Annotated in this window: 44 protein-coding genes, 1 tRNA gene and 1 pseudogene (1 of these 46 running past the window's edge); 20 read left to right on the plus strand and 26 right to left on the minus strand. The window is 70.8% G+C overall.

Annotated features, from left to right (window positions below):
* Positions 1–14: 14 nt before the first annotated feature.
* A complete protein-coding gene (locus K8640_RS03530) occupies positions 15–1,013 on the minus strand; it encodes a hypothetical protein (RefSeq protein ID WP_223745763.1) in 999 nt (332 codons plus the stop codon).
* A 187-nt stretch (positions 1,014–1,200) separates the two neighbouring features.
* On the opposite strand from K8640_RS03530, the gene K8640_RS03535 reads away from it, so the two are divergent.
* The gene (locus tag K8640_RS03535) at positions 1,201–2,742 is read left to right on the plus strand and encodes a M28 family metallopeptidase (RefSeq protein ID WP_223745764.1); all 1,542 of its coding nucleotides are present in this window, start codon (positions 1,201–1,203) and stop codon (positions 2,740–2,742) included.
* A gap of 7 nt (positions 2,743–2,749) precedes the next feature.
* Here the strand turns inward: K8640_RS03535 and K8640_RS03540 are convergent, their stop codons facing one another.
* The 4 genes from K8640_RS03540 to K8640_RS03555 form a co-directional block, all read right to left on the minus strand.
* Positions 2,750–5,725, minus strand: coding sequence for a tetratricopeptide repeat protein (locus K8640_RS03540; protein WP_223745765.1), 2,976 nt, complete (start codon positions 5,723–5,725; stop codon positions 2,750–2,752).
* Positions 5,726–5,821: 96 nt separating this feature from the next.
* The gene (locus tag K8640_RS03545) at positions 5,822–8,134 is read right to left on the minus strand and encodes an AAA family ATPase (RefSeq protein WP_223745766.1); all 2,313 of its coding nucleotides are present in this window, start codon (positions 8,132–8,134) and stop codon (positions 5,822–5,824) included.
* Position 8,135: 1 nt separating this feature from the next.
* Positions 8,136–11,534, minus strand: coding sequence for an AAA family ATPase (locus K8640_RS03550; protein WP_223745767.1), 3,399 nt, complete (start codon positions 11,532–11,534; stop codon positions 8,136–8,138).
* Between the two features lie 3 nt (positions 11,535–11,537).
* Positions 11,538–14,951: an AAA family ATPase gene (locus K8640_RS03555; RefSeq protein WP_223745768.1), complete on the minus strand. Its 3,414-nt coding sequence runs from the start codon at positions 14,949–14,951 to the stop codon at positions 11,538–11,540.
* Between the two features lie 139 nt (positions 14,952–15,090).
* Between K8640_RS03555 and K8640_RS03560 the strand changes: the two genes are divergently transcribed.
* A complete protein-coding gene (locus K8640_RS03560) occupies positions 15,091–16,848 on the plus strand; it encodes an aminotransferase class V-fold PLP-dependent enzyme (RefSeq protein ID WP_223745769.1) in 1,758 nt (585 codons plus the stop codon).
* Positions 16,849–16,861: 13 nt separating this feature from the next.
* Here the strand turns inward: K8640_RS03560 and K8640_RS03565 are convergent, their stop codons facing one another.
* The gene (locus tag K8640_RS03565) at positions 16,862–19,453 is read right to left on the minus strand and encodes a LamG domain-containing protein (RefSeq protein ID WP_223745770.1); all 2,592 of its coding nucleotides are present in this window, start codon (positions 19,451–19,453) and stop codon (positions 16,862–16,864) included.
* 377 nt (positions 19,454–19,830) lie between these two features.
* Between K8640_RS03565 and K8640_RS03570 the strand changes: the two genes are divergently transcribed.
* The 6 genes from K8640_RS03570 (at position 19,831) to K8640_RS03595 (ending at position 26,380) form a co-directional block, all read left to right on the plus strand.
* Positions 19,831–21,135, plus strand: a complete 1,305-nt coding sequence (locus tag K8640_RS03570; protein WP_223745771.1) for an OprO/OprP family phosphate-selective porin — start codon at positions 19,831–19,833, stop codon at positions 21,133–21,135.
* Positions 21,136–21,146: 11 nt separating this feature from the next.
* A complete protein-coding gene (locus K8640_RS03575; RefSeq protein ID WP_223745772.1) occupies positions 21,147–22,178 on the plus strand; it encodes a sulfate ABC transporter substrate-binding protein in 1,032 nt (343 codons plus the stop codon).
* A gap of 3 nt (positions 22,179–22,181) precedes the next feature.
* Positions 22,182–23,024: a sulfate ABC transporter permease subunit CysT gene (cysT, locus tag K8640_RS03580; RefSeq protein WP_223745773.1), complete on the plus strand. Its 843-nt coding sequence runs from the start codon at positions 22,182–22,184 to the stop codon at positions 23,022–23,024.
* 8 nt (positions 23,025–23,032) lie between these two features.
* Entirely contained in the window at positions 23,033–23,881 is an 849-nt protein-coding gene (cysW, locus tag K8640_RS03585; protein WP_370640313.1) for a sulfate ABC transporter permease subunit CysW, read from the plus strand.
* The gene (locus K8640_RS03590) at positions 23,878–24,945 is read left to right on the plus strand and encodes a sulfate/molybdate ABC transporter ATP-binding protein (protein ID WP_223745775.1); all 1,068 of its coding nucleotides are present in this window, start codon (positions 23,878–23,880) and stop codon (positions 24,943–24,945) included. Before cysW ends, K8640_RS03590 begins: the two co-directional genes overlap by 4 nt.
* A gap of 76 nt (positions 24,946–25,021) precedes the next feature.
* Positions 25,022–26,380, plus strand: a complete 1,359-nt coding sequence (locus K8640_RS03595) for a family 16 glycosylhydrolase (RefSeq protein ID WP_223745776.1) — start codon at positions 25,022–25,024, stop codon at positions 26,378–26,380.
* A gap of 55 nt (positions 26,381–26,435) precedes the next feature.
* Here K8640_RS03595 and cml read toward each other — a convergent pair whose 3' ends face one another.
* From cml to K8640_RS03615, 4 genes are all read right to left on the minus strand, one after another.
* On the minus strand, positions 26,436–27,620 hold the full coding sequence (cml, locus tag K8640_RS03600) for a CmlA/FloR family chloramphenicol efflux MFS transporter (RefSeq protein WP_255652652.1): 1,185 nt from the start codon (positions 27,618–27,620) through the stop codon (positions 26,436–26,438).
* Between the two features lie 178 nt (positions 27,621–27,798).
* On the minus strand, positions 27,799–28,353 hold the full coding sequence (locus K8640_RS03605) for a TlpA disulfide reductase family protein (protein WP_223745778.1): 555 nt from the start codon (positions 28,351–28,353) through the stop codon (positions 27,799–27,801).
* A gap of 99 nt (positions 28,354–28,452) precedes the next feature.
* A complete protein-coding gene (locus K8640_RS03610) occupies positions 28,453–28,818 on the minus strand; it encodes an HPF/RaiA family ribosome-associated protein (RefSeq protein ID WP_223745779.1) in 366 nt (121 codons plus the stop codon).
* A 395-nt stretch (positions 28,819–29,213) separates the two neighbouring features.
* Positions 29,214–30,215 (minus strand): hypothetical protein, encoded by a 1,002-nt coding sequence (locus K8640_RS03615; protein WP_223745780.1) that lies wholly within the window; start codon positions 30,213–30,215, stop codon positions 29,214–29,216.
* A 142-nt stretch (positions 30,216–30,357) separates the two neighbouring features.
* Here K8640_RS03615 and K8640_RS03620 point away from each other — a divergent pair, with 142 nt between their 5' ends.
* Complete coding sequence (locus K8640_RS03620; RefSeq protein ID WP_223745781.1) at positions 30,358–30,681, plus strand: hypothetical protein; 324 nt, start codon at positions 30,358–30,360, stop codon at positions 30,679–30,681.
* A gap of 255 nt (positions 30,682–30,936) precedes the next feature.
* Here the strand turns inward: K8640_RS03620 and K8640_RS03625 are convergent.
* Positions 30,937–31,010, minus strand: a tRNA-Arg gene (locus tag K8640_RS03625).
* Between the two features lie 171 nt (positions 31,011–31,181).
* Between K8640_RS03625 and K8640_RS03630 the strand changes: the two genes are divergently transcribed.
* Positions 31,182–31,331, plus strand: a complete 150-nt coding sequence (locus tag K8640_RS03630) for a hypothetical protein (protein ID WP_223745782.1) — start codon at positions 31,182–31,184, stop codon at positions 31,329–31,331.
* Positions 31,332–31,903: 572 nt separating this feature from the next.
* Here K8640_RS03630 and K8640_RS03635 read toward each other — a convergent pair.
* Entirely contained in the window at positions 31,904–33,049 is a 1,146-nt protein-coding gene (locus K8640_RS03635) for a CARDB domain-containing protein (protein ID WP_223745783.1), read from the minus strand.
* Positions 33,050–33,440: 391 nt separating this feature from the next.
* On the opposite strand from K8640_RS03635, the gene K8640_RS03640 reads away from it, so the two are divergent.
* The 3 genes and pseudogenes from K8640_RS03640 (at position 33,441) to K8640_RS03650 (ending at position 35,746) form a co-directional block, all read left to right on the plus strand.
* Positions 33,441–34,199, plus strand: coding sequence for a class I SAM-dependent methyltransferase (locus tag K8640_RS03640; RefSeq protein WP_223745784.1), 759 nt, complete (start codon positions 33,441–33,443; stop codon positions 34,197–34,199).
* Between the two features lie 89 nt (positions 34,200–34,288).
* Positions 34,289–34,888, plus strand: a pseudogene (locus tag K8640_RS03645) (putative N-acetylmannosamine-6-phosphate 2-epimerase).
* 138 nt (positions 34,889–35,026) lie between these two features.
* Positions 35,027–35,746 (plus strand): autoinducer binding domain-containing protein, encoded by a 720-nt coding sequence (locus K8640_RS03650; protein ID WP_223745785.1) that lies wholly within the window; start codon positions 35,027–35,029, stop codon positions 35,744–35,746.
* 9 nt (positions 35,747–35,755) lie between these two features.
* Here K8640_RS03650 and K8640_RS03655 read toward each other — a convergent pair whose 3' ends face one another.
* The 11 genes from K8640_RS03655 to K8640_RS03705 all read right to left on the minus strand — a co-directional run bounded on the left by K8640_RS03655 (position 35,756) and on the right by K8640_RS03705 (position 46,252).
* Entirely contained in the window at positions 35,756–37,045 is a 1,290-nt protein-coding gene (locus K8640_RS03655; protein ID WP_223745872.1) for a hemolysin family protein, read from the minus strand.
* A 78-nt stretch (positions 37,046–37,123) separates the two neighbouring features.
* Positions 37,124–37,513, minus strand: coding sequence for a response regulator (locus K8640_RS03660; RefSeq protein WP_083560251.1), 390 nt, complete (start codon positions 37,511–37,513; stop codon positions 37,124–37,126).
* 96 nt (positions 37,514–37,609) lie between these two features.
* Positions 37,610–38,461, minus strand: coding sequence for a metallophosphoesterase (locus K8640_RS03665; RefSeq protein ID WP_223745786.1), 852 nt, complete (start codon positions 38,459–38,461; stop codon positions 37,610–37,612).
* A 63-nt stretch (positions 38,462–38,524) separates the two neighbouring features.
* Positions 38,525–39,733 carry a ceramide glucosyltransferase gene (locus K8640_RS03670; protein WP_223745787.1) on the minus strand — a complete coding sequence of 403 codons (1,209 nt, stop codon included), beginning with the start codon at positions 39,731–39,733 and terminating at the stop codon, positions 38,525–38,527.
* A gap of 136 nt (positions 39,734–39,869) precedes the next feature.
* Entirely contained in the window at positions 39,870–40,556 is a 687-nt protein-coding gene (gene phoU / locus K8640_RS03675) for a phosphate signaling complex protein PhoU (RefSeq protein ID WP_223745873.1), read from the minus strand.
* Between the two features lie 23 nt (positions 40,557–40,579).
* Positions 40,580–41,323, minus strand: a complete 744-nt coding sequence (gene pstB, locus K8640_RS03680; protein WP_218035661.1) for a phosphate ABC transporter ATP-binding protein PstB — start codon at positions 41,321–41,323, stop codon at positions 40,580–40,582.
* A 48-nt stretch (positions 41,324–41,371) separates the two neighbouring features.
* Positions 41,372–42,283, minus strand: a complete 912-nt coding sequence (pstA, locus tag K8640_RS03685) for a phosphate ABC transporter permease PstA (RefSeq protein WP_223745788.1) — start codon at positions 42,281–42,283, stop codon at positions 41,372–41,374.
* Positions 42,280–43,287 (minus strand): phosphate ABC transporter permease subunit PstC, encoded by a 1,008-nt coding sequence (pstC, locus tag K8640_RS03690; protein WP_223745789.1) that lies wholly within the window; start codon positions 43,285–43,287, stop codon positions 42,280–42,282. Before pstC ends, pstA begins: the two co-directional genes overlap by 4 nt.
* A gap of 42 nt (positions 43,288–43,329) precedes the next feature.
* Positions 43,330–44,151, minus strand: a complete 822-nt coding sequence (locus K8640_RS03695) for a phosphate ABC transporter substrate-binding protein (RefSeq protein WP_223745790.1) — start codon at positions 44,149–44,151, stop codon at positions 43,330–43,332.
* A gap of 49 nt (positions 44,152–44,200) precedes the next feature.
* A complete protein-coding gene (locus K8640_RS03700; protein ID WP_223745791.1) occupies positions 44,201–45,469 on the minus strand; it encodes a porin in 1,269 nt (422 codons plus the stop codon).
* Positions 45,470–45,559: 90 nt separating this feature from the next.
* The gene (locus K8640_RS03705; protein ID WP_223745792.1) at positions 45,560–46,252 is read right to left on the minus strand and encodes a response regulator; all 693 of its coding nucleotides are present in this window, start codon (positions 46,250–46,252) and stop codon (positions 45,560–45,562) included.
* A gap of 585 nt (positions 46,253–46,837) precedes the next feature.
* Here K8640_RS03705 and K8640_RS03710 point away from each other — a divergent pair.
* From K8640_RS03710 to K8640_RS03740, 7 genes are all read left to right on the plus strand, one after another.
* The gene (locus tag K8640_RS03710; RefSeq protein ID WP_223745793.1) at positions 46,838–48,235 is read left to right on the plus strand and encodes a hydroxymethylglutaryl-CoA reductase, degradative; all 1,398 of its coding nucleotides are present in this window, start codon (positions 46,838–46,840) and stop codon (positions 48,233–48,235) included.
* Between the two features lie 74 nt (positions 48,236–48,309).
* Positions 48,310–49,986 (plus strand): PAS domain-containing sensor histidine kinase, encoded by a 1,677-nt coding sequence (locus tag K8640_RS03715; RefSeq protein ID WP_223745794.1) that lies wholly within the window; start codon positions 48,310–48,312, stop codon positions 49,984–49,986.
* Positions 49,983–51,326: a sigma-54 dependent transcriptional regulator gene (locus tag K8640_RS03720; protein WP_141332964.1), complete on the plus strand. Its 1,344-nt coding sequence runs from the start codon at positions 49,983–49,985 to the stop codon at positions 51,324–51,326. The genes K8640_RS03715 and K8640_RS03720 overlap by 4 nt, the downstream gene beginning before the upstream one ends.
* 241 nt (positions 51,327–51,567) lie before the next feature.
* Positions 51,568–53,112 (plus strand): SulP family inorganic anion transporter, encoded by a 1,545-nt coding sequence (locus K8640_RS03725; RefSeq protein ID WP_223745795.1) that lies wholly within the window; start codon positions 51,568–51,570, stop codon positions 53,110–53,112.
* Positions 53,109–53,858: a carbonic anhydrase gene (locus tag K8640_RS03730; RefSeq protein ID WP_223745796.1), complete on the plus strand. Its 750-nt coding sequence runs from the start codon at positions 53,109–53,111 to the stop codon at positions 53,856–53,858. Before K8640_RS03725 ends, K8640_RS03730 begins: the two co-directional genes overlap by 4 nt.
* A 99-nt stretch (positions 53,859–53,957) precedes the next feature.
* A complete protein-coding gene (locus K8640_RS03735) occupies positions 53,958–54,803 on the plus strand; it encodes a sulfite exporter TauE/SafE family protein (protein ID WP_046714866.1) in 846 nt (281 codons plus the stop codon).
* Positions 54,800–55,249: a DUF1634 domain-containing protein gene (locus K8640_RS03740; protein ID WP_223745797.1), complete on the plus strand. Its 450-nt coding sequence runs from the start codon at positions 54,800–54,802 to the stop codon at positions 55,247–55,249. The genes K8640_RS03735 and K8640_RS03740 overlap by 4 nt, the downstream gene beginning before the upstream one ends.
* A gap of 2 nt (positions 55,250–55,251) precedes the next feature.
* Here K8640_RS03740 and K8640_RS03745 read toward each other — a convergent pair whose 3' ends face one another.
* The 3 genes in view from K8640_RS03745 to K8640_RS03755 are tightly spaced (at most 60 nt apart) and all read right to left on the minus strand, a layout consistent with a single transcriptional unit that may run on beyond the window.
* A complete protein-coding gene (locus K8640_RS03745; RefSeq protein WP_223745798.1) occupies positions 55,252–55,755 on the minus strand; it encodes a histidine phosphatase family protein in 504 nt (167 codons plus the stop codon).
* Between the two features lie 60 nt (positions 55,756–55,815).
* Positions 55,816–56,760 (minus strand): metallophosphoesterase, encoded by a 945-nt coding sequence (locus tag K8640_RS03750; protein WP_223745799.1) that lies wholly within the window; start codon positions 56,758–56,760, stop codon positions 55,816–55,818.
* A 12-nt stretch (positions 56,761–56,772) separates the two neighbouring features.
* On the minus strand, positions 56,773–57,671 hold the 3' portion of the coding sequence (locus tag K8640_RS03755; protein ID WP_141327730.1) for a cell wall metabolism sensor histidine kinase WalK. 457 nt of this gene lie beyond the right edge of the window; 899 of the gene's 1,356 nt are visible here — the last part of the coding sequence; the start codon falls outside the window, past its right edge; its stop codon occupies positions 56,773–56,775.

The following is a 57,671-nucleotide window of genomic DNA, read 5'->3' on the forward strand; positions in this document are numbered from 1 at the left end:
CCCTCACGCGTGTGTCAGAGCTCGTGCCACGTCTGCTCGAAGACGATGACCTTGTACGACTGGGGGAAGAGCATGATGTAGAGGATGCGGTGGGTGTCTCCGTTGGGGCCGGTGGAGTACTCGCGGAAGTAGCGCTTCACCTGCACCGTCTCCGTCCCGTTGCCGTACGTCTCCAGGATGACGGGCAACAGCGGGCGGAACTGGAACCACATGGAGCTGCTCGTCTCCGACAGGGAGAGCACCGCCGGCGCGGGGTCGCTGCGGTAGACCTGGTAGCGCCCCTGGGCGAGCACCGCCTGGACGGCCTGGTCCAGCGTGGCCTGCCCGGTGAAGGTCCAGTAGTAGTCGAGCCGACGCAGGGAGCCCGTCTCGTTCTCGAACCAGTCATTGCCCTGGTCGACCACGGACTGGAGGCGCTCGGTGATGGGCTGCTCAAGCCAGCTCAGCGTGAGGCCCGCGGGCGGCGCCGGCGGGTTGACGAGGCAGGTGCCGCCGACACACGAGGCCGCGAGGCGGAACTGCTTGTTCGCGGCGTTCACGAAGCCGACCACCGCCAGGTACTCGCCCGTCTTCGGCACCGTCACCAGCTCCACCTTGCTGAGCGTGCCGTAGCCCGAGTCGTCGTCCTGTGCGAGCGGCGTCACCCCGAAGCTCCCGTCGGCGTCCTTGGGGCCGTAGAGGAACAGGCCGGTGTCCAGGTACATGGAGCTGCCCAGGTGCGTGACTTCGAGCCGGAGCTGCGCGCCCGCGTTCGCCTGGACGGTGTAGCCGAAGTAGCCGGGCTGCGAGCCCGGGTAGCCGGCCACCGCGCCGCCCACGGGCAGCACCCCCTGGTCCACGACGCTGTCCGCGATGTTCCCGCTGGGCGGTGTCGGCGGAGCGGCCACGAGCCCCGCCTGGCCCTGCTCCAGCGGCGCGTCGTCGGAGGCGGGCGCCTGGGGCGCTCCACCACACGCGCTCAACAGGGCCGCCGGCAACGTCCACAGAATGGCTTGCTTCAGATTCCCACGCATCGTCTGGGCCTCCACGGGGTGAGGACGGCGCCACGGCTGGTGTCGCCGCCCTGGGATGGGCCGCCCGTGTGCCATCCCCTCGCGTGGAACTCAAGCGGGCGCAGATAAAACACAGCAACGATTGTAGTCGGATGTACCGCGAGGTCCGTGGCGCCTTGCGGCTTGAAGCAGACGCGGGAGGTTGTGAATGCTGCGCGTCATGTCCTCACGTCAGAAGCCCTGGAGCGCGGCGTTGGTGTCGCTGGTCCTCGTGTCGTCGCAGCGGGTGGAGGCCGAGCCTCAGGCTCCTTCGGTGCGCGAGCGGGAGGTGATGTCGCTGACGGGGGCGGTGCTGGGGCCCACGCCGATGGTGGAGGACCTGCGCTCGCTGGTGGACGAGGTGGGTGGGCGGGCCACGGGCTCGGAGGCCAACCGTCGCGCGGTGGAGTGGGCGCTGGAGCGCTTCCGGGAGGCGGGCGTCAGCGCGAAGGCGGAGCCGTTCTTGATGCCGACGCTGTGGCTGGAGCAGGGCGCGAGCGCGACGGTGCAGGGCAAGGGTGTGCGCTTCTCGCCCCGGGTGGCGGCGATGCCCTTCTCGGCCCCGACGCCGAAGAATGGGCTCACCGCGCCGCTCATCGACCTGGGGCGAGGCACGGAGGCGGACCACGCCCGCGCGGGCGCGAAGGTGAAGGGCGCCTTCGTCCTGGTGGAGACGGACGAGCTGCGGGACGTGGACGGGCTGTTCCGCGAGTACGCGGAGGCGGTGGGAATCGAGGCGCGCGCGGTGGCCGCCGGTGCCGCGGGCGTCGTCTACATGGGCAGCCGCCCCGGCAATCAGCTCTACCGCCACAACGTGTCGACGGGCGCGAAGAACACCCGGCCGATGATGGTGATGGAGCGCGATGGCGCCCGACGCGCGCAGCGGTTGCTCCGCGCGGGCACGGCCCTCACGTTGAGCGCGGCGTTGGATTTGAAGACGGGCGGGCCCTACGAGGCGCGCAACGTCATCGGTGAGATTCGGGGCACCACCAAGCCGGACGAAGTCGTGGTGCTGGGCGCGCACCTGGACAGTTGGGATCTGGGCGGAGGCGCGCTCGACAACGGCGCCAACGTGGCGATGCTCATCGACCTGGCCCGGCAGATTCGACGCCTGGGGCTCAAGCCCGCGCGGACGATTCGCTTCGCGCTCTGGAACGGCGAGGAGCAGGGTCTGTATGGCTCGGCGGGCTACGTGCGCTCGCACGCGGCGGAGCTGGACGGGCACGTCATGGCGCTGTCGGTGGACATCGGCTGCGGGCGCATCAACGGCTTCTTCACCAACGGCCGGCCTCCGCTGGTGCCCCTGGTGGACCGGGCGCTCGCGCCGGTGGCGGGCCTGGGGCCCTTCACCCAGGTCGACGTGCCGGTGGTAGGCACCGACAACCTGGACTTCATGCTCAGCGGCGTGGCGAACCTCATCGCCAACCAGGAGTCCGCGACGTACGGGCCCAACTACCACGCGCGCTCGGACGAGTTCGAGCAGTGCGACGCGCGCACGCTGCGCGGCAACGCGGCGGTGGTGGGCTCGCTGGCGTGGGGCTTCGCCACCATGGAGGAGCGGCTGGGGCGTCAGGGCCGCGCGGAGGTGGAGGCGCTCATGAAGGCGACGGACCTGCCCCAGCAGCTGCGCTCCTTCAACCTCTGGGACGAGTGGCAGGAGGGCAAGCGCGGCAGCCTCGCCGACAAGCAGGCGACGCCCACGCCGCGCTGAAGCGCCCTCAGCGCAGGCGGTGCTCGGCGAGCCAGGTGTCGATGAGCGGCTGGGTCCTCGGGGACGGGTCCTCCGTGAGGGCCATGGCCTTCGCCTCGTTGGCGAGCCGCACGGCGCGCTCGCGGTCCTTGCCGGAGTCCCACAGGGCCTGGGCCAGGAAGAAGCGCACCTCGGTGCGGTGGCCGGGGCCCGGCAGGGCCTTGTCCCAGCCCGCGACGGCGCGCTCCAGCGGCGCCAGCGCCTCGCGGGGCCGGCCGAGCTTGAGGAAGGCGGCGCCCAGGTCCCTCAGGCTGAGCGTCCACTGACTGGCGCTGTCGTCCGCCTGCTGCATCTGGATGTCGACGGCGCGCTGCAGGTGCGGCAGGGCGTCCTCGTACCGGCCCTTCAAGCCAAGCACCCGGGCCACCAGCCGCAGCGGACTGACGAGCCCCGGGTCCGTGAGGCCGCGCGCCTTCTCACGGATGCTCACCGCCGAGAGGAAGCGCTCGAGCGCGAGGTCGTGCTTGCCGCTCTGGAAGTAGAGCACGCCCAGGTTGGCGTTGATGACGGCGGCGCCCAGGCTCACCGCGCCGTCCGTCTTCGCGACGATGGAGAGCGCGCGCTCGTACAGCGGCAGGGCCTCGTCCGTGCGCGACTCGACGACGAGCGTCGAGGCCAGGTCATTGAGCGCGTCGTACACCCGAGGGTGCTCCGGGCCGAGCGTGCGCTCGAAGACGCCCAGCGCCTCGCGCGCGATGCGCTCCGCGACGTCCAGTTCGTTCAAGTCTCGCAGCACGGGGACCATGGCGATGCGCACGCGCGCGACGTCCGGGTGCTCGGGGCCCAGGGCCTGCTGGGTGATGGCGGCGGCGCGCTCCAGGTGGGCCTTCGCCTCCTCCAGCCGGGGGTGCACCCACTGGGTGGAGCCCAGCTCCAGCAGCACGTCCGCGACCTCCAGGCTGTCCGGGCCGAAGGTGCTCTCGGCGAACAGGAGCGCCTGCCGCTGGAGCTCGACGGCCTCCTCGAACCGGCGCTGCTTGCGCAAGAGCGTGCCGGAGTAGGTGAGGAGGTTGACGCGCGTCAGCTCGTTGCCGCCGCCCAGTCGCTCGATGGCGGCGGCGGCCCGGTCCTTCCAGCGCGAGGCGAGCTCGTACTCGTCCAGGCCGATGCACGTCACGCGCACCAGCAGCGTCCAGGCCCGCGCGGCCACGGCGTCCTGACGCGTGGCCTCCGCGGCGTTGAGCGCCTCGAAGAGGGCGGCCTCCGCGCCGCGCCAGTCGCCCGCGCCCTCGCGCAGCTCGCCGAGCAGCAGCGAGATTTCGGCGCCGTCATGCCGGTTCGCCGCGCGCCGGGCGGCGAGCGCCGTGGGCTCCACCAGCGCGACGCCCTCCGCATAGCGCCCGGTGGAGAGCAGCGCGCGGCCCCGGGCGAGGGTGGCGCGCAGCGTGGCGTGCTGGGCCCGGGCCTCGGGCCCCTCGGGAATCACGGCCCCGCCCGGCGCGAGCGCCTCCGAGCAGCCCGACAACGCCGGCAGCCCCTTCACCGCGCGGTGCGACTCGTCCACCGTCCGGGCATCCGCCTGGGACAACAGCCGCGCGAGCGCAGAGACGTCCGCCAGCCGGTTGTCGAGACAGCGCATGCGCCACGCCATCACCTCCTCGGGCTGCTCCTGGCGCACGCGCGTCGCCTCGCAGGCGGTGATGCGCGTGGTCGTCCACGCGGCGGTGTACGCGTCCAGCTCGCGGCGCACGCGCTCCCAGGCGGCGGTGGCGTAGGGACGGCCGGTGGCGGCGAAGGCGTTCTGGATGGCGTTGTGCTGCTCGGGCCCCCAGACGGCGGTCATCTCGTCCGGCGCGCTCGCGCAGGAGCGGGCGCCCCGGGTGTGCACCGCGTGCGTCAGGCCCACGGCCGCGCCGAGCACGGCCACGGCGCTGGCCAGCTGGAGCCCGCGCTTCCATCGGGCCGAGGGGTCCTTCTGGAGCGCGTCCAACAACGCCCCCAGATGCGGGAAGCGGTCCTCGGGACGCCGGGCCAGTCCGCGCAGCAACACGCGGCGCACCCACGGCGGCACGCGCGTGCCGGCGGGCGCGGTCCGCACCTGCCCCGAGGACACCTGGGTGGAGAGCTCCGCCAGCGTGGCGCCCTCGAAGGGCCGCGCGCCGTAGAGGGCCTCGTGCAGCGCCACGCAGAAGGAGAACTGGTCCCCGGCCGCGCTCGCGCGTGTCTTGTCGAGCAGCTGCTCCGGCGCCATGTAGGCCGGCGTGCCGCCCATGACGGAGCGCTCCATGCCCGCGGTGGCGGCACCCTTCGTCGTGGTGGCGGCGCCCTGTGTCGCGGTGGCGGCGCCCAGGCGCGCGAGGCCGAAGTCGGTGACGTGGACGTCGCCGTCGTCGCCCACCAGGAGGTTGGCGGGCTTGAAGTCGCCGTGCACCACGCCCGCGGCGTGCGCGGCGGCGAGCCCCCGGCCCGCGTCGAGGAAGAGCTCGAGCACCTGTCGCCACGGGCGCGGCGCGGCCTTCAGCCACTCGACGAGCGTCCGGGCCTCCACGCGCTCCATGGCGAGGAAGACGTGCTGGCCGAAGGTGCCCACGTCGTACACGGCCACCACGTTGGGGTGGGAGACGCGGGCCATGGCCTGCGCCTCGCGCAGCAGGTGCGCGCGCTCCTTCTCGACGTTCAGCCCGAGCGCGCCGGTGCGCAGCAGCTTGAGCGCCACGCGGCGGTCCAGCTCCGGGTCATACGCGCCATAGACGACGCCCATGGCCCCGGCGCCGAGCAGCTCCAGCACCAGGTAGCGGCCCACGGCGGTGCCCTTCTCCAGGGCCGCGTCCGGGCGGCCTGAGAACGGCTGCGCGGGCTCGGTGGGGGGCTCCGCGCCGGCGGCGTCCGGGGACTGGGCGCGCAGGCCCTCGGCGACCATGGACCTGCAGGAGGCGCACGTGTCGAGGTGCGCATCCACCTCCGCGGACTCCTGGGGGGACAGCTCCCCCAGGAGCAATTTCATGAAGACGGCCTCGTCGACACAGCGCATGAAGGAGGGGTCTGGCTCCGGGCGGGGAGGGCGTGGGCGACGATAGCAGAGCCCTGTCACGAGTTGATGTCAGGACCGGGGCACCACCTCCAGGCGCTCCTCGCTGCCCAGGCGCAGCTCCACGTGCCGGTGGGGCGCGCCCGCATGGGCGGCGAGCCACTGGGCAAGCGGGACGACGGCGTGCTGCTCCACCGCGCGCTTCAGGGGCCGGGCGCCGTAGCGCGCGTCGAAGCCCGTCCGGGCGAGGAAGTCCACCACGTCCTCGCCGAAGGACACCTTCACGCCCCGCCGTGAGAGGCCCTCGCGTCCCAGGGCGGCATCCAGCGTGCGCCGGGTGAGCGTGCGGATGACGTCCGCGGACAGGGCGCGGTAGGGGACCACCTGGTCCAAGCGGTTGAGCAGCTCCGGCCGGAAGAAGGCCGTGGCCGCGCCCAGGTAGTGGGCCTCCATGTCGCGAGGCCCATCCCCGCCGAAGCCCAGCGAGCGCGCCGCCGACTCCGCGCCCAGGTTGCTGGTGAGCAGCACCACCGTGTTGCGGAAGCTGACGGTGCGGCCCGTGCCGTCCGTGAGCCGCCCCTCGCCGAGCACCTGGAGCAGCAGGTCGTGCACACCGGCGTCCGCCTTCTCCACCTCATCCAGCAGCACCACGCCGAAGGGCTGCTCGCGCACCCGCCGCGCAAGCCCCCCCTGCTGTCCACCCACCTCACCCACGAGGCGCCCCGCGCTGCCCGGCGCCGCGTACTCGGCCATGTCGAAGCGCGCCAGCCGCGACACGTCCCCGAACAGGTACTCCGCCAGGGCCAGCGCGGACTCCGTCTTGCCCACGCCCGTGGGGCCCAGGAGCAGGAACGCGCCCAGGGGACGTGAAGGGTCGGCGAGGCCCGTCTTCAGCGTGACGACGAGGTTGCGCAACAGCAGCGTGGCCTCGTCCTGGCCGACGATGCGCTCGCGGAAGCGGCGAAGGAGCGCGTCCGGGTCCAGTCGAATCGACGCGTCCACCAGCTCGCGCGGATAGCCCGTGCGCGTGCAGAAGGCGGCCGTCACCGCGCCGGGGCCCACCTCCGCGCCCGAGTCGAGCTGGGACGTGGCGGCGCGCAGCAGCGACACCGCGCCACCGGGCGGAGGCCCCTCGCCGAAGCGCTCCGTCAGCTCGGCCGCGCGCTCCAGGGACTCCGGCGTGAAGCGCACCTTGCGCGTCTTGGCCACGCGCTGCGAGGCCTGCTGCACGGCGGCCCTGGCGGCGGACGCGGGCAGCGGCTCCACCGCTAGGTGTCGCAGGGCCTGGAGGAAGGCGCCATGCGTGCGCTCGGCGCGCGCGACGTCCTCGGGGGTGGCCTCCAGCACCAGCACCACCTCGCCGCCCTCCAGCGCGGGCAGCAGGTGCCGCGCGACGTCCAGGCCCGTGTCGCCGCCGCCCAGCGAGAGCAGCTCCGAGAGGCTGTCCAAATGCAGCACCGCGCGGCGCACCCGCAGCTCGAGCACCATCTGCTGCACGCGCTTCTGCCACTGCCCCAGGTAGGCCATGCCGGCCATGATGCGGCCCCCCGACGTGCTGTAGACCTCCAGCCCGTGGAGCGGGTTGCCCGCGGGGGCGGACTCGGCGCGGTGCACCAGCTCGTGCACCAGCGCCGTCTTGCCCACGGAGGGCGGCCCCACCAGCAGCACGCTGGCGCGCGCGCGCGCCGTGACGGCCTCGGTGAGCAGCCCCACCTCCTTGTTGCGTTCCCACGCACGCTCCAGCAGGCCCGCGCGGGCCTCCTCGTTGAGGCAGCGGCTGGCCTCCGCGAGCGCGGGGGGCGGAGGCGGTCTGCGCTCGGCGCGCCGGGACTCGTCGACCCGGGTCGCGCGGGGTGCCTCGCGGTGCTTCATCGACACGGAGAGGGTTTCGACGGTCTCATCGCCCAGGTAGGCCAGCGAGTGCAGCCGCTCCAGGGGCGCGAGGTAGAGCTCGTGCCGGACGAGCTCCTCCACGTACGCCTCTAGGTCGGAGAGGTCCTGCAGCGAGCCCTGCACGTCCACGCGCGGCACCCAGACGTGCACGGGGTCCTTGCCCGAGCCCGCCTTGCGCTTCGCGCGCTCCGCCTTGCCGCCGCCGCGCCCACCGCGCGTCACCACGGTGAGCTTGAGGGGCACGGGCAACAGCCGCCCGTGCTGTACGGCGCGCACGGTGAGGTTCATCTTCTTGGTGCGCAGGTCCGGCCAGTGCGTGACTTCATCGTGGAGCTGACCGCGCTTGAGCAGCCGCCCCAGCACCTCCGCCACGTCCAGGCGCGCGGTCGCCAGGTCCGGCGCGAACGAGGCGAGGTGCGGATGCGTCAGCACGTGCGCGGCCACACCCACGCCCGGGTAGCTGCGCACGAACAGGTGAAAGTTCTTCTCCATGTCAGTGCCCTCCTCGGGACTGCTCGCGCAGCACTCGCGCCGCCCAGGTGACGGCGTCCGCGGGCGGCCGTCCGCTCGCCAGGTGTTGGATGGGCGGCTGCATTCCTTCCAGGACGACCCGGCCCGGGGTGGGCGCGGGGGCCGTGCCCGCGCGGCGTGCCTGCTGCTCGGCGAGCTTCAGTTGGTCTCGCGCGGCCACCCGCTGGGCCACGTCCGCGAGCTGCTCCGGCGAGCCCTCCAGTCGCTCCACGCGCAGCAGCGCGGGCCTGGGGCCGTCATCGCGAGGGATGAGGACCAGCGCGTAGCCCTCCAGCTGGGGGAGGACGTCCGACAGACCGAACGCGGTCAGCGTCACCACCGCGCGCCGGACGCGGGCTCCGACGGGGAGCGCCGTCCCGCTCGACTCCCATGATGTCCTGCCATCCGGCTCCACGCGCTCCTCGAGGACGACGCAGCGGCCGAGCCCCTGGGGCAACGAGCCCGTCACGGCGCTCACCGCGAAGGTGGACGCGTCGGCCAGACCCTCGACCAACAGGCTGTGCGTCTCCACGCCGCGCTCGCGCCGGCCAAGCTGGTGCGCGAGCCACTCCACCTCATCCCGCAGCTTCATCACCTTGGGGCGGCAGCGGCGCAGCCGCTCCTCGGGAGACACCGGCAGGGGCTGCGCGGCGTACGCCGGACGGGGCCTCAGTCCACCGCGTCCCTTGTTGTGCCAGCTGGAGTCGTACGCGCGGCGCTCCTCCTTGCCCGCGCGCTCCTCCGTCTCGAGGAAGTCGCGGTCCGCCAGCTCGTTCTCGCGGATGTCCAGGGCCTCGGCCGACAGTCGCTCCAGGCGCTCGCCCAGTTCCAGCGCCTCGGGGCTCGTCGATACGTCTCCCGCCTCCGCGCGCTTCGCCTCCGCCGCCAGCAGCGCGTCCAGCCGCGCGGTGACCTCCTCGAGCGCACGGAAGACCGCGGGCAGCGTCCATGCGCTCGCGGCCTGCTCGGGCGCCCACGCGGGCTCGCGCACGAGCAGCTCCACGGACAGGCCCATGTCGTCACCCTGGCGATACAGCTCCACGCGGGCCAGGTCGTCGCCTCCGCGCCGCACCAGGTGATGCGCCAGGGGCACGGTGAGGCGACGCTCCAGCGCGCGCTTCAGTGGACGCGCGCCATAGCGCGGATCATAGGCCTGCTCCACGAGCAGGTCGAGCAGCGGGGACTCCACCTCCACCAGCACGTTGCCCCGGCGGATGCCCCGACGCGACAGCAGCGACTCCAGCGCGTGCTCCACGACGAGCCGCAGCGCGGCGGGCGTCAGCGAGCGGAAGGGCACCACGCGGTCCAACCGGTTGAAGAACTCCGGGCGGAAGAACGCGCGCACCGCGGAGAGGTAGTGCGCCTCCGCGCCTTCGGGGGCCCGGTGGAAGCCCGTGCGGGCGGCGGCCTCGCGCACGCCCAGGTTGGACGTGAGCACCACCACCGCCTGCCTTGCGTCCACGGTGCGCCCGGCGCCGTCCGTCAACCGCCCCTCGCCGAGGAACTGGAGCAGGGCATCGAACACGCGCGGGTGCGCCTTCTCCACTTCGTCGAAGAGCACGACGCAGAAGGGCTGGGTGCGCAGCGCCGTGGTCAGCTCACCGTCCGGCGCACCGGGCCGCCCGAGCAGGCGGGTGATGCTGGACGCGGAGATGAACTCCGACATGTCGAAGCGCACCAGCCGCTCCTCGCTGCCGAAGAGGGTGCGCGCCAGCGCCTTGGCCGTCTCCGTCTTGCCCACGCCCGTGGGGCCCACGAAGAGGTACGTGGCCAGCGGCTTGTCCGGCGGCTGCAGCGAGCGCTGGAGCGTGAGGATGGCGTCCACCACGGCGCCGACGGCCTCCGGCTGCCCCGCCACCTGCGTGGCCAGGGCCCGCTCCAGCGCCTCGCGGGGGCGGGGCGGCGCGCTGCCCAGCACGAAGTCCGGCAGGCCCGTCTGCTCACGCATCGCGGCGGTGACGTCGACCTCCGTGAAGCGCCGCACGTTCTGCTCCACCGTGCCCGGGCGCGCGAGCACCCGGCGCAAGAGGCGCACCGCCTTGCCCGGGAAGGACTCGTGCGCGACGAAGCGGTGCTGCAGGTCCAGGAGCGTCTCCAGCGCCAGCGGCGACAGCCGCACCGCGGGCCCGCCGTCACCCGAGCCCTCCAGCTCGCGCAGCGTGCCCAGCAGGGCGGGCAGCGTCGTGCGGGGCTCCAGCGCTGGCACGTGCACCACGCGGAAGAGCGAGGCGAGCGTGGGGGCCTCCTCGCGCACGCGCTCGAAGCGCTCCGGCGTGGACTCGGCCAGCACCGTCAGCTCGCCGCGCGCCATGTGCGGCTCCAGGAACTGCGCCACGTTGGTGCGCTCGTTCGCGGTGCGTCCCGCGTAGACGAGCGACGCCAGGTCGTCCACGTAGAGCAGGTCCGCGACCTCCACCAGCTCCTTCACCACGCCCCGGGCCCGCGCCTCCCACTGGCCCACGTAGCTCATGCCCGCGATGAACTGGTTGCCGTCCACGCGCCACACGTCCCGGCGCTGTCCCGCGGCGTCCTGGCGGACGGTGAGCCGGCGCACCACCTCGTGCACCAGCGCCGTCTTGCCCGAGCCCGGCGGGCCCACCAGGACGATGGCCGCGCCCTCGCGGCCTTCCAGTGCGTCCACCACCTCGCGCACGAGCGACTCGCGGCCGTAGCAATGCTCCAGCCCGTCGTCGCGCGCGGCGTGGCTCAGGTTGCGCGCCACCTCGCGCAGCTCCGTGAGCGTGAGCCGCCTGCGGTTGCGCCGCTTCTCTCGCTGCTCCGGTGTCTCGGGCGGCGTCGCGGTCTGCTTCGACTCCGACGCGGACGCGCGGCGACGCCGGGGCGGCTTGGGCGGCCGGGGCGGCGTGCGCGGGAGGATGGAGGGCGCGTAGGCATCCACCTCCAGCAGCTCCAGCCGCTCACGGCCCTGGGCCCAGCGCGAGTCCAGGTTCTTCAGCCCGTGCTCCAGGCACCACGCGCCCAGCCTGCGCCCCAGCGCCTTGGGCAGGTCCTCGGGCCGGGCGATGGCGAAGCGGGCCTCCGGCATGCGCGTGGGCGTCACCACCCAGAAGTCATCGCGAGGCCACTTCTCCAGCAGCACCGCCATGCGCCCCTCCAGCGCGATGCGCAGGCCCTTCTCCCGATCTCTCGCCTCGGTGTCCACCTTCACGTGCTTGAGCGACAGGTGCGGAGGCAGCTGGTAGCTGGCCACGCGCGACGGGTGCTCCTTCTCGAAGCGCTCCATGATGGCGAGCGCCAGGTCGTCGCGCAGCGCGGACAGGCTGGGGCCCACGCGGTGCAGGGCGGGCCAGAAGGCGGGGACCCAGGCCTCGACGAGGCGGCCACCCATGGGGGCGTAGACGAGGGGCAGTTTGAGATCCATGGGTCAGTCCTCCTCCGTCTCGCCGAACACGCGCCAGTTCATCCACGGCTCCTGCAGCGACTCCATGTCCAGCACGCCGCCGGCGTAGCGCGCGCGCGCGCCGGTGCGCAGGTCCTCCACGGAGCCCCCCGACATCTCCGTCGAGCCGGGGCGAATCCTCCGGACCTCCTCCTTCGGCAGCAGCTTCTCGAGCTTCTCCCACTCCGGCAGCACGTCCCGGCTGTACGGGTTCGTCGTGAAGAGCACGCGGACCAGCGCCGCCTGGCTCCCCTCGACGAAGCGGTGCACGCCGTGCTCGGCGGAGAGGAGGAGGGGGCGCGTCTCGCCCGTCACCTCGATGGCGTAGGCCATGGGCGTCGTCTTCAGCTTCGTCAGGTCGTCGTGCTTCTCGTAGCTCCACGTCGGAGGCGGGGGCTTGCGAGGCGCCTTCTCTCCCTCCGGCTTCTGGTAGGGCCACAGGAGCACGCGCTGGAACGTGAGCTGCTTGCTGTTGCACCAGCGCTCGTAGGAGGCCGCGAGGAAGCACAGCCGGGCCCACGCGCCCCGGCTGGGGACCAGGATGAGGGAGACGCTGCGCGAGTACTGGTAGAGGCTCCCGTAGAGCCGCTCCCGCAGAGGGCGGAACGTGGCGCGCAGCGAGGAGACATCACGCGCGAGCGACTCCGCCTGTCCCACCGAGCGCGACAGGTGCGCCTCGAAGAGCAGGTCCTCGATGGCCTCCGTCTGCTGGGCGCACTCGCGGAAGGCCTTGTCCAGCTCACGCGCCTCGCCGGACTTGCGTGACGACTCCTCCGCCAGCGCGCGCTCCTCCCAGTACGACGTCTGCCGGGACATCTTGTCGAAGACAGCCAGCTCCTGGCGGAGCACGCGCATGGGCGGAGAGCGACCCCAGCGCTGCACCTCCGCGCGCAGGGTGGCGGCCTCCTCCAGCACCTGCTCGATGGCCTGTCGACCCACGCCCTCCGCAGCGCCGCCCACCGCCTCCGCGCGCAGCGTGAGGCCACTGTCGCCGCCTTCCACGTGCAGCGTCACCGGGCCGCTCGTCGGGTGCTCCGCGAGCCAGGCCGCCACCGGCACCACCAGCTCCCGCTCCAGGGCCCGCTTGAGCGGGCGCGCGCCATAGCGCGGGTCGAAGCCACGCGCGGCGAGCCAGTCCAGCGCGGACTCGGAGACCTCCAGGCTCGCGTCGTGGCGGGACAGGCCGGAGCGGCGTCGCACGGCCTCCACCTCGCGCACCACCAACCGGCGCAGCAGCTCCGCGGAGAGGGGCGAGAAGACGATGGTGTCGTCCAGGCGGTTGAACATCTCCGGCCGGAAGAAGCGCTGCACCTCCGCCAGGTAGTGCGTGCGCAGCGCCGCCACGTCGGGGACTCCGCCCAGCGAGTCGAAGCCCACGCGCGCGCGCCACGTGTCCGCGCCCAGGTTGCTGGTGAGCACGAGCACCGCGTTGCGGAAGTCGGTGAAGCGGCCCGACGCGTCGGTGAGCCGGCCTTCGCCCAGCACGCCCAGCAGCGCGTCGTGCACGGCGGGGTGGGCCTTCTCCACCTCGTCCAGCAACACCACGCAGAAGGGCTGGCGGCGCACGGCCGCGGAGAGGTGGCCCGGCGTCTGCCCGTCACCCAGGAGGCGCAGGAGCGCGTCCGGGCCGGCGTACTCGCCCATGTCCAGGCGCACCATGCGCTCGCGCGAGCCGAACAACAGCTCCGCCAGGGCCTTGGACAGCTCCGTCTTGCCCACGCCCGTGGGGCCCACGAACAGGAGCACGCCCAGCGGCCTGCGAGTGTCCGCGAGCCCCGCCTTCAGCACGGACACGACGTTGGCGACGCGCTCCACCGCCGTCGGCTGTCCCAGCACCCGCGTGGAAAGGAACGCGCGCACCTGCTCGGCCTCCAGCGGCACGTCGTCGCGAAGCAGGGACTCGGGGATGCCGGACTCGGAGGCGAACTGGCGGACGGCGTCCAGGCGCGTGACGTGGGCCTGGGCCGCGTGGGTGCAGGTGGCGAGCAGCCGCCGGAGGAAGGCCACCGCGTTGCCCACCTGCGCGCCGTACGGCAGGAAGCGCCGGCACAGGAAGCGGCACTCCTCCAGGGCCTCCGGCTTCACGTCCAGCGACGTGGCGCCCACGGTGTCCTGGGCCACGCGCGTCAGGATGCGGGAGAGCGACTCCAGCGCGGGCTCCTCCACGCGCACCACGGAGAACAGCCGGGCGAAGCTGGCGTTGCGGCGCTCCACCTGGGCCCACGTCTCCGCCGTGGCCTCGGCCACCACGGACACCTCGCGGGTGGACAGCAGCGGCAGGAGCAGCTGCGCCACGTTCTGGTCGCTGTGCGCGCTCTTGCCCGCGTCGAGCAGGTCGACGGCGTGGCCCAGCGCGAGGATGGCGCGGGCCTCGGAGGCCTCGCGATAGGACTGGAGCACCTGCTGCTGCCAGCCGCCCCACATGCCCTCGCCCGCGATGAGGCGGCTGCCGTCCAGGAAGAAGAAGGGCCGCGCGCGCTCGTCGTCCGTGGCGGTGGGCGCGCGCAGCGCCTCGGCGAGCGCGTGCAGCAGGGCGGACTTTCCCACCCCGGAGGGGCCCACCAGCACCACGGCCTCCGCGTCCTTCGCGGCCAGGCGGGCGCGCAGCAGGGACACCAGCGCGTCCTGCTCGTAGGCGGGGTCCAGCTGGCCGTCCTCCGCGAGCTTGTGCCAGGGCACCGCGATGCGGTCCAGCACGGGCGTGGGGGGCGGCTTCGCGGCCTTGTCACCCGGCTCATGGCGCCGCTTGCGCTTGCGGGGCTCCCACGTGTCGTCGTCGAGGACCTCCTCTTCGTCCTCGTCGTCCAGCGGCCCGGTGACGCGAGGCTCATCGGATGTGTCGGGGGCGTCCGGGGGACGCGGCGGTGGGCGGATGTCCAGGTGGAGCTGCCGCGGCGTCAGGGCCGACAGCCGCGTGGGCGTGGCCTCCACCTCCACGTCGATCAACGCCTCGCCGCCGTCCGCGCGCAGGGCCAACAGGCGCGCGTCGCTGAGTCCCTCCAGGCGCTCGCGCAGACGCTCCGGGGCATCTTCGGGGAGTGACTTGCCCTGGAACCACAGCTGCGTCTCCAGGCGCGGCGTGTTCAGCCCCAGGTAGGACTGGTGCGTGGGCGCGGAGACGCCGAAGAGCGACAGCGGCGCGACGGAGTTCTCCTCCTCGCCCCAGACGGGGAGGGCCCGCAGCTCCAGCGCGTGCGGCGTGCCGCCCGTGGCGGAGATGAACTCCGGCACGCGGCGGGGATGGATGCGGGTCAGCTGGTCGTCGAGCGCCAGCGTGAGCTCCTCGGTGGCCTTCTCCAGGGAGTCCGCGTGCACCGCGAGGTGGGGAAGTGACAGCGGCGTGAGCGTCACCCGACCGCTGGCGTGGCGCTGCACCCAGCACTGGAAGCGAAAGTTCATGGAGTGTGTTCACGCTAACATGGGGCGGCGCAGTGACGGTGCGACGCTCGCGTGGCTGACGCGGTCCGTCGGCGCGTGGGGACTGGACAGTCGGCGCGCTTCGGCGGGACGCTGGGCCCCACCACGAGAGGTGCGAGCGATGCACGACGCGCGTACACGGCTGGTCGAGTCGATTCGAGGCGCCATCCTGGGGGAGGGGCGGATGCTCGACGGACCCTTCGGGGCCCGCCGGCTGACCTATGCGGACCACGCCGCTTCGGGCCGCTCCCTGGGCTTCATCGAGGACTTCATCCGGGACCACGTGCTCCCGTTCTACGCCAACACCCACTCCGAGACGTCCGGCACCGGCGCCCAGACGACGCGCTTTCGCGAGGACGCGCGCGACATCATCCACGCGGCCGTGGGCGGAGGACCCGAGGACGTCGTGCTCTTCTGTGGCTCGGGCGCCACCGCGGCCGTCTGCAAGCTCATCGACATCCTCAACCTGCGCATCCCCGCGGACCTGGACGCGCGCTACGACCTGCGCTCGCGCATCCCCGCCGCCGAGCGCCCCGTGGTGTTCGTGGGACCCTACGAGCACCACAGCAACGACCTGCCCTGGCGCGAGTCCATCGCGGACGTGGTCACCATCGACGAGGACGCGGACGGGCGCATCGACCCGGCCCACCTGGAGCGGGAGCTGGTGCGCTACCGGGAGCGACCGCTGCGCATCGGCAGCTTCTCCGCCGCGAGCAACGTCACCGGCATCCTCAGTGATTTGGAGGGCATCGGCGCGCTCCTGCGTCGTCACGGCGCGCTCGCGTTCTGGGACTTCGCCGCGGCGGGCCCCTACGTCCACGTGGAGATGAATGGCCGGGAGGACGGCACTTCGCGGCCCCGCGTGGAGAAGGACGCGGCGTTCCTGTCACCGCACAAGTTCATCGGCGGGCCGGGCACGACGGGGGTGCTCGTGGTCAAGCGCAGGCTGCTGGGCAACCGCATCCCCACCGTGCCGGGGGGAGGCACGGTGTCCTATGTGAGCGGCAGCGAGCACGTCTACCAGCGCGACCCCGTGCATCGCGAGGAGGGCGGCACGCCCGCCATCGTGGACTCGATACGCGCCGGGCTGGTGTTCCGGCTGCGCGAGTCCGTGGGCGTGGAGCACATCGACGCCCTGGAGAAGGACTTCGTCGCCAGAGCCCTCACGCGCTGGGGCGCGAACCCCGCGCTGCGAATCCTTGGCAACCCCGCGCTGCCCCGGCTCCCCATCGTGAGCTTCCTCGTCCGCCACGGTGACGCGTACCTCCACCACAACTTCGTCGTCGCCCTGCTCAACGACTTGTTCGGCATCCAGGCGAGGGGAGGGTGCTCCTGCGCGGGCCCCTACGGCCATCGCCTCTTGAGCATCGACCCCGTCACCAGCCACCGCTTCCAGGACGTCATCCTGAGCGGCACCGATGGCGTGAAGCCCGGCTGGGTGCGCCTGGGCTTCAACTACTTCCTGTCCGAGACGACGTTCGGCTTCCTGTTGGACGCGGTGGACTTCGTCGCCGCCGAGGGCTGGAAGCTCTTGCCACGCTACGTGCTGGAGCCCGCCACCGGACAGTGGCGCTATCGGGGACACCAGCGGACGCTGCGACGGCTGGATGCGCTGTCCTATGCGCACGGCGACGCCGAGGCGCCCGCTCCCGGGCGCTCCGTGCCCGAGTCGGAGCTGACCTGCTATGTCGCCCGCGCGCACGAGGCCGTCGAGGAGGCGCTCCAGGACTACGCGCGCCTGAAGACGGACGACGCCCCGCTCCGCGTGGAGGCCGAGCGGCTGCGGTGGTTCCCGCTCCCCGGCGAGGTGCTCGAGGTGCTGACCCGCGAGCACTCCGCCGGCGAGAAGGGGACGCCCTTCAGGCTCCAGGGGACCTGAGGGGCGCCGGGGCTCAGGGGTTGATCTTCCAGGGCACCGTCACGGCGGGCTGGAAGCAGTGCACCTGCGCGAGGTAACCCAGGCCCAGCTCCTGCACCACGCCGGCGCCATACCCTCGCGCCTGGCACCACCGGCTGACCTCCAGCTTGGAGTCGGTGGTCATGAAGGCGCCGGAGTTGGACACGGGGCCGAGCTGGTCCTTGGCCACGTCCTGGATGAGGCCGGAGTTGAAGCAGCCCACCCAGGGACGTGACGTCACCTCGAAGATCTGTCCCGTCGTCCAGCCCAGCTTGTTGCACCAGCGATGCGCGGCGGCGCCGCAGTCCAGCGTCTGCGCGACGCGCTCATCCGTGCAGAGCCCGTGCAGGCGCGACAGCTCCTCGAAGGTGACGGCCACGCTCTCATGTTGGATGGGGCCGCAGGCCACGTTGACGTCGGTGGCGTTCGCGCCGGCGAGCACGCCCAGGAGCGAGATGGGCGGGCGGTTGCCGATGAGCTGCTGAATCGTCTCCAGGACGTTGGTGCTGTTGGCCAGGGCGTCATGCGCCCCGCGCTGCGCGCAGACGCGGTGCATGGCTGACGAGCAGGCCCGCGTGCCGAGCGCCGCGTAGCTGTTGCACAGGTGGAGCTGCTGGCTCATGCCGAACTGCCCCTCGGTGGGTGTCTCCTGGATGGCGGTGTCCAGACAGTCCGCGCCCGGCGAGGTCATGCAGATGGAGCGGGCCGAGCGCGCGTGGCTGAAGAAGCGCACCTCGTCGATGGCGCCCTTGAACGAGCCCTCGCCGTTGACGGGGCATGACTGGGTGTTCATCACGTTGCCCGCGCCGATGCTCAGCACGCCCGTGCCCAGGCGGAAGCTGCCCGGGGCCACCGGGAGGACGCGGCGCGTGGGCACGCCGTTGAGGTACTCGCGGAAGACGCCGGTGACGCCGTCCCAGGAGTAGCCCAGGTGGGTCCACGCGCCGACGGGCAGCGGCGGGCTGCGCCCCAGGCGCACGCGGGTGCCGTTGATGACGAGGGAGAGCTGCACCGTGTTGTCGGACTCGTAGATGAGGTCGATGGCCCCCGACTTCTGGAAGAGGTAGCGATAGGGATTGCCGGTGGTGCAGCCCGCGTGGATGTTCGCATCGGGGCGGACCGCGAGCTGCACGGTGAAGCCTCGCACCAGCGCGCCCACGCCGCGCACGGTGCCGCTGGGGTCCGTGAGATTCACGCTGAGGGCGCCGCCTCCGGGGATGACGAGCGCCTTGCCCTGGCCGTGCGGCTCCCACAGCGAGCCGGAGGTGGACTGCGTCACGAAGTTGCCCGCGGAGATGGACGCGGTGCCGGTGAGGGTGCCCGTGTAGAAGTAGCCCGAGTGGTCCGGCGTGCGCGTCAAGTCGTAGGCGCCCGCGCGTGTCACCAGCTCGTTCATGGGCAGGTTGAGCACGTGGAACGGGTCCACCAGCTCGCCCACGTCCACCTCGTTGTAGTCCGACGTGTTGCTGCCGAAGAGGGCGAGCACGTCGTGGGACTTGGTGACGGGCAGGTAGCGGCTGTCGTTGTTGGCGCCGGGCGGGAAGTTCTGCTCCGGGGCGCGCTCCTGCTCGAAGTTCCACATGGGGCCCGAGTAGAAGAGGTGCGCGATGTCGAGCCGGCCCGTGTTGATGGCGCCATCGATGTGGTACGCCGTCCACTGGGTGTCCGCGCCAATCAGGCTCACCGCCTCGCGGCGCGCGCCATCCGTGTAGACGACGCCGGTGTACGTGACGTTGCGCCCCTCGTGGTCCACCCACGGATACGCGCCGCGCAGCAGCGGGCCGGACGTCGTCTCGCCGAAGAGCTCGCCGGTGGCGGCCTTGAGCTTCTGGCGCGCCAGTGGATAGCGCAGCACACCCGAGGCCGTGTCGGTGTTCATCATCGACAGGGGACGCGGGTTGCTCCAGCCCGAGGCGGCGCACGGCGTGGGGTTGTAGGCGTACATCAGGTGGTCGATGCCGCCATCGTTCAGGGGCCCGCCCTGGAAGATGAGCAGCCGGCCGTCGGAGGTCATCGTCGGCTCGATGCCTCGGATGCTCGCGCCGGTGACGGTGGTCAGCGTCTCCAGGTTGCCGGTGGTGAATGACGAGATGTCCGCCTGCGGCGTGAAGGGCTGGGACACGCGGAGGTCCACCGGACGGCGGCGGAACACGTTGGGGCCGTTGAACATCATCGAATCGAAGAGGTACGGCTGGTACACCGCGAGCCCGTCGACCAGCGTGTAGGGCTGGGCCGGGTGGGTGAAGCAGAACGCCAGCGCGTTCTCTCCGTTCCTCACCGTGGTGGTGCGCCCGGGGGAGAACGCGGCGGCGAAGCTCGGCTTGCCCTCCGCGTCGTACGTCACCGCCTCCGGACGGAACACCCGCGCCACCCAGGTGGTGGTCGTCGTCGCGTGGTCCTCGCGGATGTTGCCCACGAAGACGCGGCCATCAATCGTGGACGAATGCCCGTTCGCGCCGAAGGGCGTGCCAATGCGCGTGTTCACCAGCGAAGGGCGCTCCGCCGCGAGGACTGCTGGCGCCGCCACTCCCGCGAGGAACAGCGTGGCGAGGCGTGGAACCCACCGCGAACGACTGTGTTTCGACATGGGACCTCCTGACTTGGAGTTCCAATTATGCTTGGATTCCAGTCATTGGCCGCGAGGCCCTCGGGGGCGAGTGAGAGGGGGCGGGCAAAGGCTGTCCGGAGTGGAAAGTGCGGCTGCCGGCGGATGGCTGTCGTCAGGGGCCGCGTTGACAAGATGGAGGGTGGCGGGCATCGTGGCGGAACTCGATGCGCCGCTCGACCCACCACGCATGTTGCTGCTGTGACGCACCTGCGGTGGGCGCCTGTCGACCCGTGGCCTGAGAAGCCTGGTTCGAGCTGGTTCGAGGAAGCCCACCATCCGCGAGGAGGTGGGCTTTCGGCTTTCTGGTGTTCGAAACCCCCGTCCATCGCGCCCCTCTCCGCTGTCGAGGTTCCGCCATGGCAGGTCCACCCCCGCATCGATGCACCCCGCTCCTGGCCGTGGCGCTGAGCTGGCTGTGCTCGTCCGTCGCGCTGGCCCAGACACCTCCGCCCGCCGAGCCCACGCCGCCCGCCCCGGGGAGCGTCAGCGTGAGGGCGACGTCCGAGGGAATCTCCCTCCACTCCGCCGACAACGCCCTGTTGCTGAAGCTGCGCGGCTACGTGCAACTGGATGGTCGCTTCTTCGAGAGCCGCGCGGACCGTCCCGGGGCGACGACGCTGCTCATCCGGCGCGCGCGTCCGCTGCTGGAGGGGACACTCTTCAGTCTGTTCGACTTCCGCCTGCTGGTGGACTTCGCGGCCAACGTGCCTCCGCTGTGGGATGCCTATCTGGAGTTCCGCCCGCGCAAGGAGGTCCGGGTGCGCGTGGGCAGGTTCCGTCCGCCGGTGGGGCTGGAGCGCAACCAGTCCGGCATCCATACGCTCTTCATCGAGCGGGCGCTGCCCACGGACCTGGTGCCCAACCGGGACGTGGGGGTGATGGTGCACGGGGAGCTGAAGGACGGCGTGGTGAGCTACGCGCTGGGGGCCTTCAACGGCACGGCGGATGGGGCGAGCGCCGACACCAACCTGGATGACAGCTTCGACCTGGCGGCGCGGGTGTTCGCCCATCCGTTCCGGGCGCTGGGGCTCTCGTCGCTCTCGGGACTGGGGCTGGGCATCGCGGCGTCGCGCGGGTCGCAGTTCGGCTCGGCGTCCACCACGGGCGAGGCGCCGCTGCGCTCCATGGGGCAGCAGACGTTCTTCATCTTCAGGACGGGCAACGGCCTGGGAGAGACCGTCGTCGCCCACGGCCCGCACGTGCGCTGGTCCCCACAGGGCTATCTCTACCTGGGACCGCTGGGCGCGATGGCCGAGTACGTCTCCTCCACCCAGGAGGTCCACCTGGGGGAGCAGCACGCGAGGCTGCGCTTCGAGTCCTGGCAGGCCAGCGCGTCGTACGTGCTCTTCGGAGGCAAGGCGGCCTACGACGGCGTGAAGCCCACCGAGCCGTTCGGCGCGAGCGCGGACGGCTGGGGCGCGGTGGAGGTGGGGGCTCGCATGTCCGAGCTCCGCGTGGACCCGGACGCGTTCCCCGTCTACGCGGACCCCACGCGCGCGGCGCGCAAGGCCCATGGCTGGGGCGCGGTGGCGAACTGGTACCTCAACAACAACGTCCGGGTGGCCACCTCGTATGACCACACCGAGTACGAGGGAGGCGCCGTCGACGGCGCTCGCCTGCCCGAATCCGTCGTCATGTCCCGCTTCCAGGTGAGCTGGTGAAAGGCCCCTCCATGCATTCGTGGCTCGTGTCGTCCCTGCTCGTCGTGCTCGCCCTCGTCGGGTGCTCCAAGTCCGCCGGTGCCGATGCGGCCTCGGCCAACGTCGTCACGCTGCTCAACGTGTCCTACGACCCCACGCGGGAGCTGTACGTGGACGTCAACGCGGCGTTCGCCAGGCAGTGGGAGGCGAAGCGCGGACAGAAGGTGTCCATCAAGCAGTCGCATGGCGGCTCCGGCAAGCAGGCGCGGGCGGTCATCGACGGGCTGGAGGCGGACATCGTCACGCTGGCGCTGGCCTACGACGTGGACATGCTCCACGACAAGGCGTCGCTCATCCCGGAGGGGTGGCAGGCGCGGCTCCCGCACAACAGCGCGCCGTACACCTCCACCATCGTCTTCGTGGTGCGCAAGGGAAACCCCAAGGGCATCCGCGACTGGGAGGACCTGCTGCGCGAGGACGTCGCGGTCATCACGCCCAACCCGAAGACGTCCGGCGGCGCGCGGTGGAACTACCTGGCCGCGTGGGGCTATGCGCTGCGCAAGCCGGGAGGCACCCCCGAGAGCGCGCGCGGCTTCGTGGAGGCGCTGTTCCGTCGGGTGCCGGTGCTCGACTCCGGTGCGCGGGGGGCCACCACCACGTTCGCCGAGCGAGGGCTGGGCGACGTGCTCATCGCCTGGGAGAACGAGGCCTTCCTGCTGACGGACGAGGTGGGACAGGGGCGGTTCGACATCGTCGTGCCCTCGGTGAGCATCCTGGCCGAGCCCCCCGTCGCGGTGGTGGACCGGCACGTGGACAAGCGCGGCACGCGCGCCGTGGCGGAGGCGTATGTCCAGTTCCTCTACTCGGAGGAGGGGCAGCGGCTGGCGGCGAAGCACCACTACCGTCCGCGCTCGGAGGCGGTGGCGAGCAAGGAGGGCGCCCGCTTCCCGAAGCTGACGCTCTTCACCATCGACGAGGTGTTCGGAGGCTGGCGCAAGGCGCAGGCCGCGCACTTCGATGATGGCGGCGTCTTCGACCGCATCTACGTCCCCCAGGCGCGCTGAGCCATGAGCATGCCCGCGCGTCGTCATGTCCTGCCCGGCTTCCGCCTGTCGCTGGGCTTCACCTGGGCCTATGTGGGGTTGTTGGTGCTCATCCCCCTGTCGAGCCTCTTCCTCAAGACGTTCTCCCTGACGTGGCCGCAGTTCTGGGAGACGGTGTCGGCGCCCCGCGCGCTCGCGGCGTACCGGCTGAGCTTCGGCGCGTCGCTGGTGGCGGCGCTGGTCAACGTCGTGTTCGGCCTGCTCGTCGCGTGGGTGCTCGTGCGCTATCGCTTCCCCGGGCGCTCGTTGGTGGAGTCGCTGGTGGACCTGCCCTTCGCGCTGCCCACGGCGGTGGCGGGGCTGACGCTCACCACGCTGTTCTCGTCGAAGGGGTGGTACGGCCAGTATCTGGAGGCGCTGGGGGTGAAGGTGGCCTACACCTCCGTGGGCATCGCGGTGGCGCTGACGTTCATCGGGCTGCCCTTCGTGGTGCGCACGGTGCAGCCGGTGCTGGAGGAGCTGGACGCGGACGTGGAGGAGGCCGCGGCGACGCTGGGCGCCACGCCGTGGCAGACCTTCACGCGGGTGCTGTTCCCGGCCATCTCCCCCGCGCTGCTCAGCGGCTTCACCCTGGCCTTCGCGCGGGCGCTGGGCGAGTACGGCTCCGTCGTCTTCATCTCCGGCAACATGCCGCTGCGCACCGAAATCGTCCCGCTGCTCATCGTCACCAAGCTGGAGCAGTACGACTACGCGGGGGCCACGGCCATCGCGGTGGTGATGCTGGTGACGTCGTTCCTGCTGCTGCTCGTCGTCAACCTGCTCCAGCGCTGGAGCCACCGCCGGTTCGAAGTCCGGCCTGGAGCGTGACGGACATGCTGGCTCCTTCGAGTCTGGTGTCGCACCGCGCGACGCGCCCGCTGGAGGGCTCGCGGTGGGTGCGCTGGACGCTCATCACCCTGGCGCTGGGCTTCCTGGCCGTCTTCCTCGTCGTCCCGCTGGTGGCGGTCTTCACCTTCGCGTTCCAGAAGGGGTGGGCCGCGTATGTGGCCGCCGTCACGGAGCCGGAGGCGCGCTCCGCCATCCTCCTGACGCTGACGGCCGCGGGCATCGCCGTGCCGCTCAACCTGGTCTTCGGCCTTGCGGCCGCGTGGCTGCTGGCGCGCTTCCGGTTCCGGGGGCGCGCGCTGCTGCTGACGCTCATCGACCTGCCGTTCAGCGTGTCGCCCGTCATCGCGGGGCTCATCTTCGTGCTGCTCTTCGGGCGGCAGGGCTGGCTGGGGCCGCTGTTGGCCGAGCACGACGTGCACGTCATCTTCGCGGTGCCGGGCATCGTGCTGGCGACGGTGTTCATCACCTTCCCGTTCGTGGCCCGGGAGGTGCTGCCGGTGATGCAGGCGCAGGGCAGTGACGAGGAGGAGGCGGCGCTGACGCTGGGCGCGAGCGGCTGGCGCACCTTCCTGCGCGTCACGCTGCCGAAGGTGAAGTGGGGCGTGCTCTACGGCGTCATCCTCTGCAACGCGCGGGCGATGGGCGAGTTCGGCGCCGTCTCGGTGGTGTCCGGGCACGTGCGCGGCGTCACCACGACGCTGCCGCTGCACGCGGAGATTCTCTACAACGAATACGACTTCGCCGGAGCGTTCGCCGTGGCCTCGTTGCTCACGGTGCTGGCGCTGGTGACGCTGGTCCTGAAGAAGTACGTGGAGTGGAGGAGTGAGGCGTCATGAGCATCGTCGTCGAGCAGCTCACCCGGCGGTTCTCCGCGGGCGGAAGCCCCGCCGTCTCGTCGGTGTCGTTCCAGGCGCCCGCGGGGGCCATCACCTCGTTGTTGGGCCCGTCGGGCGCGGGGAAGTCCACGCTGCTGCGCCTCATCGCGGGGCTGGAGGTCCCCGACTCGGGGCGCGTCCTCATCGACGGCGCGGACTGCACGGCGCAGCCGGTGCAACAGCGCAACGTGGGCGTCGTGTTCCAGAGCTACGCCTTGTTCCGCCACATGACGGTGCGGCAGAACGTCGCCTTCGGATTGGAGATGCGCAAGCTCCCCCGGGCCGAGGTGGAGACGCGCGTGGACGAGATGCTGCGCCTGGTGCAACTCGAGGCCCTGGGCGCGCGCCATCCGGCGCAGCTCTCCGGAGGCCAGCGTCAGCGTGTGGCCTTCGCGCGGGCGCTCGCCATCCGCCCTCGCGTGCTGCTCCTGGATGAGCCCTTCGGCGCGCTGGACACGCGGGTGCGCGAGGAGCTTCGCGAGTGGCTGCATGGCCTGCACGAGCGCACCGGTTTGACGACGCTCCTGGTGACGCACGACCAGCAGGAGGCGCTCGAAATCTCCCAGCACGTCGTGGTGCTGAGCGAGGGGCGCGTGGCCCAGGCGGGCTCACCGGAGGACATCTACGACCGCCCGGCCTCGCCCTTCGTGGCGTCGTTCATCGGCGGGGCGAGCATCCTGCGAGGCCATGTCCAGCAGGGGCGCGCGGCGCTCGGCTCGCTCGCCCTGGCGATGCCGTCCGCCGCTCGGGAGGGCCAGGCGGTGCATGCCTTCGTGCGTCCGCATGACATCAAGCTGGCGCGCACGGATGAAGCGGCGCGAAGCGCCTCTCCTGTCACCGGGAGGGTGGAGCGCCTCAAGTCCGTGGGCGGCTTCGTCAAGGTGCTCCTGCGACTTCCTTCGGGCGATGAAGTGACGGTGCAGGTGTCCCGCTCCGAGTTCGATGCGCTCGGCGTCTCGGAAGGAGACGCGGTCCACGCGGACGTGCGCTCCGCCTCCGTGTTCGTGGGGGACTACGCCATCTGACTTTGTCGTCACTTCGAATGAAGTAAATGCTAGAATTCGAGTAAATCGTGTTCTCGCATTATTCCAGGAGGAGCGGATGGCATATCGGAGCGAGTCCAGCTGGGGTGCGTGTTTTGTCTTGGGCGGGTTGTTGTTGGGGGGATGTGGGAACGAGGTTCCGGTGGAGTCCGAGCCGCCGCCGTTGGTCGCGCAGGAGCAGAAGGAGCTGGCCTACGACCCGGGGCCGGGCTGGAACCTGGCGTGGCAGGACGACTTCACGGGCTCGGCGCTGAACTCAGCGAACTGGAACGTGCTGACGAGCAATTACGACCCGGTGACGGGCAACTGCAACTTCGGCACGGGGGAGCTGGAGTACCCGCGCGCGCAGAACGTGACGGTGAGCGGGGGCAAGCTCATCCTCACCGCCGAGCGCACCAACGACGCGCCCAATGACTCGCGTTGTACCGGCTATGGGCCGCGCTCGTTCTACTCGGGGCGCATCCACACCAAGGGCAAGGTGGAGCGGACCTACGGCAAGCTGGTGGCGAGCATCAAGGTGCCGTCCGGCTACGGCATGTGGCCCGCGTTCTGGACGCTGGGGGCGAACATCTCCAGCGTCGGCTGGCCGGCGGCGGGGGAGATCGACATCCTGGAGTGGCACTCGAACGAGCCGTCGTGGATGAAGGTGGCCACGCACTGGGGCGAGGGCGCGAGGGATTGGGGCTCCGGGGCGAACCGGGGCTACAGCCTGGCGGATGCGTTCCACGTCTACGAGCTGGAGTGGACGGCGGACCGGATGGTGTTCCGCTTGGACAACCAGGTCCGGGCGAACGCGGACTTCGTGCACGCGGCGCAGGCGTTCCGGCAGAACCACTACATCCTGTTGAACCTGGCGCTGGGTGGGAACTGGTATGGCAATACGCCGGCGGGCAACGTGGACCTGCCGCTGGGGCAGCGCAAGACGATGGAGGTGGAGTGGGTGCGTTGGTACCAGGCGGGCAGCACGCCGGGGGGGACGCTGACGAACCCGGGCTTCGAGTCGGACATGGCTGGCTGGGCGACGTGGAGCCCCAACGGCACGGAGGCCGCGGACTTCAGCGAGACGCACAATGGTGGACACTCGGGCAGCTATCACCTGACGCACTGGAACAACGCCGCGCCCTTCGAGGTGTGGACGTATCAGACGGTGTCGGGGCTGGCGTCCGGCAACTACCGGGTCCGCGCGTGGGTGCGAAAGGGCGGCACCTTCGACCTGTCGCGCATCCAGGCGAAGACGTGTGGCTCGTGTGCGCCCGTGTTCACGGAGCTGGGGACGTATGGCGCGTGGACGCTGGTGGAGACGCCGGTCATCTCCGTCACCGGCGGCTATCTGGAGCTGGGCTTCCACACCCGTGCCACCACGGCCAATGGTGCCAACTTCGTGCACATGGATGATGTGCAGTTGGTGAAGCTGTAGCCGCTGCACGCCGCGCCGGAGGCTGAACGTCCCTCCGGCGCGGTGGGAGCCCGCGCTAGGGGGAGGGCACCCGCCTGCGTCGCAGGTTCGCCTGGGCGCTCAGCGTCACCGTCGCCATGAGCGAGGCATACGCCACCAGGGGCCACGCCGTGTCGCCGTCGAGCAGGACGACCATCAGCGTGCCCACGGTGCCGACGATGAGGCTCTGGACGCAGAAGTAGAGCGCGACGGCGGTCCCCGCCACGGCGCCGAAGGCCTGGAGCGCGCCGTTGGCGGTGACGGACGCCGCGAAGACGATGCCCGCCGCGATGACCCACATCGGCGCGACGAACGTCCAGAACGACGGGGCCGCGAACAACTGCCCCGCCGCGAGCAGGGCCGCGCCGGTGAGCAGCAGGAGCATGCCCCGCGTGAGGCTGCCCGCCAGGCCCCACGCCGCCACGAAGCGCCTGGCGAAGCGCGTCGTCGCAATCATCGCGAGCGCCGCGGTGGCAAAGGCCAGGCTGAACCCGAGCTCGGTGAAGCCCGCCTGTCCGATGAGGACCCGGGGCGCCGTGGAGAAGAACACGAAGAACGCGCCCATGGCCGAGCTGAAGCCCAGCGTGTACGTCCAGAACGCGGCGTCGCGCAGGATGGGACGGAACGCGACGGCGGGACGTGGCCCGTCCGCCGCGTGGGTTTCGTGCCACCGGGGCCACGCATTCACCACGGCCGCCGTCGCCAGGCCGCCGAGCGTGATGAAGATGGCCCGCCAACCGAAGTGTCTCGCGAGCAGCGCCCCGACGATGGGGCCCAGCGCGGGCACGCAGGCCAGCATGGCGCTGAACAGGCTGTAGATGACCGCGCTCTCCGGCCGCTCCGCGTAGACATCACGGACGGTGGCGAACGTGGCGACGAGCGCCGCGGAGGCGCCGACGGCTTGCAGAGTCCGCAGGCCGACGAACGTCATCGCGTCCGAGGTGCCCGCGAGCAGGAACGACGTGGCCGCGAACAACAGCGCGCCTCCCAACAACACCCGACGCCGACCGATGCGGTCCGACAAGGGGCCGAACACCACCTGTCCCAGCCCGAGCACCGCCATGTAGAGGCTGAGCGTGAGCTGGATGATGGCGGGAGACGTCTGGAGGATTCCGACCATCGCCGGAACCACGGGCAGGTAGATGTCCATGGCCAGCGAGGCCAGGAGGTCGAAGGGGGCCATCAGCAACAGCGCTGCTGGCACGGAGTACGTCCACGACAAGGTTTTCGAGTGAGCCACGATGGCATCCGCACAAAAGGGGAACAGCGGGCGGCCATCTGCCTCTCCACGGGAACGTGATGAGCTTTGGACAGAGGGCCGCGGCAACAGGGTCGCCGCGGCTCACTCATCTGCGGATTTGGTCGTTCCCATCCGTTGGCTCCGAGAGGTGCTCCGGACTCTACAACATCCACCGCCAGGACAGGCCGAGCAGGGTGGTGTAGCCCACCACGGAGCGCTCGATGCGCCCCTCGGCGGACAGGAAGAACACGGTGGGGAACATGCTCACCCGCCACGCTTCCTGTATCGAGTCGTCGCCGAGCAGCACCGGGTAGTCCACCGCGTGCTCCTGGGCGAAGCGCTGCACGGCGGCGACGTCTTCATAGGCCAGCGCCACCGACACGACGTGCGCGGAGTCTCCGGCGATGCGGCGCAGCTGGGAGAGGTTGGAGGACTCGGCGCCGCACACGCCGCACCACGGGGCCCAGAAGGCGAGCACCACGGGTTTTCCTCGCAGCGAGGCGAGCGACACCGTCTCTCCGGAGAGTGTCTGCACGGTGAAGTCCGGCGCGGGCGCTCCGGAGCCGGGCAGGTGGCGCGTCTGCCAGGCCGCGACGGCGGTGAACACGAGCGCCAGCAGCACCAGGTCCACGCCCCATCGCACCCACCAGCGCTGCCTCGCGCGGGCCCATGCGGCCCGTCCTCGCGCCAGCACGCCCGGCCCCGCCGTCTGCATCGGAAATCCTCCAGGAAAGGGACGCGCGACGCGCGTCATGGACCCATCCTGACATCGCCGGGGCCCTTCGGGGAGAAGGGCCCTCGGCGGCGCTTCACGTCAGAGGGGGCTGTGCTGCTCCTCGACCTCCCAGGGGCCGGTCCTCACGCTCTCGCTGTCCTGGCGGTGCGAGCGTCCCAGGGCCTTGCCCACCGCGTGGCCGGCGCGCTCCAGGGCCCGGTCCACCGCGCCGGGGAAGGTCGCGTCCATCGCCTCCGACGCGAGCTGTCCGCCGTGCTCCAGGCGCACCGTGACCTTCGCCACCTTGTCCACGCCTCCGCGTGGGCCGTTGATGTCTTCCAAGCGCACCGTCACCTCGCGGACCCGGTCGGACAGTCGCCCCATGGCGAAGCGCGCGCGGCGCTCGACGTGGGTGCGGAGGGTCTCGGTGAGGGTGAAGTGTCGGGCTCGGATTTCGATTCGCATCCTCGGCTCCTTCCGGCCCACCATGGGCCTATCTCCTATCTGCTGGTCCGCGGAGTTTCGCGCCAATAGGAAAAGCTCCCGGGAGGCTTCGAAAAAACGAAGGTCTCCGGGCGGGAATGCGGTGGAGCGTGAGGGTGTTGGACCCAGGCTACGTCCGGGCGGCGATGGGGACCCGTGTGTCTCGCGGCCGCCCGAGCGCCATGAGGATGCCTGACGCGCTGTACCAGCCGAGGACGTGACCGGCGCCCGTGCCCATCACCGGGATAGGGAAGTGGCCGAGTCCCTGTGGCCCGATGCGGCGCGGCATGGTCGCGGGGGCGTGATTTCCGAGGGGCAAAGGCAAGCTCGATGCGCCCGTGTGAGGAGGGAAGCCGCGGTGGCCGCCCCCCGAGTTGCTACGGACGCAGCGGGAGGCAGTGCTGCCGTAGTGCGACTTCCAATCCGTGATCCAGGATCTCGTCTGTCATGGGCAGTTCGCTGAACAGGCTGCCTCTCGATGGATGGTTGCTCAAGTAGAGTCGGTCGTGCAGGGTCGGGTCCTCGCTCGTGCGCTTGGCCAACCGTTGAAAGAACGGATAGAAGCGCATTGTCGAGGTTTTCCTGGCAAAGAGTTCCTTGTTGCCGAGAATCCAGACGTGGGCCCCAGTTATCTGTGCCAGTTGGCCAATGGCCTCAGCCATCGCCAGGAGGGATTCGTCGAGGATTTCCTGCTGCTTCGGGGACAGGTCGTCCAGTTCATCCATGTTGGAGCTGGCAAGGCTTGTTTGATTCAAGGCCAACACGAAGTCCCAACTGGGGACATCATGCCGCAACAGCACATGCATTGGTGCGCCTGACGGTCCCGCTGGGTGCAGGTAGCGACCGTCTCTCGCCTCCAGTTTCCCGGGATTGATCCCCGCCACGATCCATTTGATCTGGTGCGGACCCTCCTTCTCCAGGAGTCGATCCAGTTCCTTGTTCCAGATTGATTCCAGATGACCTTTGACTCCCTCGTGCCACCTGGCGACCTTCTCTTTGAGTGGCCTCAGCACCTGGCGGACCTGCTCCAATTGGTACTTGTTCAAGGCCGGAACGGGGGTCACCAGGACGAGTTGGGTCGTCTGGTCTGGCATCATGAGCGTTGCCCAGCGGGAGCCCAATAGGGTTTTCGCCCGCACCTGAACCTCCACGTCATTAGCCGGGTGCAAGGGGACGTCTTTGGGGTTGACCTCGACCAGGATCTGCCGCGTGCGCCCTCGCGGGCCGTGCAGCAGCACAACCCGGGTGTCTCCCAGGTGAACAACAGCCAGCGCACCCTGGCTGGCAATCGCGGCAGTTGGGAACCGGGCTCGAAACCACCGGGTTGCCTCCTCGACTATGGGAACCGCGATCACGATGCTTGTGGGGAGGTCGTTCATATTCGGGGGCTCGAAGTGTGTCAGACGCCGGCAGAAGCTCAATCGCGCGTCACCCGGACGGGGTCGTTTGTGACGGAGTCCTGGGGTGTCGTCGACTCTCATGGACAGTCTATCGCATTCACCTCATAGTTGTGGTTGCCTCATGGGCACCCACTGGAAAGGCATACGGCCAATGAATATCCGTCAGGTTGCGGCGTTCGTGTTCTTCGCGGCGGTTTCAACGGGTTGTGGCGGCGTCTCCGACCCGGAATATCGTATCGAGCATGGTGAGAATGGCTCGATGGTCATTCACAGTGACTCAGGCTCCATGCCGGTGACATCGGGTACGGTCGTGAAGACCGACGGGACTGAGGCGAAGCTCTCTTCGACCGATACTACGCAATCCATTGTCTATGTCGACTGTTGCGAATACTGCGTGTTCTGGTCGGATGGCACCTTCTACTGCGCGGGATGCGACGTCTGCTGAGTCGCCTCGAGACCGCATGAAGCCATTGGCGCGCCCTTGCCTGGGCGGAGAGCCGGGGCGAGCCGTGGTGGTGTCTTGCGCCACGGTCATCCGGACGTCGAATCCCGGAGGCGGCCCGGTCCCAGCGACGGGACCACGCCACAGGCGCTTCGCTGACGGGGACATTGCCGCGAGTCTGTTGGGGGAGCCTGGAGGGGCAGGATTTCCCGCCCGGTCTCCATCAGTTTCCTGAGGAAGACCGGGCGGTTGTCCCTGCGCGCGATGCAGGAGTCGAACCTGCGGCCTTTGGCTCCGGAGGCCAACGCTCTATCCAGCTGAGCTAATCGCGCAGAACCGCTGCGGCGAGGGCACAAGTAGCCGAACTTGCTGGCCGACGCAAGCACACATTCGGCCTGAGGCTGGCGAGAGGACACTGCTGGCTGGCCCGCGGCAGCCTCCGTGCCCTAGGGTCGAGCAGGCACGGAGGCTCCTCCTGTCGGGAGTCCTCCTGGAGGACTCGAATGACGCGGACGACTCGATGGGTGCTCCTGGGCGCCGTGGGAGCCCTGCTGGCCGCGGGGGCCGGGGCCTACCTCTGGGCCCGGGCCTATGTCCGACGGAGCCCCTCCATCATCCACCCGGATGAGCCCCTGCCGACTCCACGGCAGTAGCCTCGAGGCGAGTCGAAGCCGCCCGGACTCCGCCTAGAGAGTGTTGCAGCGCAGGATTCCACTGAGGGTGCAGACGCAGACGCTCTCAGCTCCCGAGGCCGTGCAGCACGGCTCCCTGGAGCCGGGGGCGCAGACGCTTCCCACCAGGTCTCTGCACCGCGGCAGGTCGCCACACGCCGGGGGCGTCGTGGGACACGCGATGAACGTTCCGTTGCACGTCACCCCGGAGTTGTCCTGGGCGGAGCAGACCGTCGTTCCCGACGGACAACTCACCGACCCCGTGGCGCAGGCCGCCGTACAGGTCGACAGCTCCTGCGAAGACTCCTGGATGCCTTCCGTCGTGACGACATCTTCAGCAGACGGCGCTCCACAGCCCATGGCCATGGTCACCAGCAGTCCCAGTGCCGCTCCAATGCAATACCTCGTCGACATGGTTGCCTCCTTGGGGAGGATGCAACGGTATTCGAGGAGCGCCGGGCAGGCCCATCCCAGGAATCTGGGATTGCGGAGTCATTGGGCCGCGGCACCCCGCCCGGGACAGCCCCGGGCGGAGTGCCGCGACCTTCAATCCATTACAGCAGCGAGCAGAGCAGCCCGGGGTACGTCGTCCCCGAGGGGCAGCCCTCGCCCTGGCAATACCGGGCCCCCGAGTCGACGGCGGGGTTGCCCAGCAGCGCGGGAACGCGGACCTGACAGGAGCCCACGGACTGGTTGCCCGTGTTGTCCGACACGCCATACACGAACGTGTAGACGCGGCCGTTGCCCAGCAGCGCCGCCTCCGCGCGCACCATCGCGGACTTGCCATCCGCGCTCAGCTTGATGTCGTCGCAGGCCAGCAGCCGCAGCAATGACAGCGCGTCGTTCTGCTCGTCGGAGGTGACGCGCAGCAGCGTGCCCGCCTGCGCCAGGGGCAGCGTGCCGCCACAGTTGTCCGTGGCTGGCAGGGCGCAGTCATCCAGCGACACCAGCACGTAGTCGGAGCCCGCCGAGGGCGTCAGGGTGATGCCCCGGCTCGCGCCCGGCGTGGGCGCCGTGACGTCGACCACCTTCACCGTCGCGGAGCAGGTGCTCGTGCTGGCGCCATCCGTCACATCCAGACGGACAGGCGTCGTCCCCAGGGAGAACGGGCCCGCGGGGGTCTGGCTCACGCTGAACGGCCCCGGGAAGCCATCCGGGTCGAACGAGCCGTGGTCCACGGAGGCCTGCCCCCGGCACGTCGCGTCCGCCTGGACGGTGACATCCTGGCAGCTCGCCACCGGCAGCTGATTCGTCGCACACGGAATCGGGAAGTCGAACGCGGCGCGGTTGTTCGCCTCGTCCCCCTCGTCGAAGACGCCGTCGTCGTCCGCGACCACCACCACCCGCTGCGTCCCCTCCGGCACCGTGAAGGAGAGCTGGAAGGGGAAGCGCTCACCCCCCACCAGGAAGGGAACGCTGACGATTCCCAGGCGCGTGCCGCCCGCGCCCGGCTCGCCTGCGTAGATGGCCGTCGTCGAGCCGGCGATGCCGGTGGCTCCCAGGTTCTGCACCGCCGCGGACAGCGTCAGCGCCGTGGCCTGGCAGGACGCCACCAGGTCCACCACCGCCAGGTCCAATTCGCCTACCGCCGACTCCTGTGTCTGCAAGGAGGATGGCGCGCCCACTTCGGAAGAGCTGCCATCGCAGCCGCCCAAGAGAAACAGCGCCGCGAGCGCGGGGAATCCATATACACGTGTCATGTCTGGCTCCGGTCAATGGCCTCGCAATGAGGCATGCCCATGTTAGGTCATTTGCGTGGGTGTATTGAACTGGGTCAAATCATTCACGCAATGACTCACCGAGGGGTGGTTTCCACCCAACCGAGGTTGTTCGTGTAACCGAGTCCCAGTCAGTAAAGCCCAGATTCCGTGTCCCCTGGGACCCGCCGTGCATCACGGTGTCTGAAACGGCGAGAAAGAGCGGGCGCCCGCCCGGGGTGTCTGGGATTCGCCGCGGAGGCTCGGGCGCCGTCCGGCGCGAGGGCAGGGGCGCGGCCATCGCTGAAGGGGCCCATCCTGTCAGTCCTGACAGGTTTCCCACCCGAGGTGTCTGGCTTTAACTCAGGGGAACCCTTCGCACGGGAGGTCGTCGATGTCCGCCACCGCCGCAGAGCGCCAGTTCGACGACCTGGCGAGCCTCTACGAGGACGTCGCCCCCTGGCCCTTCCGTCGGGACATCGAGGTGCCCTCGGTGCTCCACTCGCTGGGAGACCTGACGCGCAGCGACGTGCTCGACTTCGGCTGTGGCGCGGGGCTGTACTCCCGGCTGCTCGCCGGGCGAGGGGCCCGCCGGGTGGTGGGCCATGACGCGTCCGAGGGGATGCTGAGCGCCGCGCGGCAGCGGGAGGCGAAGGAGCAGCGCGGCATCGAATACGTGTCTCGGCTGACGCCCGAGCTGGAGCAGCGGTTCGACCTGGTGTTGGCCGTGTACGTCCTCCCGTATGCCTCCACGCGGAGCGAGCTGCGACAGATGTGCGCGAGCATGGCCCGGGTGCTGCGCCCGGGAGGACGTCTGCTCGCGCTGCCGCTCCATCCCGACCACGCGCCCGACCCGGACTACTACGCTCCCTATGGCCTGCGGCTGGTCTCGGACGCGCCCCATGCGGAAGGAGGCGCGCTGCGAGTCGAGCTGCGCGCCGCGGGCGTGGAGGCAGACGTCACCGCCTGGTACTGGTCCAGGAATTCCATCGAGGAGGCCTTGCGAGACGCGGGCTTCGGGCCCGTGTTCTGGGCCGACCCCTGGCCCCCGGGGCTCGCCCGCGTCGAGGACGCCCCTCCCGCGCTGCACGCCTACCTGCGAAGGCCCCACGCCGCGATGCTCGACTGCCGACGGGCGCGGGTCTCCGGATGAGGCTGCTCCAACAACTCCAGGGAGGCCTCGTGGTGGCCTGCGAGGCCCTGCCCGGCGATCCGCTCCATGGCAGCGCGTTCATGGCCGCCATGGCCGTCGCCGCGGTCCGGGGCGGGGCGCAGGGCCTCCTCGCCAACGGGCCCGCGGAGATCGCCGCGATTCGCGCGAAGGTCCCCCTGCCGCTCCTCGGCGTCCTCCTCCGCGAGTATCCAGGCTCGAGGGTGCGCGTCACTCCGACGCTCGCGGAGGTGGCCGAGGTGGTGGACGCCGGCGCCCAGCTGGTGGGCATCGACGCGACGTAGCGGTGGCGTCCGGAGGGTGAGTCGCTCCCGGACCTGGTCCGCAAGGTCCGCGCCCGCTACCCGGACGTCCCGTTGATGGCGGAGGTGGCCACCGTCCGCGAGGCCGCGCTCGCCCAGGAGCTGGGGTTCGACTGTGTCTCCAGCGGCCTGTATGGCTTCACCCGGGAGACGGCCGGGCGCCACCTCTGCGACGATGACTTCGAGCACCTGAGGGCGCTGCGCGCCGCCGTGGTGCGCTGCCCACTGGTGGCCGAGGGCGCCATCTCGACGCCGGCGCAGGCCGCGCGGACCTTGCGGCTCGGCTCGGACCTGGTCGTCGTGGGCAGCGCCATCACCCGCCCTCAAATCATCACCGCGACCTTCGCCAAGGCCCTCCGCGCGCGCTGAATGCGCGGTGCGGGCCAGGCGCGCGCCCCATGCGGGGCAAAGACAGCCATCGAGGGTGGTCCGCCGGGGGAGGGCTGTCTATATCATCCACTCATCGTCGGTCTCATCCAGCCTGGCTCCGACGAGGAGGGAGGGCAGATGGCCACGGGGGAGGCGAGCGGACCGCCGTCGCGGCGCGCGGATGAGGCGCAGGCCTTGTTCGAGCGCGTGGACGCCCTGGCCCGCACGCTGGGCTTCGACTTCTGCGGCTACCTGTTGCGCATGCCCTGGCCCGTCGCCCATCCCGTGGTGGCGACCTTCGACTCCTATCCGCCGGGATGGATGGCGCACTACCGGAAGCACGACTACCTGCGCATCGACCCGGTGGTCCGCCTGGGCGCGAGCAGCACCGAGCTCGTGGTCTGGTCCGACGAGCTCTTCGCCCAGGCCCCCCAGCTCCTCGAGGATGCCCGCGCCTTCGGGCTGGCCTCCGCGGTGGCCCAGTCGTGCTGGGCGGCGCATGGCGTCTTCGGCCTGCTCACCTTCGCCCGCGCGTCACCCGAGCCGCTCTCCGACGCCGCGCTCGCGGCGCTGCGTCAGCCGATGCTGGTGACGGCCCACCAGCTCCACGCGCGGATGATGGGCCTGCTGGTGCCCCGGCTCGCGCCGGACGTGGACACCGCGCTGACGCCGCGCGAGCGCGAGGTGCTGCTCTGGACGGGGGAGGGCAAGACGTCCGCGGACATCAGCACCATCCTCGACATCTCCGAGCGCACCGTGAACTTCCACATCGGCAACGCCCTGCTCAAGCTCAACGCCACCAACAAGGTCCAGGCCGTGGTGAAGGCGCTCACCCTGGGGCTGATGGACGCGGGGTGAGCACGGGCCTCAGGCGCTGTCGCCTTCTTCCGGCTGGGGCGGCGGCAGGAAGATGCGCACCGTGCGCACGCGCCGGGGCGAGGCCTCCACCACCTCCAGCTCCAGGCCGTCCTTGGTCTTCAGCTTGGTGCCGGGCTCGGGGATGGCGCCGCCCGCCAGCGCGATGCTCAGCCCCGCCACCGTGGAGTAGTCGCCGTCCTCGGCCAGCTCCAGCCCCAGCTCGCGGTTGATGTCGCGGATGGCCGCGCTGCCCTGCACCACCGCCGCCACGGGGCTCTCGCGCCGCACCAGCTCCTCGGGCGTCTCCGACTCGCTGAGGATGTCGCCCACCATCTCCTCGACCAGGTCCTCCACCGTCACCAGGCCCACCACGCCGCCGCGCTCGTCCACGATGATGGCCAGCTGCATGCGACGGCGCTGCAGCTCCTTCAGCGCGTCCATGGCCCGCATCGTCTCCACCAGGAAGAAGGCCGGCCTGAGCACGTCCTCCAGGACGATGAGGTTCCCCTCCCACGCCACGGCGAGCAGGTCCTTGGCGATGACGTAGCCGACGATGTTGTCCAGTGAACCCTCGAACACCGGCATCCGCGAGTGCCCGCGCTCCAGCAGCATCTGGCGAATCTCGTCCGCGCTCGCGTGGCGACGCAGCGCGACGATCTGCTCGCGCGTCACCATCAGCTCGCCCACCGTCAGCTCGCCCATCTCGAACGCGCGCGAGGCGATTTCGCCCGCCTTCGGGTCCAACGAGCCCTGCTTCGCGGCCTCCTCCACCAGCGCCTGGAGCTCCTCCGCGGACAGCCGGCTCTCGGTGAAGTTCGTCTTGTCGCCGAACAGCCGCAGCACCACGTTGGAGCTGGCCGTGAGGAACCACACCACCGGCCGCATCACCCACGACAGGCCCAGCAGGGGCCGGCCGATGAGCATCCCGTAGCGCTCGGACGCGCGCAGCGCCAGCGACTTGGGCACCAGCTCCCCGAGCACCAGCGACAGGAACGACACGAATACGACCACCGCGGCCAGGGCCACCTCGTCCGCCGTCGTCTCCGGCAGGCCCAGCTCCATCAGCACCGGGGCCAGGCGGTTGGCGATGCTCGCGCCACCGAAGGCCGCCGCCGTCGCGCCGATGACGGTGATGCCGATCTGCACCGTGGCGAGGAACCGCTCGGGGTTGGCCCGCAGGGCCTCCACCGCCTTGGCGGAGCCACTGCCTTGCTCCATCAGCTCCTTCAGCCGCGTCCTTCGGATGGAAATGATGGCGAGCTCGGCCCCGGCGAACACGCCATTGGCCAGGACGAGCAACAAGATGACGAGCAGCTCCGATGCGATGACGGCCCTCCTCTCAGGAGCCCTCTACCGTATCCCCGGTTGGCCGGCGGCTCACCCACCAAGTGACTGCAAGAGCAGAGACAGTTGGTCCCGGCTGGCGCCCTTGGGCAGGTAGTAGTGGGGGCCGGCCAAGAGGGCCATGCCCACGTCCTGGGCCGCCGCCGAGGTCAGGAACACCACCCGGGGGTGGGGCCCTCGTGGCAGCCGCTCGAGCTTCTCCACGACCTCCAGGCCGCTCATGCCCGGCATGTTCAGGTCCAGCAGCATGACCTCGAAGCGCTCACCGCGCCGGAGGCTGTCCAGGGCCTCCTGGCCGTCGGCCGCCTCCATCGTGTCATACCCCAGTTCCTCCAGGCTGAGCCGCAGGAACTCCCGCCAGTCCGCGTCGTCGTCGACCACCAGCACTCTTCTCGAGCCGTCATCGGTGTCCAGTCGCGCCAAGCATCCTCCCCAACATGGGAAGAACCCCACCGCGCCCCCGGGCCATTCGCTTCCCCCGGTGGAATGGCTTCCGCTCGCAGAGCGGGCGGGCGGACATCAGAAGAGGGCCATGCCCAGCTGGGTGACGAGGTACTGCAGCGCGGGGCGCACGTTGTGGCTGGCCGTGCGCGGACGCTCCGGCTGGGTGGAGTGGCACCACACCGGCTCGCTCAGCAGGCGCCCCTCCGAGTGCTGGAGCAGCCGGAAGCGCCCCAGGTCGGTGGAGCTGCCCGCGTTGAAGACGCGCAAGGGGCGGCCATGGGCCGTGTCCACCACCGTCTCGTTGGGGTGGTGGCGGTGGCCGTGGAGGACCAGGTCGCACCTGCCCTGGATGCGCGCCACCAGCTCCGCGCCCAGGGACAGCTCGGACGCGTGGGGCCAGCCCATGCGCGTGGCGAGCCGCTCCGGGAAGCTCTCCTCGGGCAGGGGCAGCACGTGGTGGTGCACCAGCACCGCCACCAGCGCGTCCTTGGGGGCGCGGCCGAGCGCCTTCTCCACCTGCTCCACCGTCTCGAGCGACAGCTCGCCGTGGCTCGCGAAGTAGTTGCGGTTGTGCTCGCCGGTGGAGTCCACGCACACCAGATACAGCCCGGGGCGCTCCACGGTGCGGACCTTCAGGCCGTCCATCCAGCCGCCGCCCACGTCCTCGCCAGGGCGGTCGTGGTTGCCGGGGATGAGCGTGAGCCGTCCGGTGTCCAACAGCGGCGAGAAGATGTCGAGGAAGCGACGGTACTCCTCGTGCGAGCCCTGGTGCGTCAAGTCACCGGTCACCACCACGTGGTCCGCGCGGTTCGCCTGGAGCGCGGCGACGAGCGCCCGGGCCTGGGCGTCACTGGCCGGGCTCAGGTCCAGGTGCAGATCCGAAAGGTGCGCCAACGTCCTTGGGGGCATGCACAGCAACGTAGGCATCGACCGCGTCGGCTTCACGTCCGCCACGTGAATCCGTCGCGAGCGTGATGAAACACCTGTGCATCAGCCGGCGACCCACTCGTCCCGAGGGGCCAGCGCCGCGTCCGCCGTGGACACGCGCGCGCGTGGCGGCAAGAGGCGGGTGCCCGGGCCCACGCGAAGCCGCGTCCCGCGCCAGTCCACCGTGCGGCAGAACACGCCGTGCCACCACGCGGCGAACAGCAGCACGTCCTTGAGCAGCACCGCCGGCGCGGCGCGCCATGACACCGGCTGGGGACGCAGCGCGCGAAACGCGCCCAGGTCCACCAGGACCTTGCCGAGCACGACGAGCGTGGCCAGCGTCACCGACTCCAGGCAGGGGCTCACCAGCGCCCCCGCCACGGCCAGCGGCGCGGGGTTGAGCAGCGACTGCGCGACATACGTGGACGGCGTCACGGCCGTCCGGTGGATGACGCTCCAGCGCAGGTAGCGCTGGAAGAAGGCGCGCACGCTCTTGCCCAGCGACACGTTGTAGACGGGCGCGCGCGCCACCACGACGCGGCGTCCCAACTTGCGCGTCACCCACTGGCCGATGACGAAGTCCTCCGCGAGCACGTCGCGCACCGAGTAGAAGCCGCCCAGCGCGTCGACGTCCGCGCGCTTGAGCGCCATGGACTTGCCCACGACGATGTCCTGGTCCGCCAGGCGCTTGGCGCCAATCATCCCCGCCGCCGCGCTGGACGTCAGGTAGAGGTTGTCCAGGAGCGAACCCAGGCTCCTCTCGCCGATGCCCGAGACGGGGTGCGTCACGCAGCCCACCGTCGGGTCCGCGAAGCCCGCGGCGATCTCCTCCAGGTAGCCGGGCGCCACCCGCGTGTTGCTGTCGCTGATGACGAAGAGGTCGTACCGGGCCCGGTCCGCCAGGGTGATGAGCTGGTTCACCTTCGGATTGAGGCCGGGGGCGCCCTCCTGCAGCGCCAGGCGCATGACGCCGGGCCAGCGGCGCACCGCCTCGCACGCCACGGGGTACGCCGCGTCGCGCGTGTCCTTGACGCCCAGGACGACTTCATAGGTGCCGGGGTAGTCCAGGTGGGCGAAGTGCTTGAGGTTGGTCTCCAGGTCGTCATCCGCGCCGCACAGGGGCTTGAGGATGGAGATGGCGGGCCACGGGGCGCCTGTGGGGAGGGCCCGGGGCGCCTCACGGCGGTGGCGGAGCACGAGCACGTACTGGACGGCGAGCGCGGTGAGGCCGAAAGAGGCGGCGAACAGCAGGAGGGCGGAGGCGAGCGACATGCGCGGGCGGTCCCCGGGGACTGGCGCGCGGTCATCGCGCGACCGGTTGCCACGCTAGGGGGCCCGCGCGTCAGGCGTGGGGAGCGCCCGGGGCGCCCCGGGCAATTCCACGTGACGGCGCGGTGAAGCCGTCCGGCTAGTCGCCCAGGTTGCGGCTGCGCGGATGGCGGATGTCCTTGCCCCGCACCATGTAGACGACCATCTCCGCCACGTTCAGCGCGTGGTCGCCGATGCGCTCCAGGTGCTTGGCGATGAACATCAGCGCGGTGGCCCGCCGGATGTTGCGCGAGTCCTCCATCATGTACGCCAGCAGCTCGTTGAAGATCTTGAGGAACAGCGCGTCCAGCAGGTCATCCCCCTGGAGCACCTCCTCCGCCTTCGCCACGTCGTTGGACACGAAGGCGTCCAACGAGCGCTTCACCTGCTGCTGGGCCAGCTCCGCCAGCCGGGGCGTGTCCACGTAGGGCGCCAGCGGCGGCACCTGGTTCAGGTCCATGGAGCGCTCGGCGATGTTGACCGCCAGGTCTCCGATGCGCTCCAGGTCCGTGACGATCTTCAAGGCCGTGGTGATGAGGCGCAAATCACTGGCGGCCGGCTGGCGCAGCGCGAGGATGCGCCGGCACAGCTCGTCGATCTCCACCTCCAGCCGGTTGACGTCCTTGTCGGCCGCGACGACCTTCTCCGCCAGGGCGCTGTCGCGGTCCGTGAGGGCGCGCATGCTCTGGGCGATGAGGCCCTCCACCTTGGCCCCCATCGCGAGGAGCTTCTCGCGCAAGTCCCTCAGGTCCTGCTCGAACGCCTTGTCCGTGTGGGTCAACGGCATCTGCGACAATCCCTTCTCTGCGCTCACCCGAACTTCCCGGTGACGTAGTCCTCGGTGCGCTTCTCGCGCGGGTTGGTGAAGATCTGCTCGGTGGGCCCGCACTCCACCAGCTCACCCATGTAGAAGAAAGCCGTCCTGTCGCTCACGCGGGCGGCCTGCTGCATGTTGTGGGTGACGATGGCGATGGTGTACGTCGCCTTCAGCTCGTGGATGAGCTCTTCGATCTTGGCCGTGGCGATGGGGTCCAGCGCGCTCGCCGGCTCGTCCATCAGCAGCACCTGCGGCTCCACCGCCATCGCGCGGGCGATGCACAACCGCTGCTGCTGGCCGCCGGACAGGCCCAGGGCGCTCTCGTGCAGCCGGTCCTTCACCTCGTCCCACAGGGCCGCGCCGCGCAGGGACTTCTCCACGCGCTGGGCCAGGGCCGCCTTGTCCTTCATCCCGCCCACGCGCAGGCCGTAGGCGACGTTCTCGAAGATGCTCTTGGGGAACGGGTTGGACTTCTGGAAGACCATGCCCACGCGGCGGCGCAGGTCCACCACGTCCACGCTCCGGTCATGGATGTCCGTGTCGTCCAGCAGGATGGTGCCGGTGTGGTTGGCGCCCGGAATCAAGTCATTCATCCGGTTGAGCGAGCGCAGGAAGGTGGACTTGCCGCAGCCGGACGGGCCGATGAGGGCGGTGACGCGCCGGTCCTGGATGGCCAGGGAGACCTTCTTGATGGCCTCCTTGGCGCCGTACCGGAGCGTCAGCTCGCGGGCCTCCATCTTCGGGCGGGGAGCGTTGGGCGTGAGGGACATGGAGGGCGTGTACCGTCAGTGGGCGCCCGCGGCCTTGCGGCGCGTGCGGGTCCGGATGATGACCGCGACCAGGTTGAGGGCGAACGTGAGCAGCAGCAGCACCAGCACCGTCGCGTAGAGCAGGGGACGGGTGGCCTCCACGTCCGGCGACTGCGTGGCCATCACGTACGTGTGGTAGCCCAGGTGCATGAACTGCGAGTTGAGGTGCGAGGGCAGGTCCGGCAGGAAGTAGGCCGCGCCCGTGAAGAGGATGGGCGCCACCTCACCCGCGCCGCGGGAGATGGCCAGCACCGCGCCGGTGAGGATGCCCGGCAGTGCGCCCGGCAGCACCACCCGCGCCAGCGTCTGGGACTGGGTGGCGCCCAGGGCGAGGCTCGCGGTGCGGTGGTCCATGGGGACCGCGCGCAGCGCCTCCTCGGTGGAGACGATGACCACGGGCAGCGTGAGCACCGCGAGCGTCAGCGACGCCCAGAGGATGCCGGGCTGGGCCCAGTACATCTCCTCGTGGCCGAGCGCCCGGTCCATGCCCTGGCCCACGAAGAGGATGAAGAAGCCCAGGCCGAACAGGCCGAACACGATGGAGGGCACGCCCGCCAGGTTCACCACCGCCACGCGGACGACGCGGGCGAAGAGGGAGTTCGGGGGCGCGTACTCGTGCAGGTACACCGCGGTGAGCACGCCCACCGGCATCACCGCGAGCGTCATCAGGAGGGTGAGCGCGGCGGTGCCGAAGATGGCGGGGAAGATGCCGCCCGCCATCATCCCGTCCTCGGGCGGCTGGGTGAGGAAGGTCCAGGTGACGCCCCCGGCGCCGTTCTCCACCACGTTGAAGAGGATGATGGCCAGCACCGCGACGATGACGAACGCGGCGAGTCCAGTGAGCGACGTGAGCGCGAGGCCCACGGCGCGGCGGGTGCCGGGCGTCACGCCGCACCTCCGGTGAGCTTCTTCACCACCCGCCGGGTCCACGTGGAGGCGAGCAGGTTGAGGACGAAGGTGAACAGGAAGAGCTGCACGCCGATGAAGAACAGCAGCGAGTAGTGCGGGCTGCCCACCACCACCTCGCCCATCTCCGCGGCGATGGTGGCCGACAAGGAGCGCGCCGAGTCCCCCAGGCTCCAGGAGATGACGTCCGCGTTGCCGGAGGCCATGAGGACGATCATCGTCTCACCGATGGCGCGCCCGAAGCCCAGCACGCAGGCGGCGAGGATGCCGGGGGCCGCGGCGGGGAGCACCACCTTCCAGGCCGTCTCCCAGGGCGTGGCCCCGAGCGCGAGCGACGCCTCGCGGTAGCTGCGCGGCACCGCGGTGAGCGCGTCCTCGGACACGGTGAAGATGACCGGGACGATGGCGAGCGCCAGGCCCAGGCCCGCCACCATGGCGTTGAGCGGCCGGTCGAAGGCGAAGACGTCCTTGATGACGGTGGACATCACCATCAGCGCGAAGAAGCCGAGCACGACGGAGGGGATGCCCGCGAGCAGCTCGATGACGGGCTTGAGCAACTCCCGCAGGCGGCGGGGCGCGAACTCCGCGGCGAACAGCGCGCCGAACACGCCCAGCGGCACCGCGACGAGCATGGAGACCACCGTCGTCTTCAGCGTGCCGACGAACAGCGGAATCATGCTGACCTTGGGAAGCTTCGACACCGGCTGCCAGCGGAAGGGCGGGCGGCCGGGGGGGACCTCCTGCGGCAGGAACATCTTCGACAGGCTGGCCTCGTGTCGGGCCTCGGCCTGGGTGAAGAGGGCCAGGGCCTCCTTGGCCACGAAGATGAGGATGAGGATGAGCGCCGCGATGCCGGTGAAGGCCATCAGGGTGATGAACCCCGCGATGGCCTTCTCCTTGAGCTGCCGTCGCCGCGCGGCCGGGGACAGCGAGGGCGCGACCAGAGGCTGAGTGAGACCCTGCTCCATGACGGCCTGTCTATCCATGTGGCCTCCAGCCCCGCGTGACATTCGTGTGACGGCCCGGCGTCACTTCACCGGGAAGTAGCCGACCTTCGTGACGACGGCCTGGCCTTCCGGGGACAGCGCGAAGTCGATGAACGCCTTCGCGTCTCCGGCGGGCTTGTTGCGCAGGTAGAAGTAGAGGTCGCGCGACAGCGGGTACTTGCCCGTCTTGATGTTCTCGGCCGAGGGGGAGATCTCCTCGTTGCCCTTCTTGATCTTCAGCTCCTTGATGCCCTTGGCGTAGGCGGAGCCGCCGTAGCCGATGCTGTTCTTCTCCTTGGAGACGGCGTTCACCACGGCGGCGGTGCCCGGCAGTGTCTGGGCGGAGGCGGCGTAGTCCTCGCCGTCCAGGACGTGGTCCTTGACGAAGACGTAGGTGCCCGAGGAGTTCTCGCGCGAGTAGATGATGATGGGCGCGTCGGGGCCGCCCACCTGCTTCCAGTTGGTGACATCCCCCACGTAGATGCCGCGCAGCTGCTCCACGGTGAGGGCCGTCACGGGGTTGCCCTCGTTGACGTAGAAGGTGACGCCGTCCTTGGCGACGGGAATCTCCTGGCCCGTGGTGTTGTAGCGCGCGCGCAGCTTCTGCTTCTCCGCGTCCTTGATTTCGCGGCTGGACATGGCGATTTCGGTGGTGCCGTTCTGCAGCGCGGCCAGGCCCACGCCGGAGCCTCCGCCCGTCACTTGCACCTTGGTGGCGGGCGTCTTCTTCATGAACTCCTCGGCCCATCGCTGCCCGAGGATGACCATGGTGTCAGAGCCCTTCACGGTGACGTTGCCCGCATGGGCGGAGAGCGGGAGGGCGAGCAGCAGGCCCGCGATGAGTGAACCAATGAAAGTCTTCATGGTGGTCAGCTCCTTGACGAAGCGTTGTGGGTCGGTGGGAAGGTAGGGCCTAGTAGCGAGCCTGCATCTGAAGCGTGAAGAGGTTGTCGTGCGGGTCCTTCGGGGCGCCGGGCGCGGACGTCACGGGCATCTCGTAGGCGGCGGTGACCTTGAAGTGTTCGCCGAAGTAGTGGAGGACGGCGACGGCCAGGGTGCCCACCGAGTTGGTGCTGGCCGGGCGTCCGTCCGTCACCGTGTTCTTGCGGCCGTTCTCCGGGTCGAAGAAGTCGTAGCGGACAGCCACCGCGTCCGTCAGGCCGATGTTCTGGACGATGAGCCCGTACCAGCCGCTGGCGGGCACACCCGGCTGTTCAATCTTCACGTCGCCAGAGCTCTTCCAGTACGAGCGCCCGGTGATGTACTCGCCCTTGATGGCCGTGGCCCCGAAGGGCAGCACGTCCAGGTAGAGCTGGGCGTCCAGTGCCAGACGATCCCGCGTGTACGCCTTGCGGTAGGTGTCCGTGGGGCCCTTGGTGATGGTGTGGCCGTACCAGCCGGAGATGCCGCCGGACACCCAGCCCAGGTCGAAGCCCGCGCGGCCGATGGCGTCCTTCTCCTTGTCGTTGTCGGAGCCGACGTAGCCCTGGTTGAAGATGCCGTCGCCGTCGAACACGCCGCCGCTGAAGTGGAGCTTCCCGTCCAGGAAGTTGCCGGCGAACTTCACGCCGCGGTCCCGCTCGTCGGGCAGGAAGGCGCGCACCACGCGGGTGCGCTCGGGAATCTCGCGGTCGCTGGAGGACTGCACGGCCTCGTAGCCGAAGGGCCACTTCATCTGGCCCAGCGTCAGGCCCAACTGCTGGTGGGTGCCCGGGATGTAGAGCGTGGCCTCCGCGTCGCGCACGGTGACGCCCGTGGTGGGCACGCCGTCGAACTGCAACATCAGCTGGGACCAGTCCGTGGTGTACGTCGTCTTGAGGCGGCCTCGGCGCACGGTGAAGCGGCTGAAGCCGCCCGAGCCGCTGTCATCCAGGCTCTGCTGGTACTGGTAGCGCCCCTGGACGTAGCCCGAAATCTTCAGCTTCTTGAGCGCGGACAGGTCCACCTTCGTCTCCGCGTTCTGCTCCTCCAGCGCGGCCACCTTCCCCTCGGCGTTCGTCATCCGCTCGTCCAGGTCCGCGTCCGCCGGCGCGCTGTCGGCGGGGGGCGGCTCGGCGGGCGCCTGGGCGTCGGCGGAGGGCACCTGGGGGGCGGACGCCTCGGCCGGCGGTGACGCGGGCTCCTGGGCCAGGGCCGGGCCGGACGCCACGCAGAGGGTGAGGAAGGTGGTGACGAGACGCATCGAGGAGGGTTTCGGGAGGGTCACGAAACTGGCTTCTAGGTAACGTCCGTGGCTGTTTCGGGTCCCTTGTGTGACATCCGTGTCACGAAGTCAGTGGGCCGGGTCGACGATGCGGTAGCCCACCCCGCGCACCGTCTCCAGCAGGGTGCGCGCCGGGCCCAGCTTGTCGCGCAGGCGCATGACGTGGGTGTCGATGGTGCGCGTCTCCAGGGACGAGGACAGGCCCCACACCTCCTCGAGGAGCTGCTCGCGCGTCTGGACCCGGCCCGTGCGCGTCATGAGGTGGCCGAGCAGCCGGAACTCCAGCGCGGTGAGGGGGACCTCCTTGTCCTCCACGTAGAAGCGGTGGGCGGACAGGTCCAGCTTGAGCGCGCCCAGGGCCAGGGGCGCCGTCTCCGCGGTGGTCTGCGACGTGCCGCCCCGGCGCAGGATGGCCTTGAGGCGGAGGACCAGCTCCCGGACGCTGAAGGGCTTGACGACGTAGTCGTCCGCGCCGACCTCGAAGCCGCGGATGCGGTCCGCCTCCTCGCCCTTGGCGGTGAGCATGACGATGAGGACTTCGCGGGACGGGGACTGGGCGCGCAGCTGCCGGCAGACATCGATGCCGGACATGTCGGGCAGCATCAGGTCCAGCAGCACGAGCTCGGGGGGCTTCTCCCGGGCCGCGACGAGGGCGGCCTCGCCCGTGCCTGCGAGCTGGGTGGAGAAGCCGGAGTCGCGCAGGTTGAAGTCGATGAGCTGGGCGAGATCGGGTTCGTCGTCGACGATGAGGACGTGGGCCATGGCGCCCGGAGTCTGCGCGGCCCGATTTCCATGCACGTGACGCGTTTGCAACGATTGTGTGATGCGGGCGGACGCCAGGGCGGGCGAGCCGCCAGGAATGCGGGCCGGGGCGTCCTGACGAGAATGTGACAATGGCCTGGGACCGAGGGGTCCTTCGTCCGCCGGCCCGACCCCATTACTCAAGACAGGTCCGGTGGGGCCGGAGGTCTTCCTCGCGGCCGTGGCCCGCATGCGCAAGACCGCCCGCACGTGTTTCACGGTGCGGAATCAGCGCGGGCTGCAAGGCTTTGTGAAAGACAGACGGATTGCGTGCGGGCCGGAGTGCGGGCGGGGAGGATGGGGCCCCGGGATAAATGCGGGGCGGTTGCAAATGCTGGATGCAAGGAATCGTCCATGAGACCCGGTCCATCGCTCGGGGGCGGGGTTCCTTGTGCCTGGGTTCAATGTCTCTGTGGGCTGACGAACCGCATGGGGGCGCGGATGTCCGCGGTGCGACAATGGTCCCCGGGGGGTGGTGATGTGTCATATTGCTCGTGGGTTGCGCGTGACTCATTTGAGAGGGATTGTCATGGTGTGAGGTGATTGATGACGGATGAGTTTCTGGATACGCAGGGCGTTCGTGGTGACAGGTCCACCCAGTCCGTATTCGCGGGCTTCCAGCGGTTGTCGCTGGAGGAGCGTCGCGAGCGGGTGGGGGTGGAGCTGGGGTTGGACGCGGAGGCGTTGAGCGGGCTCACCGGGGAGCAGGGCCCCCGGATGCAGACGACCTTGTCGGCGGTGGAGAGCGCGGTGGGGCTGTTCAGCCTGCCCCTGGGCCTGGGGCTCCACCTGAAGGTCAACGGGCGCGCCTACGCGGTGCCCATGGTGGTGGAGGAGCCGTCGGTCATCACGGCCGCCTCCTTCGCGGCGAAGCTGGTGGGAGAGGCGGGTGGGTTCCTCGCGGAGGCGGACCCGTCGCTGATGCTCGGTCAGATCCAGGTCACCCGCTTCGGGCCGCCCAGCTTCGCCATGGCGCGCGTCCTGGAGGCGCGCACGGAGCTGCTCGCGCTGGCCAACAGCCTGCATCCCCAGCTGGCGGAGGAAGGCGCAGGGGCGCGGGAGGTGGAGGTGCGGCTGTTGCCCTCGCCGGAGCCCGGGATGGATCCGCTGCTCGTGGTGCACGTGCACGTCGACACGCGGGAGTCGCAGGGCGCGGTCGTGGTGGACTCGATGATGGAGACGCTCGCGCCGCGCATCGAGCAGCTCACCGGGGGCAAGGTGTACGTGCGCGCCCTGACGCACCTGTCGGCCCAGTGCCTGGCGCGCGCGCGCTGTTCCATCCCCGAGCGGACGCTGGGGGACTTCGGGTTGTCCGGCACCGAGGTGGCGGAGGGCGTGGTCCAGGCCAGCCGCTTCGCCCAGGCGGACCCGTACCGGGCGGCCGCGCACAACAAGGGCATCATGAACGGCATCGACGCGCTCGCGCTCGCCACGGGGCAGGACTGGCGCGCCATCGAGGCGGGCGCGCACGCGTTCGCGGCCCTCCGGGGGCGCTACGGTCCGCTGTCGGTGTGGCGCAGGGAGGCCGGCAACCTGGTGGGCGAGCTCCAGCTGCCGCTGGCGCTGGGCACCGTGGGCGGCACCCTCCAGTCGCACCCCGGCGTCCAGTCGGCGCTCACCCTGCTGGGGCGGCCCAATGCGCGGGAGCTGGCGTGCATCTTCGTCTCGGTGGGGCTGGCGCAGAACCTGGCGGCGCTGCGCGAGCTGGGCGCGGCGGGCGTGCAGCGGGGCCACATGGCGGTGCATGCGCGCACCGTGGCCTCGAGCGTGGGCGCGCCGCCCGAGTGGGTGGAGGCCATCGCCGCGCTGCTCGTGCAGGAGGGCGAGGTGAAGCCGGACCGGGCGCGTCAGGTGCTGGACAGGATGCGCGGCGGAGGGGAGGCGGCCAGCCTGGCGCCGCCGCCACCCGCGGGGGACCTGCGGCGTCGCGAGGACCTGGAGTGAGCGCGGGCTGACGCCCGCGCGTTGTCGGTTCCCCAGGCGCGGGGGCTGTGCCACAACGGCGGGGCGAGCACGCCATGACCCCGCCCGAACCGCCTCCCGCGCCACCCTCCACCGCGCCCCTGCGCCACCTGCCGGTGCCCACGCTGACGCCCACGCCGGGGCAGCTGGCGCAGGAGCAGCGGCGGGGGGGCCGCTCGGCGCTCCTGGGGCTGGGCCTGGTGGGCGTGGTGGCGCTGACGAGCCCCGTCCTCGGCTACCTCGAGGATGTGGACAACGCGCGGGAGGAGCTGCTCGGCCACCTGTCCAACCAGGCCCGGGTGCAGGCGGACGCGCTGGGGGTCCACCTGCTGCTGCTGGAGGCGGAGCTGGCGCGCGTCGCGGGCCATCCCATGCTGCTGCCCGAGGACGGCGCGTCCCCGGCGGAGCAGGCGCTGCTCGACAGCGCCTTCTACCACTCGTCGCTCTTCTCGGAGGGCGTGGCGCTGTTGGGCCCCAAGGGGGAGCGCGTGTGGAGCGACCCGCCCGGCATGTCCCTGGGCGCGACGCCCATCACCCGCAGGCCCTGGTTCCAGCGCATGGTGGAGAGGAAGGCGCCCACCATCGACCTGCTGGAGGGCGAGGGCGGCCCGCTGGTGGTGGCGGTGCCCATGATGAGCGACGGCCAGCTCAAGGGGGTGCTGCTCGGTGAGGTGCGCACGGAGGCTTTGCCCACGCGCGCCACGGAGGAGACGGCGCTGTTCCTGATGGACGCGCGCGGGCGGCTGCTGCTGCCGTCGGCGACCTTCAGCCACGCGGAGGACTTCTCGCAGTCGCTGCGCGCCCTGGCGAAGGCGCCCGGGCCGCTGATGCTGGAGGGCACCCGGCTGATGGGGGCCGCGGCGTGGGTGGGACGCAGCGAGCTGCTCTTGGTGGTGCTCGAGGAGGAGCAGTCCGCCACCGCGGGCCTGCGCTCGCGCTTCCTGCGCCAGCTCGCCTTCCACATCGCGCTGCTCACCTGCACGCTGGGCCTGTTCCTCGTCCTGCTGCGTCACTCCTACCGCTCGCTGCTCGCGGCGGAGGAGCGGCTGCGTCGTCAGGAGACCATGGCGGCGCTGGGCACGGCGGCCGCGCTCATCGCCCACGAGGTGAAGAACGCGCTCAACGGAATCCAGGCGGCGCTGTCGGTCTTGAGGACCACGCCCGCGGGCAGCGAGCTGCCCGTCATCGGCCTGCGCTCGCAGGTGGAGCGGCTGGGGCACCTGGCGCGCTCGCTCTTGTCGTTCGGCGCGCCGCGTGCCGCGCTGCGCCGCAGCTGCGAGCTGCATCTGTTGGTGGGCGAGGCGCTGCAGTCGGTGCGCATGCTGCCGGAGTCGGAGACGGTGGAGCTGCGCACGTCGCTGGAGGAGCATCTCACGGTGCAGGGGGACGCGGCGCTGCTGGTGTCCGCCGTGGACAACCTGGTGCGCAACGCGGTGGAGGCGGGCGCGGTGGCGAAGGACACGGGCCTGCGCCCCTCGCCGTGGGTGTCGGTGAGCCTGTCGCGCGAGGGCCCGGAGGCGGTGCTGGTGGTGGAGGACAACGCGGGCGGGGTGGACCCCCGGCTGGAGCCCCGGCTGTGGGAGCCCTTCGCCACCGGACGGGCCAAGGGCGTGGGCCTGGGGTTGCCCATGGCGCGCACGTCCGTGGAGGCACATGGTGGAAGCCTGACCTATACCCGCCGTCCACAGGGCAGCCTCTTCACGCTGCGGTTGCCCCTGGAGCGCACCTCATGAGCACCCATCTGTTGCTGGTGGATGACGACCGGACCTTCGCCTCGCTGGCGGCCACCGTGCTGCGTCACGAGGGCTTCCGCGTGACGCTGGCGCACTCGCTCCATGACGCGCGCGCGGCGCTCGCCCGGCAGGCCCCCGAGGTGGTGGTGCTCGACAGGCGCCTGCCGGACGGGGACGGCATCGACTTCCTGCCGGAGCTGCGCGCGCAGTTCCCGGACACGGCGGTGATGATGGTGACGGCGCACGGCGACATCGCCAGCGCGGTGGACGCCATCAAGCAGGGCGCGCGCGACTACCTGTCCAAGCCCGTGGAGCTGGACGACCTGGTGCTGCGCGCGCGCAGGGCCGCGCAGGACCTGCAACTGCACGAGCGGCTGCGCCAGGCGGAGAGCGAGCTGGGCGGGCGGCGTCGGCTCTTGCGTCCGCGCGCGCCGGCCATGGTGGAGGCGCTGCAGATGATCGAGCGCATCGCCACCGCGCCGCGCAGCCCGGTGCTCATCACCGGCGAGACGGGCGCGGGCAAGGAGGTGCTCGCGCGCCACCTGCACAACGTGCAGGGCGGGCAGGGGCCCTTCGTGCACGTCAACTGCGCGGCGCTGCCGTCGGCGCTGGTGGAGAGCGAGCTGTTCGGCCACGAGCGGGGCGCCTTCACCGACGCGCGCGCGGCCCGGCGCGGGCTGGTGGAGGTGGCCGACGGCGGCATCCTCTTCCTCGACGAGATTGGCGAATTGCCGCTGAGCCTGCAGGCCAAGCTGCTCACGTTCCTGGACCAGGGCGCCTTCCGGCGGCTGGGCGGGACGACGGAGCTGACGAGCAACGCGCGCGTGGTGACGGCCACCAACCGCGACCTCACGCGCGAGGTGGCCGAGGGGCGCTTCCGCGAGGACCTCTACTTCCGGCTCAGCGTCTTCCGCGTGGAGATTCCGCCCCTGCGCGAGCGGCGCGAGGACGTGCTGCCGCTGGCGGAGTCGCTCCTGGTGGAGCTGTGCGCGGAGCTGGGGCGCAGGCCGGTGGACTTCTCCAGCGCGGCGAAGGCCCGCCTGGAGCGCTACCGCTTCCCGGGCAACGTGCGCGAGCTTCGCAACGTGCTCGAGCGCGCGCTGGTGCTCGAGTCCGGCCCCGCGCTGGAGCTCCAGGCGCTGGAGCCCCGCGGCAACCAGGGCCCCGCCGCGGTGGACCCGGACGCCTTCGTCGTCTCCGGAGGGCCCCGCACGCTCGACGAGGTGGAGCGGCTCTACGTGAAGCACGTGCTGGGCAGGCTGGAGGGCCGCCGCATGGAGGCCGCCAAGGCCCTGGGCCTGTCGTATCCCACCTTCCTGCGCAAGCTCGAGGAGTCCTGAGCCGCCGTCCCACGGCGGCCCGCCGACGGCCGCCCGGGGCAGGGGACTTCAAGTTCCTTGCTCAAGTTTCTTGAAGTCGGCCCCCGGCCACTGAAGTTTCCTTTCATCGCCCGCCCACCCTGGATGGGGGATTCGCATGTGAATCCAAGGGGTTGGGGCGTGGCACATTCATTGCCATGACGCGCCGCGAGACTCAGCGTGCGCCACCCCCGGTGGCGTCTTCTCGTGGAGGTGTATGGCGATGTCGACGAGTCATGGGAACGCTGGCTCGGCCTGGAAGAACCTGGCCGCTGACCTGCCCGCTTCCTTGGTGGTGTTCCTGGTGGCGTTGCCGTTGTGCATGGGCATCGCCCTGGCCTCCGGTGCGCCGATCGTGTCGGGCCTCATCGCCGGCGTGGTGGGCGGCGTGGTGGTGGGCCTCTTGGGCGGCGCGCCGATGCAGGTGAGCGGCCCCGCCGCCGGCCTGGCGGTGATGGTGTTCGGCTTCATCCAGACCATGGGCCTGGCGATGACGTGCGCCGCGGTGGCCGCCGCGGGCCTGCTGCAGATGGCCTTCGGTGGGCTGAAGGTGGCGCGCGCGGCGCTGGCCATCTCCCCCGCGGTGATTCACGGGATGCTGGCCGGTATCGGCATCCTCATCGTGCTGGGGCAGATCCACATCGTGCTGGGCGGCAGTCCCCAGTCGAGCGCCTGGCAGAACATCAAGGAGCTGCCCGAGCAGCTCATCGGGCTGCACGGCCCGGCCGCGCTGCTGGGCCTGGTCACCATCGGGTTGATGGTGGTGTGGCCGTTCATCGGCAAGGGCAAGCTGAAGCTGGTGCCCGCGCCGCTGGTGGCGGTGGTGGGCGCGACGGCGGTCTCGGTGTTCTGGGGCGCGGACGTGGCGCGCGTGCAGCTGCCGGAGAACGTGTTCAGCAGCATCCAGCTGCCGGCGCTGCCCGCGGCGGGCAGCTGGGGCACGTTCATCGCGGCGGTGCTGTCGCTGGCGCTGGTGGCGAGCGCGGAGTCGCTCCTGTGCGCGGTGGCCACGGACAAGATGCACACGGGCCCCCGGGCCAACCTGGACAAGGAGCTGTTCGCGCAGGGCGTGGCGAACACGGTGTCGGGTCTCATCGGCGGCCTGCCGATCACCGGCGTCATCGTGCGCAGCGCGGCCAACCTCGCCGCGGGCGCGAAGTCGCGCTGGTCGGCCGTCATGCACGGCCTGTGGCTCCTGCTCTTCGTCACCACGCTCGGCTCGGTGGCGGGCCTGGTGCCGCTGACGGTGCTGGCCGGTCTGCTCGTCGTTGTCGGCACCAAGCTGGTCAACCTGCACCACATCCGCGAGCTGCAGAAGCGCGGCGAGGTGCTCGTGTACGCGGTGACGGTGGCGGGCGTCGTCGGCATCAACCTGCTGGCGGGCATCGGCCTGGGATTGCTGGTGGCCATCCTGCGGTTGTTGTGGCGGCTGGGCAGCGTGAAGGTGGACGTGAAGCAGGTGCAGGACGAGTACCTCGTCCAGGTGTCCGGCTCGCTCACCTTCGTGGGTGTCCCCCGTCTGTCCATGGCGCTGGCGCAGGTGCCCGCGGGGAGCAAGGTCCGCGTGGACCTGGCCGTGGATACGCTGGACCACTCGGGCTTCGAGGCCATCGAAAGCTGGAGTGACACGCATCGCAAGACGGGCGGCTCGGTCGTCATGGAGTCGCTCGAGGAGGTCTGGGTCCGCAGCGGGACGTCCAAGACCTCGAGTCCTGTCCTGGGTCACCAGGTTCCCAACAACACTCTCGCCTCAGAAGGTGCCCGATGAAGAAGCTCATTCGTGGTCTCTTGGACTTCCAGCTCAAGAGCCGGCCCGCCTACCGGGACGTGTTCGCCAGGCTGGCGAAGGGTCAGTCTCCGGATTGTCTCTTCATCTCCTGCTCGGACAGCCGGCTGGTGCCCAACCTCATGGTGTCCACGGACCCCGGCGACCTGTTCGTCGTGCGCAACGTGGGCAACATGGTGCCCGCGTCGGACGCGCAGGGCGTCTCCACGGGCGACCAGTCCGAGGCCGCGGCGCTGGAGTTCTCCATCGCCAACCTGGAGGTCCAGGACGTGGTCATCTGCGGCCACTCGAGCTGCGGCGCCATGAAGGCGCTGCTCGCGGGCGGTCAGGTGCCCGGCGCGCCGAACCTGTCGGCGTGGCTTTCGCACGGCAACGAGTCGCTCAAGACGTTCAAGGCCGGCAGCAAGCTGGGGGAGGACCTTCCGGACTACGACCGCCTCTCGCAGCTCAACGTGCTCCAGCAGTTGGAGCACGTGGCCTCCTACCCGCTCGTGAAGGAGCGCGTGGCGGCGGGCAAGCTGCGGCTGCACGGCTGGTGGTTCGACATCGCCAACGCGCAGGTGCACGTGTGGCGCCCGGCGCATGGCCGCTTCATCCCCATGACGGAGCTGGTGGGGGAGGCGCTCCTGCGCGAGCTGGGCGGCGACGCGCCGACTCCGGCCGCGGTGGTGAACCCGTCGAACGGCGCGGGCGCGGTGCACCTGTCGGCCGTGGCCAGCGGCCACTAGCCGTCTCGTAGCAAGCAGGCGAGGGGCACGGCCCGTTTCGGGCCGTGACTCCTGATTGGAATTCGGGCGGAGGAGAGGAAGGATGCGGCCCGGCGCCGCATGACACCCTTCCTCTTCACGTTCGTCGTCCTGGCCTTCTCCGTGGGCGCGGGCCTCTTGGGCTCCCTGCTGGGGATTGGCGGCGGGCTCATCCTCATCCCCGTGCTGACGCTGCTGTTGAAGGTGGACATCCACTACGCGGTGGGTGCGTCCATCGTCTCCGTCATCGCCACGTCCAGCGGCGCCGCGGCTGCGTACGTGCGCGAGCGGATGGCCAACCTGCGCGTGGCCATGTTCCTGGAATTGGCCACCACGGCGGGCGCGCTCACCGGGGCCTTCCTGTCGGGTCGGGTGGGCGGGCGCGGGGTATACCTGGTCTTCGGCGCCGTCATGGCGTACTCGGCGCTGGTGATGCTGCGCCGGCTGAAGTCGGGCGCGGTGCCCACCGAGGTGCCCGAGGACGCGCTCGCGGACCGGCTGGGGCTGCACGGCAGCTACTTCGACGAGTCGCTGGGACGCGAGGTGGGCTACCGCGTCACCCGGCCCGTGGCGGGGCTGGGGCTGATGTACGTGGCCGGCACGGTGAGCGGCATGCTGGGCATCGGCTCGGGCGCGCTGAAGGTGCCGGCCATGGACCTGACGATGCGGCTGCCGCTGAAGGTGTCCACGGCGACGAGCAACTTCATGATTGGCGTCACGGCGGCGGCCAGTGCGGGCGTGTACTTCGCGCGAGGCCACATCGACCCGTTCATCGCGGGGCCCGTGTGCGTGGGCGTCACGTTGGGCGCGTGGCTGGGCTCGCGGCACCTGATGGCCCGGGTGAATGCCGCGTGGCTGCGCGCGCTCTTCGTGGGCGTGTTGCTGTGGGTGGCCTTCGAGATGTTGCGCAAGGGGTGGACGTCATGAGCGAGCCTTCGTCGAACGAGCCCCGCGTGGAGGTCCGCGCGGTGGTGGTGCCTCCCGCGGGGGACGCCCCGCTGAGCGCGGAGCTGCTCATCAGTGACCTGCTGCGCTACGGCGTGCTCGCCAGCATGGCGTTGGTGACGCTGGGCACGGTGGTGACGTTCTTGCGCCACCCCGACTACCTGGTGTCGTCGGAGGCGCTGGAGCGGCTCACCGCGCCGCACCCGGTGCCGCATGGGCTGGCGGACGTGGTGGCCGGCGCCCTGGCCGCGCGCGGGCAGTCCTTCGTGATGGCGGGCCTGTTGGTGATGATGGCCGTGCCGGTGATGCGCGTGGCGCTGTCGCTGCTCATCTTCCGGCAGCAGAAGGACAGGCTCTACGTGGCCATCACCACGTGTGTGCTGACGCTGCTGCTGGTGTCCTTCCTGGTGGGCGCGGCGGAGGGCTGACGTCAGCCTTGCGTGTCGTAGCGCTTGAGCGAGCGGCCCGGCGCGGCCCACCACTCGAGCTGGTAGCCGCCGTCGTCGTCGAGGGCCCGCAGGGCCACCGCGGTGCCCTTGCGCAGCTTGTCGGGGGCGCGGGTGTCGTCGCCCAGCGCGAGCGCGAGCGCCTTCTCCAGCGAGGGGTTGTGGCCCACCAGCGCGAAGCCCGGGCCCAGCTCGTGGGCGAGCTTCAGGATGCGACGGGCCGCGCCCTTCTTCGGCAGGAGCGCGGGGTGGACGTCCACCTGGGCCAGGCCCAGGGCCTCGGCGAGCAGCTCCGCCGTCTGGACGGCGCGCACCAGGGGGCTGGTGAGGATGCCGCGCAGCGGCGTGAGGCGGGCGAGCTTGCGCGCGTGCTGGCGGAACAGCGCGCGGCCTTCGGGGGTGAGCGCGCGGGCCTCGTCGCCCAGCACGTGGGCCTCCTCGGCTTCGGCGTGGCGGACGAGCAGCAGGGGCAGTTCGCGTGGGGACATGGTGGCCTGCCCTCAACCACCCGGGGCGTCCCGACTCAAGCAACGCCCTGGCGACAAATCTCAGCCGTCCAGGTCGTTCAACACATCCAGCGGCAGCGGCGTCGCGTCCGTGACGGTGCCGTCCATGTCCGTGGGCAGGGAGGTGGGGTCGACCTCCGGGGGCGCCCGGCCCTCCAGCGGCACCGCCGCGTTGCGGATGGGCGCGCCCGGCGGGGGCCGCAGCACGGGGCCCGGAGGCGGCAGGCCGGAGTGACGGCGCGCGGCCTCCATCAGCGCGTGGTGGTGGCGGTAGCGTGCCTCCACCAGCTTGTGGATGAGCAGCGGCCCGCCCGGCACGCGGCGCGCGGTGAGCGCCTGGGTGGCCTTGCGCACCGGGTAGCGCACGCGGCGGATCTGCACGCGCCAGCCCTTGGGCGTGTACGTGAAGACGCCGTAGGCGGGGCGCAAATCCCCGTCACGGGGGATGCCCGCGCTGGCCACGTCCGCGATGAGCATGCGGCCCACGCGGCGGCGGTAGGGGAAGTGCAGGTGGCCGAAGGCGCACGCGGCCGCGTCCAGGTGGGCGAAGTAGCGGCGCACCGCCACGTCATCCAGCGTGGGGTCCAGCGACTCCTCGAGGTTGCGCGGGTTGGCGTGGCACACGAAGAGGTCCTGCCCCTTGCGCGGCGTGTAGCGCACGGAGAAGGGCAGGGCGCCCAGCTTGCGCAGGTGCTCCTCGCCCAACTGCTCCCGCGTCCAGCGCAACAGCTCCGTCTTCCAGTGGTCCCGCTCCCGGTACGCACCCCCCAGGTAGTTCCCGGCGAGGTAGCAGTCCGTGTTCCCCATCAGCACGGAGTCGCAGCGGTCGAAGATGAGGTCCACCGTCTCGCGAGGGTGCGCGCCGCGCAGCGCCAGGTCTCCGGCCGCGACGATGAAGTCGGGCGCCACCGAGCGCTCGATGTCCTCCAGCACGGCCTCGCAGGCGGGGAGGTTGCCGTGAATGTCCGCGAGGATGGCGACCCGCATGGTCGTGCCATCCTATCCCGTCGCAGACCGCGCGGGGGCCGCCTGGGGCAGAAAAATGGTGAAGGTGCTGCCCTCGTTCGGTTGGCTCTCGACCTTGACCTCGCCGTCCATGGCCTGGAGCAGGTGTTTCACGATGGAGAGCCCCAGCCCCGTGCCGCCCATGTCCCGGCTGCGACCCTTGTCCACCCGGTAGAAGCGCTCGAAGATTCGCGACAGGTGGCGCGGCTCGATGCCCACCCCCGTGTCCCGCACCCGCACCACGCACCGCCCGTCCTCGCACGCTCCGTCCACGTCCACCCGCCCGCCCGCCGGCGTGTACTTCACCGCGTTGTCGAGGAGGTTGAGCAGCACCTGCTCCACCGCGCGCGGGTCTCCCACCGCCCGCAGGCCCGCCGGGACGTGGAGTGAAACCACGTGGCCCTTGCCCTCGGCCTTCAGGCGCACCGTGTCGGCGGCCCGGGCGGCGGCCTCGGCGAGCGAGACTTCCCCGAGTTTCAGGTTCACCTCGCGCGACTCCAGCCGTGACAGCTCCAGCAGGTCCTCCACCAGCTCGGAGAGGCGCTCGGACTGACGGTGGATGATTTCCACCATGCGTGGGGCCATCTTCGCGTCCCCGAGCGCGCCGCCCTGGAGCGTCTCGGCGTAGCCACGGATGGCGGTGATGGGCGTGCGCAGCTCGTGGGACACGTTGGCGACGAAGTCCTTGCGCACCTTCTCCAGCCGGCGCAGCTCGGTGACGTCGTGGAAGACGGCGGCACTGCCCGGCAGGTCCTTGCCCAGCGGCGTCACCCGGATGGACAGCGTGCGGGGGAACAGCCCCTCGAGCGACAGCTCCAGGTGCCGGGAGGCGCCCTCGCGGCAGGCGCGCATGACGGCGTCATGGAGCTGGTCATCGCGCAGGATGGCCAGGG

Source organism: Myxococcus sp. XM-1-1-1, from assembly GCF_020037095.1.
GTDB lineage: Bacteria > Myxococcota > Myxococcia > Myxococcales > Myxococcaceae > Myxococcus > Myxococcus fulvus.

Coding starts and splice junctions, on each gene's coding strand:
- K8640_RS03530 (WP_223745763.1), bottom strand. CDS start 1,013: ATGCGTGGGAATCTGAAGCAAGCCATTCTGTGGACGTTGCCGGCGGCC.
- K8640_RS03535 (WP_223745764.1), top strand. CDS start 1,201: ATGCTGCGCGTCATGTCCTCACGTCAGAAGCCCTGGAGCGCGGCGTTG.
- K8640_RS03540 (WP_223745765.1), bottom strand. CDS start 5,725: ATGAAATTGCTCCTGGGGGAGCTGTCCCCCCAGGAGTCCGCGGAGGTG.
- K8640_RS03545 (WP_223745766.1), bottom strand. CDS start 8,134: ATGGAGAAGAACTTTCACCTGTTCGTGCGCAGCTACCCGGGCGTGGGT.
- K8640_RS03550 (WP_223745767.1), bottom strand. CDS start 11,534: ATGGATCTCAAACTGCCCCTCGTCTACGCCCCCATGGGTGGCCGCCTC.
- K8640_RS03555 (WP_223745768.1), bottom strand. CDS start 14,951: ATGAACTTTCGCTTCCAGTGCTGGGTGCAGCGCCACGCCAGCGGTCGG.
- K8640_RS03560 (WP_223745769.1), top strand. CDS start 15,091: ATGCACGACGCGCGTACACGGCTGGTCGAGTCGATTCGAGGCGCCATC.
- K8640_RS03565 (WP_223745770.1), bottom strand. CDS start 19,453: ATGTCGAAACACAGTCGTTCGCGGTGGGTTCCACGCCTCGCCACGCTG.
- K8640_RS03570 (WP_223745771.1), top strand. CDS start 19,831: ATGGCAGGTCCACCCCCGCATCGATGCACCCCGCTCCTGGCCGTGGCG.
- K8640_RS03575 (WP_223745772.1), top strand. CDS start 21,147: ATGCATTCGTGGCTCGTGTCGTCCCTGCTCGTCGTGCTCGCCCTCGTC.
- cysT (WP_223745773.1), top strand. CDS start 22,182: ATGAGCATGCCCGCGCGTCGTCATGTCCTGCCCGGCTTCCGCCTGTCG.
- K8640_RS03590 (WP_223745775.1), top strand. CDS start 23,878: ATGAGCATCGTCGTCGAGCAGCTCACCCGGCGGTTCTCCGCGGGCGGA.
- K8640_RS03595 (WP_223745776.1), top strand. CDS start 25,022: ATGGCATATCGGAGCGAGTCCAGCTGGGGTGCGTGTTTTGTCTTGGGC.
- K8640_RS03605 (WP_223745778.1), bottom strand. CDS start 28,353: ATGCAGACGGCGGGGCCGGGCGTGCTGGCGCGAGGACGGGCCGCATGG.
- K8640_RS03610 (WP_223745779.1), bottom strand. CDS start 28,818: ATGCGAATCGAAATCCGAGCCCGACACTTCACCCTCACCGAGACCCTC.
- K8640_RS03615 (WP_223745780.1), bottom strand. CDS start 30,215: ATGAACGACCTCCCCACAAGCATCGTGATCGCGGTTCCCATAGTCGAG.
- K8640_RS03620 (WP_223745781.1), top strand. CDS start 30,358: ATGGGCACCCACTGGAAAGGCATACGGCCAATGAATATCCGTCAGGTT.
- K8640_RS03630 (WP_223745782.1), top strand. CDS start 31,182: ATGACGCGGACGACTCGATGGGTGCTCCTGGGCGCCGTGGGAGCCCTG.
- K8640_RS03635 (WP_223745783.1), bottom strand. CDS start 33,049: ATGACACGTGTATATGGATTCCCCGCGCTCGCGGCGCTGTTTCTCTTG.
- K8640_RS03640 (WP_223745784.1), top strand. CDS start 33,441: ATGTCCGCCACCGCCGCAGAGCGCCAGTTCGACGACCTGGCGAGCCTC.
- K8640_RS03650 (WP_223745785.1), top strand. CDS start 35,027: ATGGCCACGGGGGAGGCGAGCGGACCGCCGTCGCGGCGCGCGGATGAG.
- K8640_RS03665 (WP_223745786.1), bottom strand. CDS start 38,461: ATGCCTACGTTGCTGTGCATGCCCCCAAGGACGTTGGCGCACCTTTCG.
- K8640_RS03670 (WP_223745787.1), bottom strand. CDS start 39,733: ATGTCGCTCGCCTCCGCCCTCCTGCTGTTCGCCGCCTCTTTCGGCCTC.
- phoU (WP_223745873.1), bottom strand. CDS start 40,556: ATGCCGTTGACCCACACGGACAAGGCGTTCGAGCAGGACCTGAGGGAC.
- pstB (WP_218035661.1), bottom strand. CDS start 41,323: ATGGAGGCCCGCGAGCTGACGCTCCGGTACGGCGCCAAGGAGGCCATC.
- pstC (WP_223745789.1), bottom strand. CDS start 43,287: ATGGATAGACAGGCCGTCATGGAGCAGGGTCTCACTCAGCCTCTGGTC.
- K8640_RS03695 (WP_223745790.1), bottom strand. CDS start 44,151: ATGAAGACTTTCATTGGTTCACTCATCGCGGGCCTGCTGCTCGCCCTC.
- K8640_RS03700 (WP_223745791.1), bottom strand. CDS start 45,469: ATGCGTCTCGTCACCACCTTCCTCACCCTCTGCGTGGCGTCCGGCCCG.
- K8640_RS03705 (WP_223745792.1), bottom strand. CDS start 46,252: ATGGCCCACGTCCTCATCGTCGACGACGAACCCGATCTCGCCCAGCTC.
- K8640_RS03710 (WP_223745793.1), top strand. CDS start 46,838: ATGACGGATGAGTTTCTGGATACGCAGGGCGTTCGTGGTGACAGGTCC.
- K8640_RS03715 (WP_223745794.1), top strand. CDS start 48,310: ATGACCCCGCCCGAACCGCCTCCCGCGCCACCCTCCACCGCGCCCCTG.
- K8640_RS03720 (WP_141332964.1), top strand. CDS start 49,983: ATGAGCACCCATCTGTTGCTGGTGGATGACGACCGGACCTTCGCCTCG.
- K8640_RS03725 (WP_223745795.1), top strand. CDS start 51,568: ATGTCGACGAGTCATGGGAACGCTGGCTCGGCCTGGAAGAACCTGGCC.
- K8640_RS03730 (WP_223745796.1), top strand. CDS start 53,109: ATGAAGAAGCTCATTCGTGGTCTCTTGGACTTCCAGCTCAAGAGCCGG.
- K8640_RS03735 (WP_046714866.1), top strand. CDS start 53,958: ATGACACCCTTCCTCTTCACGTTCGTCGTCCTGGCCTTCTCCGTGGGC.
- K8640_RS03740 (WP_223745797.1), top strand. CDS start 54,800: ATGAGCGAGCCTTCGTCGAACGAGCCCCGCGTGGAGGTCCGCGCGGTG.
- K8640_RS03745 (WP_223745798.1), bottom strand. CDS start 55,755: ATGTCCCCACGCGAACTGCCCCTGCTGCTCGTCCGCCACGCCGAAGCC.
- K8640_RS03750 (WP_223745799.1), bottom strand. CDS start 56,760: ATGCGGGTCGCCATCCTCGCGGACATTCACGGCAACCTCCCCGCCTGC.